The organism is Mesorhizobium sp. B2-3-4 (assembly GCF_006442315.1).
In the GTDB taxonomy this organism is placed as follows: Bacteria; Pseudomonadota; Alphaproteobacteria; order Rhizobiales; family Rhizobiaceae; genus Mesorhizobium.
This window is the reverse complement of the sequence record NZ_VFVY01000012.1, coordinates 57,672-115,342: the sequence shown is the minus strand read 5'-3', so window position 1 is coordinate 115,342 and position 57,671 is coordinate 57,672. Positions and strand designations below refer to the sequence as shown.

The 57,671-nt window shown below is 64.1% G+C and carries 50 protein-coding genes (2 of these 50 cut by a window edge); 28 read left to right on the top strand and 22 right to left on the bottom strand.

Going from position 1 to position 57,671, the window contains the following annotated elements; genetic code table 11:
- The 5 genes from FJ967_RS18900 to FJ967_RS18880 all read right to left on the bottom strand — a co-directional run.
- On the bottom strand, positions 1 to 1,084 hold the 5' portion of the coding sequence (locus FJ967_RS18900) for a UDP-glucose/GDP-mannose dehydrogenase family protein (RefSeq protein ID WP_140733337.1). The gene continues 248 nt to the left of window position 1, outside the view; 1,084 of the gene's 1,332 nt are visible here — the first part of the coding sequence; it begins with the start codon at positions 1,082 to 1,084; its stop codon lies off the left edge, out of view.
- Positions 1,085 to 1,134: 50 nt separating this feature from the next.
- Positions 1,135 to 2,004 (bottom strand): glycoside hydrolase family 16 protein, encoded by an 870-nt coding sequence (locus tag FJ967_RS18895; protein WP_140733336.1) that lies wholly within the window; start codon positions 2,002 to 2,004, stop codon positions 1,135 to 1,137.
- Between the two features lie 143 nt (positions 2,005 to 2,147).
- Positions 2,148 to 2,549 (bottom strand): hypothetical protein, encoded by a 402-nt coding sequence (locus tag FJ967_RS18890; RefSeq protein WP_140733335.1) that lies wholly within the window; start codon positions 2,547 to 2,549, stop codon positions 2,148 to 2,150.
- A 290-nt stretch (positions 2,550 to 2,839) separates the two neighbouring features.
- The gene (locus tag FJ967_RS18885) at positions 2,840 to 3,862 is read right to left on the bottom strand and encodes a glycosyltransferase family 2 protein (protein WP_140733334.1); all 1,023 of its coding nucleotides are present in this window, start codon (positions 3,860 to 3,862) and stop codon (positions 2,840 to 2,842) included.
- Between the two features lie 65 nt (positions 3,863 to 3,927).
- Positions 3,928 to 5,058, bottom strand: a complete 1,131-nt coding sequence (locus tag FJ967_RS18880; RefSeq protein ID WP_140733333.1) for a nucleotidyltransferase family protein — start codon at positions 5,056 to 5,058, stop codon at positions 3,928 to 3,930.
- Positions 5,059 to 5,576: 518 nt separating this feature from the next.
- Between FJ967_RS18880 and FJ967_RS18875 the strand changes: the two genes are divergently transcribed.
- The 6 genes from FJ967_RS18875 to FJ967_RS18850 all read left to right on the top strand — a co-directional run bounded on the left by FJ967_RS18875 (position 5,577) and on the right by FJ967_RS18850 (position 11,377).
- A complete protein-coding gene (locus FJ967_RS18875) occupies positions 5,577 to 5,729 on the top strand; it encodes a lasso peptide (RefSeq protein WP_127279240.1) in 153 nt (50 codons plus the stop codon).
- A gap of 146 nt (positions 5,730 to 5,875) precedes the next feature.
- On the top strand, positions 5,876 to 6,175 hold the full coding sequence (locus FJ967_RS18870; RefSeq protein WP_140733332.1) for a PqqD family protein: 300 nt from the start codon (positions 5,876 to 5,878) through the stop codon (positions 6,173 to 6,175).
- Positions 6,176 to 6,260: 85 nt separating this feature from the next.
- Positions 6,261 to 6,653 carry a lasso peptide biosynthesis B2 protein gene (locus tag FJ967_RS18865; RefSeq protein WP_246675310.1) on the top strand — a complete coding sequence of 131 codons (393 nt, stop codon included), beginning with the start codon at positions 6,261 to 6,263 and terminating at the stop codon, positions 6,651 to 6,653.
- On the top strand, positions 6,650 to 8,566 hold the full coding sequence (locus FJ967_RS18860) for a lasso peptide isopeptide bond-forming cyclase (protein ID WP_140733330.1): 1,917 nt from the start codon (positions 6,650 to 6,652) through the stop codon (positions 8,564 to 8,566). The genes FJ967_RS18865 and FJ967_RS18860 overlap by 4 nt, the downstream gene beginning before the upstream one ends.
- Positions 8,563 to 9,540 carry a serine kinase gene (locus FJ967_RS18855; protein ID WP_140733329.1) on the top strand — a complete coding sequence of 326 codons (978 nt, stop codon included), beginning with the start codon at positions 8,563 to 8,565 and terminating at the stop codon, positions 9,538 to 9,540. Before FJ967_RS18860 ends, FJ967_RS18855 begins: the two co-directional genes overlap by 4 nt.
- Positions 9,533 to 11,377 carry an ABC transporter ATP-binding protein gene (locus tag FJ967_RS18850; RefSeq protein ID WP_140733328.1) on the top strand — a complete coding sequence of 615 codons (1,845 nt, stop codon included), beginning with the start codon at positions 9,533 to 9,535 and terminating at the stop codon, positions 11,375 to 11,377. Before FJ967_RS18855 ends, FJ967_RS18850 begins: the two co-directional genes overlap by 8 nt.
- Before the next feature lie 21 nt (positions 11,378 to 11,398).
- Here the strand turns inward: FJ967_RS18850 and FJ967_RS18845 are convergent, their stop codons facing one another.
- Positions 11,399 to 11,674 carry an exopolysaccharide production repressor exox gene (locus FJ967_RS18845; protein ID WP_140733327.1) on the bottom strand — a complete coding sequence of 92 codons (276 nt, stop codon included), beginning with the start codon at positions 11,672 to 11,674 and terminating at the stop codon, positions 11,399 to 11,401.
- 601 nt (positions 11,675 to 12,275) lie between these two features.
- Here FJ967_RS18845 and FJ967_RS18840 point away from each other — a divergent pair.
- Together FJ967_RS18840 and FJ967_RS18835 are read left to right on the top strand one after the other, a co-directional pair.
- The gene (locus FJ967_RS18840; protein ID WP_140733326.1) at positions 12,276 to 12,953 is read left to right on the top strand and encodes a sugar transferase; all 678 of its coding nucleotides are present in this window, start codon (positions 12,276 to 12,278) and stop codon (positions 12,951 to 12,953) included.
- 84 nt (positions 12,954 to 13,037) lie between these two features.
- Positions 13,038 to 14,294 (top strand): polysaccharide biosynthesis/export family protein, encoded by a 1,257-nt coding sequence (locus FJ967_RS18835; protein ID WP_181175986.1) that lies wholly within the window; start codon positions 13,038 to 13,040, stop codon positions 14,292 to 14,294.
- A 15-nt stretch (positions 14,295 to 14,309) separates the two neighbouring features.
- Here FJ967_RS18835 and FJ967_RS18830 read toward each other — a convergent pair whose 3' ends face one another.
- From FJ967_RS18830 to FJ967_RS18820, 4 genes are all read right to left on the bottom strand, one after another.
- Positions 14,310 to 16,403 carry a hypothetical protein gene (locus tag FJ967_RS18830; RefSeq protein ID WP_140733324.1) on the bottom strand — a complete coding sequence of 698 codons (2,094 nt, stop codon included), beginning with the start codon at positions 16,401 to 16,403 and terminating at the stop codon, positions 14,310 to 14,312.
- Positions 16,400 to 17,611, bottom strand: coding sequence for a hypothetical protein (locus FJ967_RS18825; protein ID WP_140733323.1), 1,212 nt, complete (start codon positions 17,609 to 17,611; stop codon positions 16,400 to 16,402). The genes FJ967_RS18830 and FJ967_RS18825 overlap by 4 nt, the downstream gene beginning before the upstream one ends.
- 187 nt (positions 17,612 to 17,798) lie before the next feature.
- Positions 17,799 to 17,927, bottom strand: a complete 129-nt coding sequence (locus FJ967_RS33985; protein WP_281405684.1) for a hypothetical protein — start codon at positions 17,925 to 17,927, stop codon at positions 17,799 to 17,801.
- On the bottom strand, positions 17,911 to 18,498 hold the full coding sequence (locus FJ967_RS18820; RefSeq protein WP_140733322.1) for a TrmH family RNA methyltransferase: 588 nt from the start codon (positions 18,496 to 18,498) through the stop codon (positions 17,911 to 17,913). Before FJ967_RS18820 ends, FJ967_RS33985 begins: the two co-directional genes overlap by 17 nt.
- A 211-nt stretch (positions 18,499 to 18,709) precedes the next feature.
- Between FJ967_RS18820 and FJ967_RS18815 the strand changes: the two genes are divergently transcribed.
- Together FJ967_RS18815 and FJ967_RS18810 are read left to right on the top strand one after the other, a co-directional pair.
- Positions 18,710 to 19,159: a hypothetical protein gene (locus FJ967_RS18815; protein WP_140733321.1), complete on the top strand. Its 450-nt coding sequence runs from the start codon at positions 18,710 to 18,712 to the stop codon at positions 19,157 to 19,159.
- A gap of 151 nt (positions 19,160 to 19,310) precedes the next feature.
- Positions 19,311 to 19,979, top strand: coding sequence for a glutathione S-transferase family protein (locus tag FJ967_RS18810; RefSeq protein ID WP_140733320.1), 669 nt, complete (start codon positions 19,311 to 19,313; stop codon positions 19,977 to 19,979).
- Between the two features lie 102 nt (positions 19,980 to 20,081).
- On the opposite strand, the gene FJ967_RS18805 is transcribed toward FJ967_RS18810, so the two are convergent.
- Complete coding sequence (locus FJ967_RS18805; RefSeq protein ID WP_140733319.1) at positions 20,082 to 21,398, bottom strand: O-antigen ligase; 1,317 nt, start codon at positions 21,396 to 21,398, stop codon at positions 20,082 to 20,084.
- A 446-nt stretch (positions 21,399 to 21,844) separates the two neighbouring features.
- On the opposite strand from FJ967_RS18805, the gene FJ967_RS18800 reads away from it, so the two are divergent.
- The 3 genes from FJ967_RS18800 (at position 21,845) to FJ967_RS18790 (ending at position 27,013) form a co-directional block, all read left to right on the top strand.
- Entirely contained in the window at positions 21,845 to 24,019 is a 2,175-nt protein-coding gene (locus FJ967_RS18800) for an alpha-ketoacid dehydrogenase subunit alpha/beta (RefSeq protein WP_140733318.1), read from the top strand.
- A 48-nt stretch (positions 24,020 to 24,067) separates the two neighbouring features.
- Positions 24,068 to 25,666, top strand: a complete 1,599-nt coding sequence (locus FJ967_RS18795; protein WP_140733317.1) for an ABC transporter substrate-binding protein — start codon at positions 24,068 to 24,070, stop codon at positions 25,664 to 25,666.
- Between the two features lie 117 nt (positions 25,667 to 25,783).
- Positions 25,784 to 27,013 carry an aminotransferase class III-fold pyridoxal phosphate-dependent enzyme gene (locus FJ967_RS18790; protein WP_140733316.1) on the top strand — a complete coding sequence of 410 codons (1,230 nt, stop codon included), beginning with the start codon at positions 25,784 to 25,786 and terminating at the stop codon, positions 27,011 to 27,013.
- A 33-nt stretch (positions 27,014 to 27,046) separates the two neighbouring features.
- Here the strand turns inward: FJ967_RS18790 and FJ967_RS18785 are convergent, their stop codons facing one another.
- Positions 27,047 to 27,784, bottom strand: a complete 738-nt coding sequence (locus FJ967_RS18785) for a GntR family transcriptional regulator (protein ID WP_140733315.1) — start codon at positions 27,782 to 27,784, stop codon at positions 27,047 to 27,049.
- 118 nt (positions 27,785 to 27,902) lie between these two features.
- On the opposite strand from FJ967_RS18785, the gene otnK reads away from it, so the two are divergent.
- Positions 27,903 to 29,267: a 3-oxo-tetronate kinase gene (gene otnK / locus FJ967_RS18780; RefSeq protein ID WP_140733314.1), complete on the top strand. Its 1,365-nt coding sequence runs from the start codon at positions 27,903 to 27,905 to the stop codon at positions 29,265 to 29,267.
- The gene (locus FJ967_RS18775) at positions 29,267 to 29,905 is read left to right on the top strand and encodes a class II aldolase/adducin family protein (RefSeq protein WP_140733313.1); all 639 of its coding nucleotides are present in this window, start codon (positions 29,267 to 29,269) and stop codon (positions 29,903 to 29,905) included. Before otnK ends, FJ967_RS18775 begins: the two co-directional genes overlap by 1 nt.
- A 32-nt stretch (positions 29,906 to 29,937) precedes the next feature.
- Here the strand turns inward: FJ967_RS18775 and FJ967_RS18770 are convergent, their stop codons facing one another.
- The 6 genes from FJ967_RS18770 to FJ967_RS18745 are packed head-to-tail and all read right to left on the bottom strand — an operon-like array spanning position 29,938 to position 36,681.
- Positions 29,938 to 31,374, bottom strand: coding sequence for an NAD-dependent succinate-semialdehyde dehydrogenase (locus FJ967_RS18770; protein ID WP_140733312.1), 1,437 nt, complete (start codon positions 31,372 to 31,374; stop codon positions 29,938 to 29,940).
- 17 nt (positions 31,375 to 31,391) lie between these two features.
- Positions 31,392 to 32,663 carry a CaiB/BaiF CoA-transferase family protein gene (locus FJ967_RS18765; RefSeq protein ID WP_140733311.1) on the bottom strand — a complete coding sequence of 424 codons (1,272 nt, stop codon included), beginning with the start codon at positions 32,661 to 32,663 and terminating at the stop codon, positions 31,392 to 31,394.
- Positions 32,664 to 32,711: 48 nt separating this feature from the next.
- Positions 32,712 to 33,749: a dipeptide ABC transporter ATP-binding protein gene (locus FJ967_RS18760; protein WP_140733310.1), complete on the bottom strand. Its 1,038-nt coding sequence runs from the start codon at positions 33,747 to 33,749 to the stop codon at positions 32,712 to 32,714.
- A complete protein-coding gene (locus tag FJ967_RS18755; RefSeq protein ID WP_140733309.1) occupies positions 33,746 to 34,816 on the bottom strand; it encodes an ABC transporter ATP-binding protein in 1,071 nt (356 codons plus the stop codon). Before FJ967_RS18755 ends, FJ967_RS18760 begins: the two co-directional genes overlap by 4 nt.
- Before the next feature lie 3 nt (positions 34,817 to 34,819).
- The gene (locus tag FJ967_RS18750; protein WP_140733308.1) at positions 34,820 to 35,662 is read right to left on the bottom strand and encodes an ABC transporter permease; all 843 of its coding nucleotides are present in this window, start codon (positions 35,660 to 35,662) and stop codon (positions 34,820 to 34,822) included.
- A gap of 5 nt (positions 35,663 to 35,667) precedes the next feature.
- A complete protein-coding gene (locus FJ967_RS18745; protein WP_140733307.1) occupies positions 35,668 to 36,681 on the bottom strand; it encodes an ABC transporter permease in 1,014 nt (337 codons plus the stop codon).
- A gap of 180 nt (positions 36,682 to 36,861) precedes the next feature.
- Here FJ967_RS18745 and FJ967_RS18740 point away from each other — a divergent pair, with 180 nt between their 5' ends.
- The 7 genes from FJ967_RS18740 to FJ967_RS18710 all read left to right on the top strand — a co-directional run bounded on the left by FJ967_RS18740 (position 36,862) and on the right by FJ967_RS18710 (position 45,999).
- Positions 36,862 to 37,671, top strand: coding sequence for an IclR family transcriptional regulator (locus FJ967_RS18740; RefSeq protein WP_140733306.1), 810 nt, complete (start codon positions 36,862 to 36,864; stop codon positions 37,669 to 37,671).
- 124 nt (positions 37,672 to 37,795) lie between these two features.
- The gene (locus FJ967_RS18735) at positions 37,796 to 38,548 is read left to right on the top strand and encodes an SDR family NAD(P)-dependent oxidoreductase (RefSeq protein ID WP_140733305.1); all 753 of its coding nucleotides are present in this window, start codon (positions 37,796 to 37,798) and stop codon (positions 38,546 to 38,548) included.
- A gap of 63 nt (positions 38,549 to 38,611) precedes the next feature.
- A complete protein-coding gene (locus tag FJ967_RS18730) occupies positions 38,612 to 40,099 on the top strand; it encodes a glycosyl hydrolase (RefSeq protein ID WP_140733304.1) in 1,488 nt (495 codons plus the stop codon).
- Positions 40,092 to 41,441 carry a glucoamylase family protein gene (locus FJ967_RS18725; protein ID WP_140733303.1) on the top strand — a complete coding sequence of 450 codons (1,350 nt, stop codon included), beginning with the start codon at positions 40,092 to 40,094 and terminating at the stop codon, positions 41,439 to 41,441. Before FJ967_RS18730 ends, FJ967_RS18725 begins: the two co-directional genes overlap by 8 nt.
- A gap of 10 nt (positions 41,442 to 41,451) precedes the next feature.
- On the top strand, positions 41,452 to 42,960 hold the full coding sequence (locus FJ967_RS18720; protein WP_246675309.1) for a mercuric reductase: 1,509 nt from the start codon (positions 41,452 to 41,454) through the stop codon (positions 42,958 to 42,960).
- A gap of 209 nt (positions 42,961 to 43,169) precedes the next feature.
- Positions 43,170 to 44,417, top strand: a complete 1,248-nt coding sequence (locus FJ967_RS18715; RefSeq protein WP_246675315.1) for a glycosyltransferase — start codon at positions 43,170 to 43,172, stop codon at positions 44,415 to 44,417.
- 7 nt (positions 44,418 to 44,424) lie between these two features.
- The gene (locus FJ967_RS18710) at positions 44,425 to 45,999 is read left to right on the top strand and encodes a glycosyltransferase (protein ID WP_140733301.1); all 1,575 of its coding nucleotides are present in this window, start codon (positions 44,425 to 44,427) and stop codon (positions 45,997 to 45,999) included.
- Here the strand turns inward: FJ967_RS18710 and FJ967_RS18705 are convergent.
- The 3 genes from FJ967_RS18705 to FJ967_RS18695 form a co-directional block, all read right to left on the bottom strand.
- Positions 45,982 to 46,980: a hypothetical protein gene (locus FJ967_RS18705; RefSeq protein ID WP_181175984.1), complete on the bottom strand. Its 999-nt coding sequence runs from the start codon at positions 46,978 to 46,980 to the stop codon at positions 45,982 to 45,984. The two genes, FJ967_RS18710 and FJ967_RS18705, sit on opposite strands and share 18 nt — an antisense overlap.
- Positions 46,981 to 47,057: 77 nt before the next feature.
- A complete protein-coding gene (locus tag FJ967_RS18700; RefSeq protein WP_140733300.1) occupies positions 47,058 to 47,633 on the bottom strand; it encodes a DUF1349 domain-containing protein in 576 nt (191 codons plus the stop codon).
- A gap of 31 nt (positions 47,634 to 47,664) precedes the next feature.
- Positions 47,665 to 49,104, bottom strand: coding sequence for an aldehyde dehydrogenase family protein (locus tag FJ967_RS18695; protein ID WP_140733299.1), 1,440 nt, complete (start codon positions 49,102 to 49,104; stop codon positions 47,665 to 47,667).
- 275 nt (positions 49,105 to 49,379) lie between these two features.
- Between FJ967_RS18695 and FJ967_RS18690 the strand changes: the two genes are divergently transcribed.
- From FJ967_RS18690 to FJ967_RS18665, 6 genes are all read left to right on the top strand, one after another.
- Entirely contained in the window at positions 49,380 to 50,039 is a 660-nt protein-coding gene (locus tag FJ967_RS18690; protein ID WP_181175997.1) for a TetR/AcrR family transcriptional regulator, read from the top strand.
- Positions 50,040 to 50,176: 137 nt separating this feature from the next.
- Positions 50,177 to 52,588, top strand: a complete 2,412-nt coding sequence (locus FJ967_RS18685; RefSeq protein WP_140733297.1) for an FAD-dependent oxidoreductase — start codon at positions 50,177 to 50,179, stop codon at positions 52,586 to 52,588.
- A 72-nt stretch (positions 52,589 to 52,660) separates the two neighbouring features.
- A complete protein-coding gene (locus tag FJ967_RS18680) occupies positions 52,661 to 53,914 on the top strand; it encodes a sarcosine oxidase subunit beta (protein ID WP_140733296.1) in 1,254 nt (417 codons plus the stop codon).
- 20 nt (positions 53,915 to 53,934) lie between these two features.
- Positions 53,935 to 54,198: a sarcosine oxidase subunit delta gene (locus FJ967_RS18675; RefSeq protein ID WP_140733295.1), complete on the top strand. Its 264-nt coding sequence runs from the start codon at positions 53,935 to 53,937 to the stop codon at positions 54,196 to 54,198.
- Positions 54,195 to 57,074, top strand: coding sequence for a sarcosine oxidase subunit alpha family protein (locus FJ967_RS18670; protein WP_140733294.1), 2,880 nt, complete (start codon positions 54,195 to 54,197; stop codon positions 57,072 to 57,074). Before FJ967_RS18675 ends, FJ967_RS18670 begins: the two co-directional genes overlap by 4 nt.
- Positions 57,067 to 57,600, top strand: coding sequence for a hypothetical protein (locus FJ967_RS18665; protein ID WP_140733293.1), 534 nt, complete (start codon positions 57,067 to 57,069; stop codon positions 57,598 to 57,600). Before FJ967_RS18670 ends, FJ967_RS18665 begins: the two co-directional genes overlap by 8 nt.
- A gap of 16 nt (positions 57,601 to 57,616) precedes the next feature.
- Here FJ967_RS18665 and FJ967_RS18660 read toward each other — a convergent pair whose 3' ends face one another.
- Positions 57,617 to 57,671, bottom strand: partial view of a hypothetical protein gene (locus tag FJ967_RS18660; protein WP_140733292.1) — the 3' end only. The gene runs 431 nt beyond the window's last position; only the last 55 of its 486 coding nucleotides appear in the window; the start codon falls outside the window, past its right edge; the stop codon is at positions 57,617 to 57,619.

The window sequence follows — 57,671 nt, the reverse complement described above, 5'->3', positions numbered from 1 at the left end:
GCATGGCCTCGGGGTCATAGGCCTGCACGGTGGCCCCGGCGTTCCACAGCGCTTCCATCAGCACCCGCGCGGGCGCCTCGCGCATGTCGTCCGTGTTGGGCTTGAAGGCCAGGCCCCACAAGGCGAAGGTCTTGCCCTTGAGGTTGCCCTTGAAATAGCGGTGCACCTTGTCGAACAGGACGGATTTCTGATCGTTGTTGCGCTCCTCGACGGCGCGCAGCAGCTTGGCGTCGAACTTGACGCCTTCAGCGGTCTTGATCAGGGCGCGGACGTCCTTGGGAAAGCACGAGCCGCCATAGCCGAGGCCCGGATAGATGAAGTGGTAGCCGATGCGCGGATCAGAACCGATGCCCTTGCGCACCTCCTCTATGTCGGCGCCGAGCTGCTCGGCGAGGTTCGCCATCTCGTTCATGAAGCTGATCTTGGTCGCCAGCATGCAGTTGGCTGCGTATTTGGTGAATTCGGCGCTGCGCACGTCCATCACGATCATCTTCTCGTGGTTACGATTGAAGGGCGCGTAGAGTTCGCGCATCACCGCCTCGGTGTCCTCGCTGTCGGTGCCGACGATGATGCGGTCCGGCTTCATGCAATCGGCGACGGCGGAACCTTCCTTGAGGAATTCGGGATTTGAGGCGACGTCGAAAGTCAGATCCTCGCGCCCCCGCTTCCTCAGCGTCTCGGCGATCCTGGTCTTGACCTTTTCGCAGGTGCCGACCGGCACGGTCGACTTGCCGACCACGATCTTGGCGGTATCCATCTCGCGGCCGATCGTCTCGGCGACCGCCAGCACGTATTTGAGGTCGGCCGAACCATCCTCGCCCGGCGGCGTGCCGACCGCGATCATCTGGATTTCACCATGCCTGACGCCGGCGGCAGCGTCGGTGGTGAACTTGATGCGGCCGGCAGCATGGTTCTCCCTGACGATGCTTTCGAGGCCTGGCTCGAATATCGGGACGAAGCCTTGATTGAGCCGCTCCACCTTGTTCGCGTCGACGTCGACGCAAACGACCTGGTGGCCGACCTCGGCAAGCACCGCCGCCTGCACCAGGCCGACATAGCCAATTCCAAACACCGTCAAGTTCATTCGGTTTCATTCCCATCCAAGGCAGCGGGCCGCTTCTCGGTCCGGCCGGTTCAATTCGTCTTTCCCAACTCTTTTACGCTGCATACCAGCGATTCGGGAAACTGGCAGGGCTGCCCGAGCGCGGTGAAGGCGACGCGCTCGACCTGCAGCGACACCTTGTCACCCGGATCGGCGAACGCGCCCATCCATCCCTTCATCGTATCGCTGCCCCAGAGGCTGAAGAAGATCTTCTGGGCGTGGCTTGGCAGCTTCGCGGGATCCGTGATGGTGTTCACCAGTTGCCCGTTGACATACCAGCGCAGGCTGTCCTTTTCCCAGACGAAGGCATAGTCGTTGAAGCCGCCGTCGGTGCCGCCGGGCACCTCGACCAGCTTCTCGTTCTTGCCCTTGCCGTCGATATAGGCGTTGACCTGCACCTTGGAGGTGTCCTTGGTCAGGACCTCGAAATCGATCTCGTCCCAGGGCTGCTTGTCGGACGGACCGATATAGGTGAAGAAAGCCGCGTTGAGACCCGAGCCGGAGCCGGTCTTCATGCGCGCTTCATAGGTGCCGTAGCCGAAACGCTGCTTGGTCTGGATCTCACCGCAGGCGAAATCGCGATCCTTGGTCTTCTGCCTGGCGAAACCGAGCGAAAGAACGCCGTCGGACAGCTCGACCTGGCCCTTCGACCAGGTGCAATTCTGATGGCTGCCGTTCGTCCAGCCGTCTGAAACGTACCAGCGCCCGCGGTCGAGGCTCTTGAAGTCGTCGACGAAAGAGGGCGCGGACTGGATATCCTGCGCATGAGAAGGGGTTATCGGCAGGCTGCCGAGGGCGGCGAGCAGGAAAGCAGCCGGCAGACCGGACCGCCGCCGGTCGAAATGCAGGATAGAAGGGGTTTCGATTGCTGTCGTGGACATGGTTTTTGGTTCCGAACTCATGACAAATTCACCTTTGCGCTGTGTCCCCAACCCAAAGTCGACGTTTGAACCGCTGCCAAACGGGTCAACCTTGACCTCTTCAATTACCCTCCCGACTTCCAGCCTTGCATTACCTCCGCCGTAACAGTACCGCGCCGCCGCCTTCACCCTCGGCCGGCTCCTTGCTGCCTGGCCGGCCGGACGGTGGCAGCCGAATCCGTGGCCGCATTCTCATCGAACACCATATCCAGCGAATGACGGAGCTCGCGCATCGCGCCGCCCTGGCGCGACAGTGCCGCGATGCGGCGCTCGGTGTTGAGGATCGACTGCGTCAACGCGTCGACTTCGGATGAGCGACGGTCGGACGCGGAGCCGTTTTCCATCGCTTCGACGAGGAAGGCGGCGTTGGTCGCTTCCTTGCGGTAGCGAGCCTCCAAGCCGGTTTTCTCGGCATCGATTTCGGCCGCTATCTGCTCGAACAGCCTCGCCAGCCGGTCCAGGCGCGCGACGTCGGTCTGCCGGTCACGAGCCGGATCCCTTGATCTGAAGCCGAATATCGAGGCCATGAACTTAAATTCCCGTCATCACCGGCTTTCAGGCCGGGCCACTGGCCGATCCCCGCAACCGGGGCTGAAAAAACTCGTACCGCGTCGTCCAATTCCTCTGACGAAGAGAGACTTCGGACCAGTCCGATCGGGGGCCAGTTCGGCTGGTCGTTCAATTTGCTGCACCGCAACATAGACTGCCATCCCCGGAGCCCCGAGGCAACCACCTAATTCGTAAACTCATAAATCCAATGGAAATGGTTTGCGTGATGGAGTTCGCAGCAGCCAGGCAACGCAAACGCTTGCGCGCCTCACGGTCCCTTGCCCGTACTGGTTCCGGCCATCAGGAAACGCAGCGGCGGCACGTGCTTGTTCCTGGAAACGAGGCCAACGCTGCGAAACAGCGCCTCGAGCTTGTCGGATGCCACGCCCTGGACGATGGGAACGAGATTGGATTGGCTTGCGAAAGCATACGCAGCAGCCGACGCCAGGCCCCGCTCGGCCTTCACGTCGAGGAAATTGCGCAGCCTATACTTGTCGCGCACATGCCGCTCGTGCCGACGCAATACCGCCTTGGACCCCTCCGGCAGGCTGTCCATGGCCAGCAGCGCCAGATCGGCGTCGGCCAGCCGCTTCAGGTCCTGCGTCTTGTGGCGGCCGCTGAGCGAATCGGCGCGCACGATGGCGCCGTAGCCGCAGGAACGGATGACCTTGAAGCGTGCCCCGTGGGCGACCGCGCGCGCGTAGAGTTCGTAGTCCTCGCCCAGCCGCAGGCTCTCGTCGTAGCGCAGCCGGTGGCGGTCGAGGAAGGCGCGGCTGATCACCGGCTTCAGGAAGCCGAGTTCGCCTCTCTGCACGCGACGTCTGGAGATGTTGCCTTCCACGAAGCTCTCGAAATCGAGGAATTCCGGATCGGCGGCAAAATCCGGAGCAACGATCTTGGTCGCGTCGCCGGTCGCGTCATCCCTGATGAGCATGATGTTGTCGGCGGCGAAATCCCAATCGGCGCCGGCGAACAGGTTGCGAAACCGGCCCTCGAGGAAGAAATCGTCGGCATCCAGTATGCTGACGAACGGCGCCCGCGAACCGGCGATCGCGGCATTGCGGGCAAAGGACGGGCCGCGATTGACGTCGAGGCGCATCACCGCGAGCCGGCCGCTTCCGTCGTCGGCCGAACGGGCGACCTCCGCCGTATTGTCGGAGGAACCGTCGTCGACGACGACGACTTCCGCCACTTCCGGTTCGCGCAACGCGGATGCGATGGCAACCGCGATCGTGCGCGCCGCGTTTTTGGCCGCGATGATCACGCAGACCTCGGATTTCGTCGTCGACATGGAGTTTGCCTCTTGCACAGGTTCCGTTCTGCCCTTGCCCTGTACGCGTTCGATATCCATCGCCATCACGGACTGGCCGGCCGCTCGAAGATGCGGCGGCTGATGTCGGCCGATGCCGCCCATCCGGCCTCGGCCAGGTAGCGGACCGGCGCCCGGCCACACAATTCCCACAACACCGTCCGCCGCTGCGGCCAGCGCAGCGACGACAGCCACGGGGCGATGACCATGTTGAGCAGGTCCTCATTGCCGATGCGCGACAGGATCGGCTTGGCCCGCTCCGACAGAAGCGTGCCGGTGCCGCCCAAAAGCACATCGGCGGCGCGCAGACCGAGCAACAGGGTGTCGTCCAGTCCCTGGCTCACCGCGTCATCGAGCACACGCTGCTGATCGGCCTCGTCGAGGCGGCTGGCGCTGGCCCTGATATCGCAGACATAGCCGGCGCAGGGTTCGCGGTTGAACAACGCCTTGGCGACGCTGATGCAAGACAGCATCAAAGTATCCGCGGCCGAGGTGAACGGAACTTCGGCGCCGGCGACCTCGACCAGCCGTTTTCGCCGCAGGAAGCCGTCGGAATTCCTCGGACTGGGCGAACCGGGCTGCTGGAGCCGGTAATGAAGGTCGACCGTGGATGGTCTCGATGCACTGCCGCGGATCATGTGCTGTTCGCCGAGGAAGCGAACCCACCAGACCGAACGCGATTTGCCCGACACCTCGTAGCCGATCGCGCGCAGCGCTTCGCGCGCGTGCAGGAACCCGGCAGGCGAAACCAGGATGTCGACATCCCCCGAAGGCTTCATGAAGTGATCGTCGTAGAGCAGATGCTGCTGGAACGGCCCCTTCAGGAAGACGAAATCGATCCGCCTGTCGCGCAGAGCCTCGTGGATGGCGATCGAATCCATGAGGCAGGCGGCGTTCATCGAAACCGTCCTGCGGCGATAGGTGTCCAGCCACTGGAAAAGCCCGGCCGGCCGCGCCTGCGCCGGCGCGCGCGACAGGGCCTTCAGAACGAAAGTGGCGACCTTGTTCAGCCTGGCGATATCGGCGATGGCAGCGTCGGAGAGATCCGGCGTCGACGCGTCTGCGGCCGGTGCATCCGGCCCCGCGAAATACAATCGTAAGCAAGCCCTGACATAAGCGATCTCGTCGGCGCGGTCGGCGGCGCGCAGTCTTTCATAAGAGCTTTCCGGCAAGGCCATTGAGCGCACAGTCTCCAAAAAGCGGTTTGCGCGACGCGTATGCTGCAAGTGCGAAGCAAAGCATCCTCAAAAACCACGGCGCCGTAAAGCATTTCCTTTCGCAGTGCGAAATTTTGCAACCATAGCGTTTGCCTGCCGTGCTCAAGGGCGATGGCCGCGCCTGCCGGAATTCCGGCTCCGCCGGGGCATTTCAATGCGCAATCGACAGGGGCAGGCTAAGGAAATTCCGGCTTTTTAGGCGAGCCTAAAAAAGCAGCAGCTTTGCAAGTTTTTTATACATGTAAAATCAATGGCTTGGCGAAAATGCCGCAAAGGCACTCCGCCACGTGGTTTTCAATGCAAAAGCGGCCGAATTTTGAGCACCGCGCACACTAATGGTGACGCCCGCAACCCGTAATTGATTAACGTGCGGTAAATCAGGCTTGACTCATAAATGCTGCCATGCAGCTATTGCGCCGCAGCATGAAAGTGCTGACGGCAATCGACAGGCCGTTTCCAGTCCCCGATAGGAGAGTAAAATGGAACAGAATGTTGAAAAGCAGGAGTACGAAACGCCAAACCTGACCGTGCATGGTTCGATCGAAACCATCACCCAGGGCGGCGGCGGCAGCACGGCGATCGATGCGTCGTTCCCCGCACATACGCCAATTGGCGACCTCACGTTCTCTTGAGCCTATCCTGGTCCCGGAGGATGACGTTGGACCTCCAGGATCCAAAAACCATAAGAAGGAGCCGGGGGTGAAAATCCCCGACTTCTCCAGCAATGTCGATGCACGAGCCTGTCGATAGAGGCACGTGTTGCGAAAGAGGTTTTAGGATGAACTGGAACCCATCTGACCACGATTGCATAAGCGCGACCAAGGATGCAGTGGCCTGCGAATTCGGCGGAGGCCTCGCGCTGCTCAATCTGAAATCCAATATCTATTACAGCCTCAACGGCGTCGGCGCCTTCATCTGGGACCTGATCCAGGAGCCCAAGTCGATCGCCGATATCCGCAACGCCGTCCTCGCCCGCTACGACGTCGACGCCGAACGCTGCAATGCCGACGTCGACATATTGCTGAAGGGGCTTGCGGAAAACGGGCTGGCGAGGCTGGAACATGAGGCACTCGTCTAGGCAGGCGCCGCAAAAGGCGATGGCTGTGCGGCAAAGACCGGCGAAGCAGCGGCACGGCCGGCGGAGCCTCGCGAGAATTCTGTCCTTGAACGGTTCGGAAGCGCTTTTCCTGGGCCGCTGCCTGCTGGTGGTCGCGGCCGTGCGGCTCGGGCTGACATTGTTCTCCTACAACCGCGTCCGAGCAATGGTGACCCGGCTCAACGCGCGCCAATGCGCCAGCATGGGCGAGTTGCGGCTTGTCGCCTGGGGAGTAGCGGCCGCCGCGCGGTTCGTACCGGGCGCCACATGCCTGACCCAGGCGCTTTCGGGCCAATACCTGCTTGCACGCCAGGGCAATGCCTCGAACATCCGCATCGGTATCAAACGCGGCACGGGCGAGCAATTGAAGGCGCATGCCTGGCTGGTCAGCGACAACCACGTGGTGCTTGGCGGGTCCGTCGATGGTTTTGCCCATCTGGTCGACCACGGCAGCCGATGAGCGGCGTCGCCGGCATCCTGCTGCGACAGGACCACGCGCCGGATGAAGCGGCGAGCGGTATCCAGCAGATGCTGGCGCGCATGCGCCATCGTGGTCCCGACGGAAGCTCGTGGTGGCTGGACGGCGGCATCGCGCTCGGTCACGCCTGGCTCAACACGACCGGTGAGGCCAGCCCCGGCCCGCTGACGATGGCAGGCGGCAAGTTGGCCATCACCGCCGACTGCCGGCTCGACAACCGCGACGAGTTGCTCGCCAGGCTCGGCATCAGGGACGGCTCGGTCCCCGATGCGGTGCTGCTGATGCGGGCCTATCTGCGCTGGGGAGAGGCCAGCCCCACGCATCTGCAAGGCGATTTCGCCTTTGCCATCTGGGATGCCGAGCGGCAATTTCTGTTCTGCGCGCGAGACCATTTCGGGGTCAAGCCATTCTATTACCACGCGGCCGACCGGCGCTTTGCCTTTGCTTCCGAGATCGGGCCGATGCTGGGCCTCGACGGCGTCGGTGCGCGCCTTAGCGAGCGCCGGATTTCGGGATTCCTGGCCGGGCTGCCCGACGACCCGCAGTCGACGCCCTACAGCGACATCTTCGCCCTGCCGGCGCGTCATAGCCTGACCGTCAGCGCGCAGCGCGTGGTGCTGCGCCGGTACTGGCAGATCGAGCCGTCGCAGCGAGCGTCCCGGTCCGATGTGGCGGAGGAATTCGCCCACCTGTTCTCGCAATCGGTCCGCAACCGCATGCGCGGAAGCCCGTCGATCGGCGCGATGCTGAGCGGAGGCCTCGATTCCTCCTCGATCGCCTGTGTCGCCGGGTTGCGGAACGCAGCCGAGCGGAAACCGAAGCTGCCGACCTTCTCGCTGGTCTTCGACAAGGGCTCGTCGATGGACGAGCGCCGTTTCATCGATGCCGTGCTGGACCAGCAGAGGGCCGACCCGACGCTGATCCCTGTCGGCAATTACGCACCCTTCGCGGAATTCGACCGGGTGCTGGAAGAGCAGGAAGGCACCTTCCTGGCGCCTGGCCTGACACTGACCCGCGGTATCTACCGGACGGCGGGCGCCAAGGGCATCAAGGTGTTGCTCGACGGCCATGGCGGTGACGAGGTCGTTTCACAGGGACATGGCCATCTGCACGAGCTTGCCAATGGCGGAAGGTGGATGGCGTTGTGGCGCGAGATCCGCAGTGCTTCCGACACCTATGGCGACAGCACGCTCGGCCTCTATCTCCAGTTCCTGACCCTCTACGGGCCGGCCTGGCGCATCGCCAGGCTGCGGCATCTGGGCAACCGCGTCCTGAACCGGATACGCAAGCCCATACGGGCGCCGCGCGGCTGGCGCGATCTGGTCAATCCGGACCTCGCCACACGAACCGAGCTCACCGAGCGCTTTCACCGGGCCGGCTATATGCCGCCCGGCGTCCAGGCCAGCGACGCGCTCAGCCACCGCTGGATCCTCTCCAACGGCTATGTCCCGCACTCTTTCGAGGTTCTGGACAAGGCCGCGGCCAATTTCGGCGTCGAGCCGCGCTATCCGTTCTGGGACAAGCGGCTGGTCGAGTTCTGCCTCGGGCTGCCGGGCGAGGAGAAACTCAGTCGCGGCTTTGGCCGCTATGTGCTGCGCCGGGCCATGGAGGGCATCCTGCCGCCGGCGGTCCAGTGGCGGCGCGACAAGATCGATTTCACCGCCAATCTCGTCAACGGCATGGTGCGCAACCATCGCGATCTGCTGGACCAGCTGCTCGTTTCGGACGCCGGCCGCATCGCGCCTTACGTCAACCTGCCACAGGTGAGTGCCGCCTATGCGCGGCTGTTGCGCCAGCCGGAACGGGCGGCGCCGCTCGATGTCCAGTATGTCTGGCGCTCGGCCTCGCTGTCGCTGTGGCTGCGGCAGGTCCAGCATTCCGGGAGCCCGGCATGATGTCTCGCCATGAGCCGCTCGCCACCTATCGCGTCGACCCACCTTCCCATGGCCGGACGGTCCGCGAGCGACGCTACTACCGGGCCTACGGCCTGACCGTGGCGTCAGACGTGGCATTGCCCGAGCTGGAATCAACGGAGCCGGCGGCGGCGGATATCCTGATTGCTATCGGCACGATCGACATGCCGAAGCCGTCGCCCGACGCCGCGACGATCTTCCGCTTCGAGACGAACCGGCAATATCTGGCCTGGGCGGCCGTCGGCGCCTTCCTGATCAGCGATTTCAGCCGCATCGACGTCGAGCCGGCGCCCGGCGTCGACGACACCCTGCTCGCCTTCCCGCTACTGGGGCCGGTGCTGGCACTGCTCCTCCACCAGCGCGGCCTGCTGGTTCTGCATGCCAGCGCCATCGCGGTGGCCGGCAGGGGCGCCATCTTCATGGGTGACAAGGGCGCGGGCAAATCGACCACGGCAAGCGCGCTGATCCGGGCCGGGCATGATCTGGTCACCGACGACGTCGTGGCACTCGATCTGGCGGACCCGAACCAGCCGGTGATCGTTCCGGGATTTCCCCAGATCAAGCTTGCGGCCGATGCCGCGGCGGCGATCCCGCTTGAAAGGGCGCAAGTGCGGCCGCAGGTGCATCCGGCGATCGAGAAGATGCAGCATCGCCTGCACGGCGCGTTCTCCGGCGACAGGGTGCCGGCGGCCAGGATTTACATGCTCGAGCGCGGTCAAAGGGCCGGGATCACACCCTTGCCCCGGATTGCCGCCTTGCCGGCCATCATCCGGTTCTCCTACGTGACGCGCTTCGGCCGTGCGGCGCTCTCCGGCGATTTCGCGGCGATGCATCTTCGCCATTGTTCGGCAATCGCCAGCCGTGTCGGCGTGTGCCGGCTGGACGTTCCGGCCGGCATCGACAGGATCGGCGAGGCTGTGGCGTTGATCGAAAAGGAACTGGCTGGAGATGCCTAGGTCGTCGGTGTTCAGCCTTTCGCTGTTTCGCGATGTCGCCGCGTTCGGCGCCGTCATCGCCCGGATCGGCGGGCGGCGAACCTGGACGGCGCTGCTGTTCCTGATCCTCGGCAGCCTGACGGAAGGCATTTCCATCCTGCTGCTGGTGCCGCTGCTGCATCTGGTCGGACGCGCCGAACAGGATTTCGCGGTCAGGCTGCCGAACATCGATTTCATCCGCTGGCTGGTGCCTGGCGGAACGCTGCAACTCACCACCGTGCTTTGCGCGCTGGTCGGGCTTGTCGCCGTGCAGGCAGCCTTCAACCGCTTCAAGTCCGTCTACATGGCAAGGCTGCTCTTCGACTTCATCAACCGCTTGCGCATGAACCTGTTCGAGAGCATCGGCAAGGCGCGGTGGGGCGTGTTCTCGCGCATGCGCGGCTCCGATCTCGACCATGCGCTCACCGGCGACATCGATCGCGTCCAGGGGGCGGCTTTTTCACTGCTGATGCTGGTGCAGATCGCCGTGCTGCTCGTCGGCTATCTCATCATTTCCATGTTCATCTCGCCTGTGATGACACTGTTCGCGGTGGTCATCGGCATGATCATGTTCGTGGCGCTGCAGCCGTTTCGCGCGCGCGCCACGGCATTCGGCCGTGTCCTGACCAGCAACCGCCAGGATCAATACCGGACGGTCTCGGAATTTCTCGGCGGCATCAAGGTTGCCAAGAGCCTGAATGTCGAGGCCAGCTATTTCGCGCAATTGCAGGCGACGCTGGAGAAGATGAAGGCCGACAACATCGACTATGTCAGAAACAGTTCGATCGGCACCGCGGTGTTCCAGGTGGCGAGCGTCGTGGGTCTCAGTCTGTTCATCTATGTGGCGCTCGTCCGCTTCAACCTGTCGCTGGCCGAGATCGTCGTGCTGCTCCTGGTTTTCATGCGCATCGCGCCGCGCTTCATGGACATGCAGACGCAGGCCCAGCAGGTGCTGATCAACCTGCCCGCCTATACCGCCATGCGCAGCCTGCAGGCACGTTTCGACGCCGAGCGCGAGCCAGGTCATGGCGGGCCAGACGATACGCGCAAGCTGGCCCTCGATACGGGGCTGAACATTCGCGATGTCTCCTTTGCCTATGACGACGGTGCCGGCAAACCTGTGGTGAGCGACATCACCTTTGGCCTTCCCGCCGGCAAGGTCACCGCGCTTATCGGCCCATCCGGGTCCGGCAAGAGCACGATCGCCGACATGCTGCTGGGCCTGCTTGAACCGACCGCCGGCAAGATCCTGGTCGATGGCGTCGAGATCGATGCCGGCAATCGTCGCCGCTGGCGCGAGCAAGTGGCCTATGTGCCGCAGGACGTGTTCCTGCTGCATGACACGATCGCGGCGAACCTGCGTCTTGCCGCGCCGGAGGCCCGCGACGACGAATTATGGACCGCGTTGCGCGCCGCCCATGCGGGCGAATTCGTCGAACGGCTGGATCTGGGGCTGAAGACCGTGGTCGGCGACCGCGGCGTGCGCCTGTCCGGCGGCGAGCGCCAGCGCATCGCACTGGCGCGCGCGCTGCTGCGCAAGCCCTCACTGCTCATCCTCGACGAGGCCACCAGCGCGCTCGACTGGCAGAACCAGTCGCTGATAGCCCGATCGATCGACGGCCTGCGCGGCGCAATGACGATCCTGACCATCGCGCACCGGCCGTCAATGATCGCCTTCGCCGACTGGGTGGTGGCGATGGAAGACGGCCGTGTCGTTGAAGTCGGCCAATATCAGCGCCTGAAGGCAAAGCCGGGCAGCCGGCTGTCCAGGATGCTGTCGGGAGAAGGGTCGGAAACAGAACCCGCCGATGTGGCCTGAGGCCGGCGGTGTCCTTAGGGCTTAATGCAAGCTGCGCCGGGCGCTGCCCAGCTTCTCGCCCTCGGCCACTTCGGGGGCGTTCAGCTTTCTTTCGGCATCACGCAGCCTGTCGGCAGGCGTCGGCGCTCTTCTGGCGATCATGGCATAGACCACTGCGAAATAACCGGCCTGGATGACCACGGCGCAGATGACGACGCGCAGCAGCGTCGTGCCAAACGAAGCCCCGCCGAGCCATGACCAGGCGACGACTATCGCAAGCGCGAAAAGCATCCCAACGATGAATTTTGGAAGCGACATACCCAACAGCCCATAAACCGGCTCGGGTTATATCCAACGATTTGCCCCACCCGAGCGCCGTCCCTTGTCATGCGGGCTTGTTAGACCACCCGCTGTCGACCGGTTGCTTCCGGCCTTTCAACCTGTCGCCACCATGACAGGTATAATTTGCAATTCTATTAAGGCGGGCAGAAGGCGGCAAGGGCAACCGCACATATTTTTGATTGAGCTTGTGCGTTCGACTCTGTCATGCTGCAACGCACACGACCGCACTTCACTCAACCTGCAGCCATCATAAGCGTCGAGTACAACTCGTAATATTAAGTAGTATTTTAGATGAATAATTACAAATATGGCATCTTCCTAAAGCACTAATATGTCCCACCTCCCGACAGCGAGAACGCCGCGCCCAAAAATCGCCTCAAAAACGTCCGGATTTTTTTATCCTTGCCCATTTATTGTCACAAATGTGCTATGCATTTCGAAATTTGTGCAGAGCTAGCTTATTATTTAGTCAATTCATGACGCGACTATTTCACTGGCATGGGAAATTGTGTGTTGCGCTGCAACATTTTTTTGGTATCGTGCGGTAAACCATTCGTTCAACGCATGGAGTTTCCGCATGAGGGATATTGCCAAGTCGGCCACGGCGGACTTTTCGCAGGCTGACACCGATTTTCCGCCGCCGATCGGCGGCCTCATCAAGCGGAGCTTCGATATCGCCGGTTCGCTGGCCGGGCTGATCGCGCTCAGCCCGCTCTTCATCATGGTCGCGTTGCTGGTCAAATTCTCCGATGGCGGATCGATTTTCTACGGTCACCGGCGCATCGGGCGCGGTGGACGGCTCTTCTCCTGCCTCAAGTTCCGCACCATGGTTCCGGACGGCGACAAGGTGCTGGCCGCCTATCTGGCGACCAATCCAGACGCCAATGCGGAATGGATAGCGACCCGCAAGCTGAAGAACGATCCGCGCGTCACCCGCGTCGGGGCGGTCTTGCGCAAGCTCAGCCTCGATGAATTGCCGCAAATCATCAACATCCTCCAGGGCGACATGAGCCTTGTCGGGCCTCGCCCTGTGGTCCGTGACGAACTGGAAATCTACGGCAGCGCAGCGGTCTACTATCTGAAGTCGCGGCCCGGCCTGACCGGTCTGTGGCAGGTCAGCGGCCGCAACGACGTTTCCTATGACAGCCGCGTCGCGTTCGACCGCCACTATGTCGAGAACTGGTCGCTGTTCGAGGACGTTCGCATTATCATCAGGACCGTGCCGGCCGTCTGGATGTCACGCGGTTCCTACTGACCGGCGGCCTGCGACCAGGCATCCGGCGCAAGCTCATCGGGCGATGGGGCTAAAACGGATCGGAACGTTCAGTTGAAGACAGACATGTTCGAAGCCTTTGGCAGCGGCCCGTTTTCCGGCCGCTCGTGGCTCGTGCCCACGTGCCTTGCGATGTCGCTCGCTTTCCCGCAGCTGGCCGCGGCCGACGATTACCGTCTGGGCTCCCAGGACAAGCTTACCATCCGCATCGCCGAATGGCAGACCGTCGAGAGCACATTCCGCGACTGGTCGTCGGTCAACGGCCAATACACGGTTGGTCCCGCGGGCACACTTTCCGTGCCGTTCGTCGGTGAATTGCCGGCCGCGGGCAAGACCACCGCGGAAGTCGCCGCAGCGATCGGCGAAGCGCTGCAACACAAGCTCGCTCTGTCCGACAAGCCGGAGGCCTCGGTCGAGATGGCGCAGTTCCGGCCGTTCTACATTTCAGGCGAAGTGCAGAATCCCGGCCAGTTTCCCTTTGTGCCCGATCTGACGGTGCTGAAAGCGATCAGTGTCGCCGGCGGCATCAGGCGCAACGCCGACTACGGTCCCCAGCTCGGCAAGGATCTGGTCACCGCCAAAGGCAATTTCGATATCTCCGACGACCTACGTGTGCGGCTGATCGTCAAGCGCGCCCGCATCGACGCCGACATGGCCGGCAAGACGAGCTTCGAGGCGCCGAAGGAGGTCGAGGGCGATCCCCGGCTGCCGACCATCGTCAACGACGAGATGACGATCCTGACCGCGGACCAGAAGGCGCTGAAGCTGAAGCTCGAGGCGCTCGACGATCTCAAAGGCGTGCTGCAGGCCGAGATCGAATCCCTGCAGAAGAAGATCGCCAACCAGCAGAAGCAGGTCGATCTTGCGCAGCAGCAGCTCGCCAGCATCGGTCCGTTGGCCCAGAAAGGCCTGGTCGCCAATGCGAGACTTCTGGATTCGCAGCAGTCGGTCACCGACCTGCAGGGCAAGATCCTGGACTACGAGACGGCCATCCTCACGGCCAAGCAGTCGATCAGCAAGGCGACGCAGGACGCCATCGATGCCCAGAACACGTTGAGCTCGAGCCTCGCCGCCGACCGGCAGCAGACCGAAGCCGACCTGAACGAGGCGGCGCTGAAGGTGAATATGCAGAAAGGCCTGATCGCCCAGGCCACCGATCCGGCGACGACGGCGGCCATCACCAACGACCAGCAGCCTACGCTGCTCTATTCGCTGGTGCGCAATGTCGACGGCAAGACCAGCGAAATCCCCGCCAAGGAAGACACGCCGGTGCTGCCTGGCGACGTGATCAAGGTCAAGCTGGCGCCGCTGGCCAGCCAGTAGGCAAAAGCCCAGCCGCTAGAGTGTCGCGATGACGCGCCGCTGCGCGGCATCGCGCCAGGTGTCGACATCCTGGAGCACCAGTGCGGCGGCACTGCCAAGCAGTTCCTCGTCACGCGACGGGAGGGACCGGTCGCTCATCGCCGTGCTGATCTTGGCGAAAGCTTGTCCAAGCTCCGCTGAACGTCTCTCATTTTCGCGCAAGTCGAGTTTGGCCTCGACGGCCAGGCAAACCGCGGCGATGATGGGAATAACCGCACTGGCGAAAACCAGGATGCCGGCGGCTTCCTTCGGCGGTTTCGGCCAGAGGTGGTACTCATAGCCGAAATACGCTCCGAGATAGCAGATCAACAGACAGATCAGGATTCGCAACGACCACTTTTCGGTGGCCTCCAGACCGGCATGCAGACTGCGGGCGCGGTGGTGGTTGCGGACGTGATAGGCTCTCTGCCCTTCGACGATACCGTCGGCATCCTCGCGCGCGAATTCCGCGGCGACCCAGCGGCGCGCCTGCTCCATGAAGCCCGTCGGTGGCCCGGCGGCCCGCCGGACAGCATTGGCCTGCCACTCCGTCCATGACGATGGCGACAGAGCCTTCTTGTCGGTGATGTCGAAACCAAGCGGCCAGGTCGCCCTCAAGACGCGAAGACGCTCCGCGAGGCGGCGGCAGTCACTCCACATCTGATGGCCGTTGCTGCGCCGCATCCCCCTCGAAATCCAGGCCGCCAGACCGACAATGATCAGTTCCGTTCCGACCGCGGGCAACTTCCAGCTTTCGAAGACGAGCGGAATGGTTGCGCAGACAACCGCCATGACCGCAAGCAGGAGGAGAAGCAACTGCGCACCCCGGTGCGCGCTGCCAAGAACGTTCGCTCGCGCATCGACATCCCGCAAGGCATGCTCGATGACGGGGTGGCCCAGTGATGTGGGATGCCAGAACGCACGGGCCTGGATTGCGTCCTTCGTCGCGGGGCCACCGGCCTGACCAGCACCGATTTCTTCGATCACGTCGGCCGCTTCATCCACGGAACTCGGGCTCAGTTCGGCGGCTATCCCTGCGCGCCCCCAGCACCGCCAGAATTTCAGCCAACCCCAGCCGATCATTCTCGAAACACCTATCGCGGCCCGTGCGCGGAGGTTGCGCCAACCCGACGGCGGCACCAATGGATCGGACGCCGCGAAGCGCCGCCGGATCATGGTTTCGAGATCATCGCCATGCTCGCCGGCTTGAGAGGATGGCGGCATGAACAAGGCCACCAGCGAGCGGCGCAGGTCGTGCTCGGCGGCCGCAGGCGCGAGCACGTCGACCGTGCCGGCCTCGATCGATTGGATGATCTCGCCGAACAAGCCATCGCGTTGCAGGCTTTGGGGGGCGATGAATCGCACCGGCATCTCGGGATGGGCAACATCGATCCAAAGCAGCGGCCGCTTGGCCTTGATCGTCTCCTCGACGACATCGGCTGTGCCACCCGGGCCGGCCGCCCGTTTGCCGTCCCATACGGTCACCACGACATCGGACCATCGAACCAGCCAGCGGGCGAGCTCGACATGAGGATCACGCCGAGGCGTCTCGGCAAGGGCAGAGGCGCCGTCTAGGATCGTCAGATGCTCGAACGCCTTTTCCAACCCTTCCGGTGCCGTGAGGTCCACTCGCGTATCCGTGTCGGCAAGGCCGGGCTGGTCGGTCCAGGCATATCGGCCACGATCGGCATGGCTTTGCCCGGCGAACGGGAAAAGCGCGTGGACCGGACCGAGACCGAGCCCGCGCCAGACGGAAGCAGCGCTCCTGTCGGCACCCGGTGCGTAGCCGGTGAGCAAGGTGCGGCTTGCCTCGGCGCCGGCCAAGCCCCAGATCGCGCGATGCGCATCGAGTATGGTTTCGGAGATGTCCGCATGCGCATGGTCGGATGCCTCGACCCTCGTCCGGGCCATGCCGGCGGCGCAGTCCTGCACCAGCTCGAACGCCCGCCCGAGTGCCGCCTGGAGTTCCGGTCCGTCGACCGATCGATGACCGGCAAAGCCGATCCGCATCTGTAGGGGCGAGCCGGGCCGGCCAGCGGCCCCGCTACTGTCTGTTCCCGGTTTTGGCGCTTGCCATCCGGCCGCGTTCACCGCGGTCTCCCGGCCGCCAACCAGTTCCGGTAATTCTCCTCCGACCGTTCCTTGCTTTCGTTGATCAGAAAGTCGAGCTCTCTGCGAACCTGATTGTAGACCGGCATATTGTCGGGGTCGGGTAAGCCATCAGCGGCCTTGGCCACTATGCACAGGCCGGAATTGTATACTTCGGTGTAAAAGCGGATCGTGACGATCGCCTGCTGCTCCGTCAGCGTCACCCGGAACGGAAGGTGGCGCCCGTAAAGCTGTATGACCTGAAATCCTCCCCCCGGTTTGGACGTGGAATGATCGCCTTTGCTCTCGGCGGCCTGGCGTTCGTTTTCATAGGCCAGGCGAAAGGTGGACCAGAACCTGAATGAAGACCGGATCCTGTTCTGGCGCTCCTCCACACCGCCATCCCATTGCTTGAGATGCCCGTCCGTAACATTGGATTCGTGGTAGAAGACGACCGTCACCTTCACGCCCTCATGCGCCTTGAGCAGCAGCATTTGCGCAAGACCCATCTCGACAGGCGGCCGACCGGGCTCCGCCCAGATGAAACCCTGGGCGTTGACCTTGGACATCCCGGTGCTGGCAACGATGATCTCGGAGGTGGCCGACCTGAAAACCTCGGACCACTCAAGCCGCGTGAACGCTTTCGAGAACCGGTTGTAGACCTTGACCCGGCCACGGGCCAGGGTGGTCTGCGGCCAGTGACCGAACGGGACGTCCGTCTTGCTCTTGACGATCTTCTCGACGAGCGCCTTTGCAAGCCTGTCGGCCAGCGCAAGGATGGCGTCCTTGTTGGCGCCCGAGACATGACTGTCGCCATATTCGAGGTGGAGCAGGTCGACGATGTCGATCGGCAGCTTGTAGCCCTTGCGGTAGAGAATGATGGGATGGTGCCACATTCCCACTGCCCAGCCGAATTCGACATAGACGTTGGGATTGTCTTCGGTGAGCAGGACGATGACGGCGTCGGCCTCGTCGATGCCGCGCTGCGTGGCCGCCCGCACGGCTGGATCGGGGGTGGCGGTTCTCTCTCCGTCGGCGATCTCGATGGGGAAGCCGCGTTCCCGGCAAATCGCCTCTACACGCGGGAATACATGCTTGCGCAGCCCGGAGCGCTCGTTAAAGAGCCTGAGCTTCTCTCCCGCGCCATCCTCTTCCCCGAATGGGCAGATTACGAAACATTTATACATGCCCGCACACCGCACCCGACCCACATCAACAATATGTTAACCATGATGTTCATAGCTTGGTCAAGAAGATGACGGGCCTTTATTGAATTGGCCCGGATGCTAAGGCTTCATTAACCCTGTTCTGTCAGTCTCAGCCGAAAAGGCGAAGGACGAGATGGCACGGATTCTCAGTTTCAGCAGGCCGGCGGCGGATCGAAAACCCGCGGTCGTATCAGACGGCAAAGCGGGCGACGTGGTCGCCATGCAGCACATCGACCTGGACGCCGTCGTCGAAACGGTGCGCGTCCTGCGCGCCCTTGATCGGCACGCCCTGCTGGACGAGTTCAATGGCTGCCGACACGCGGCGCGACAGATCGAACGGTAGCAAGTTCGGCGCCCGGCGTGCGGGCGAATACCTCGAACATGATGATGGCCGAAGCGACGGCGACGTTGAGGCTGGGCATGCCATCCTGAGCGTTCTTCTGGCTTCTGGCCGGATCGATCGGACTGGCCGACTGCGGCTTGGGATAATAACCCGGCGGCATCGGTATCATCAGGTGGGTATCGGCGGCGGCAAGGAGGCCGTCGGGCAGCCCGTCATATTCATTGCCCACCAGCACGCAGTCATCGGCGCCGATCATTGTCTGCTGCAGCGGCTGCGCATCGGGGGCGATCACGGTTGCGAACAGACGGCCGGAGATGGCTTCGCGCACACGTCTTTCTTCACCATAGATAGCCGGCGGCCTCCGCTGCAGAGCCCCACAGGCGAAATCGGAGATGGTGGTCAGCGCGGCGGATCCGCCGAAGACGCCGCGCCGGTCATAGACGACGACCGGAACGCGGTAGATCTCCGCCGTCCGCAGGATCATCCCGATGTTGATCGGCGATTGCAAATCCCACAAACACAACCGCATTTCGAACGCCTCGCGCAACCAGAGGGCTTCATCGTTTCGCGAAACGGATGAAGCATTCCAACTTTCCGTTCTGCGCAGTTGCGGGTGGAAAACCGTTTGCAGACTTTTCTTGCCTCGCTTTAGTCGCGGCAATCACATCCCGCAGTGCAGTAATCGGCCACGTTATACTGAAGCTTGATAACCGTCGAGCAGTACTCTATGGTTAACAAGAAGGTTACAGGATAGCGGCATGGTACCCAAGATCAGTGCCAAAACCATCTCGTTGGCGGCCGCCAAGGCAGCGCCCGATCCTGAGCTCGATCTTCTGGTAAGGGAAGATGATTTCTCAGTCAGGGTCGAGCGCGCCGACGACCCGCGTTTCTGGGTGAGGGTCGAGCGGGAAGACGGCGACGGCATTGTCGTGACCGACTACAATGCAGGTTCACGTCCTGATCAAGAATTGGCTGCGGGCGTTGCCCTGGCCTTGAGAACATTGGGACGCCCCCTCGGAAAGGTCATCTTCCGCGACATGTTCCCCTTGGGGATGGATGGGCCGGACCTGCCGGTCAGGATGATCCAGGCCACCGAGGCGCTGAAGAAAATATGCCTGCATGTCGGGGCCGAGACGGGCCGGGAGGTGGCGAGTTTCAACCTCGAGCCTCGCCGCGGCAAACTCGATGCCATAGCGGTCTTCCGCTAGCGCCGGCCGGCGGCGACCCTTGCACGCTGCCGTTCCATCGAAATCATCGGACGGCCGAAACGCCCGCGCGTATTCCGGGACTATCCCGAGGTCTCGTGTCGGGCCATAGGGTGCCGCGAGCGCTATCGGACGAACCTGCAACGCAGAACGGATGCACCATGCCCGCGACCAGGCCCTTCATCGTTTATGGAGCCTCAGGTTCGGGCTCTCCGTGCCCATCGAGGCGGCGCTGGAGCTGCTGAAGTTGCCCTACAGGGTGGAAGAATGCTCGCCCTGGGAAAGCGAGGAGCAAGCCGACAAGCTTCGGACCATCAATCCCATGATTCAGGTGCCGGCGCTTGTGCTGCCATCGGGGAGGCTGATGACCGAAAGCGCGGCCATCCTGATATGGCTCGCCGACAACACCCCGGAAGGCCGTCTCGCCCCCGCACTATCAGACCCGGCGAGGGGGGAATTCCTGCGCTGGATGACATTCGTCTCCAGCGCCGTCTATGCCCTCTATTGGATCGCAGACAATCCATCGCGCGTCCTCGAACGGCCTGAAGATCACGAGGAGATTCGAGCGCGCCTGTTCGAGCGTATCGCCCGATGCTGGGCATTCATGGGCAACCAGTTGCGGCCGGGCCGGTACCTTCTGGGGCAGGAATTGTCCGTGCTCGACCTCTATGTGGCGACTGCTTCCAGATGGTCGCCGGGGCGGCGGCGTTTCAATGAAGTGGCGCCGTCCCTGGCGGATGCCGTAAGCCGGGTTGATGCGGACCCCCGGCTGGCGAGCCTGTGGTCGCATCGCTATCCCTTCGCGCCGGGCTGGGAGCGCTGATCCACAACTGGCCAGCCGCCGGCTCCATATGGCCGGAAATCGGAAATGGCTGGTTCCGACGACCGATTCCGACGCGGACGATGAGATCGTTCCTCCGACGGCTCACGCCTGATCGGCGGCGGTCGCCGGGCGGCGGGCATGGCGGGGCCATGCCGCGTCACCCCTGCTCGCATCCGCCGGCTCGAATGCCGGCGACCACCGGGCGCGGGTCACCGGCAGGCGCGCCAGCTTGAAGAAGGAGAAATACATCAGGAACGAGCCCATGATGTAAGGGTTGAGGATCTCGACCTCGACGAAGGAACGGATGAGCAGCAGCACCATCACGCCGATGAGAACAACCGAATCGGCCTGCCACGACTTGAACATCACCGCCGTGAGATGGCCGAGAAGCGAGCGCAACATGATCAGCGAGATCATCACCGCCCCGGTGAAGCCGAGTTCGACCAGCGCCTCGACATAGGTGTTGTGGAAGTGGAAGCCGGTGCGGGTGGTGATGTAGAATTCGTTCCACAGCCGCTCCGCCTCCGCGAAGCCCTGCACCCAGTAGGCGGCGTAGCCGACACCGAGGATGGGCGACCGCATGGCGGCGTTCCAGCCCTGTTCCCACAGATAGGTCCGCCCGGTGAGCGTCGAATCCTTGCCGAAGATGCCAAGCACGAAATCCATCAGCCCAAGATTGAGGGCAACGAAAGCCACGACGACGATCAGCCCGGCACCGACCAGGAAGATCACCCGGCGATAGCGTCGCGACAGGAGCTTGCTCATGGCAAGCAGCACGATCAACGCAAGCACCGCAGGGATCGAAGCGGTCGACGTCGCCGAATGCGCGATGGCCAGGAGGTAGCCCGACAGCAGCACGACAGGCACGGTGAGGATGAAGCTCAGCCGGCCACGCCGGAAGAAAGCAAGGAACACCACGGAGAAATAAATGCCGAGTGAGGCGACGAAACCGATCTGGTTCTTGGAGGCGAAGGCGCCGACGAAATTGTAGGTGCCGTCAAGGACATCCTCGGAATAGGCCCCAACCTTGAGGGAGTAGAGCATGACGAAGAATATCCCGACCAAGGCGCCCAGCGTCAGGGTCCGCACGCTGATGGTGCGCGCCGCGACATAGGCGCAGGCAATGTGGGACAGGTACTGGACCGCAGTTCTCGCGGTGATGCCGGGGGCCTGCGACCAGAAAACCGAGAAGCAGACATAGGCCACGAACAGCAACGGCAGCCAGGCGCTGGACAACTGCCGCAGAAACCGCCGGTAGTCGACCACGACAAGCGGCAGCCAGACCGCGTAATAGGCCAGGATCATCACCTGGCCGAAAATCACGGAATAGGAAAACGCCCAGATCGAGACGGCAACGGCAAAGCTGCCATAGACCGAGTTCTTCTCGGGATCGACCAGCAGGGATTTGGGAATTTTCATCTAAAGGGTCCCGTCGACACGACCCCGGACCGACAGGCTGCAAACCGGCCGGCATTTCCGCAAACAGGGGCGTACAAGAAACGGCGTCTCCATTGTGCAGTGCAATATAACCTATCGCACCCCATGCTCAATGGCAAATCCGGTCACCTTGTCTTACAGCCGGGCGATCGCCGAGAGATGGCCTGGAAATGTCGTCTGCGGCTATCCGGCGATTGGGCGTCGTGATGCCAAGCCTCGGCGACTGCCCGGGAAGGCCCCGGTCATGCCCGAAAATTCCACTTGCGGAACGGCGCCGTCCCGGCTTAGTCTCGGCTTTGTGTAGAAAATGAAATTTAATTCCATTTGTCTGCCGAACCCCGCGAACCGATGACATGCCCTGGAATGAGCCTCGACAACCGACATAGAGAATATTTGATATATCATCTACCGAAGCGGAACTAGCGTAAATGGTCCAGCAGACAGCGATCCAGCCCTCGGCGCCCTGGTTGCGGCTCGACGTCGACGATTCCGACTGGAACGCCGCCGAGGCGTCGGGCCTCGTGAGTTGGTATCATCAGATGCTGCTGATCCGCCGTTTCGAAGAGAAGGTGCTCGATCTCGCCAATGCCGGGCTGGTGCACGGGCCGGCTCATGCCAGCATCGGACAGGAAGCGACCGCGGTCGGCGCGATGTCGATGCTTGGCACCGGCGACCGTATCAACGGCACGCACCGCGCCCACCATCAGGTGCTGGCCAAGCTGGTCAATGCCCAGACGCCAGCGGGATTCGACCCCCTGCGTGACGATTTCAACACGGGCATGCAGGGCTCGGTGCGGGGCCTGATGGCCGAGATCATGGGGCTCACCGTTGGCTATTGCGGCGGCCGCGGCGGCTCGATGCACATGCGCGACGACGCTTCCGGCATTCCCGGCACCAGCGCCATCATCGGCGGCAACCTGCCGCATGCTGCCGGCTATGCGCTGGCCGACAAGCTGCTCGGGACCGGCAACATTTCGGTCGCCTTCTTCGGTGACGGAACGATGATGGCGGGCCCGGCCTATGAGGCGATGAACATCGCCGCGCTCTACCGGCTGCCGGTGATCTTCTTTGCGGAAAACAACTTCTATGCCGTCTCCACCCATGTCAACGAACAGACGCGCGAGACGCGGCTCGCCTCGCGCGGGCCGATGCTGGGCTTCCGCGGCATCGAATGCGACGGCATGGATGTGGTGGCGGTGCACCACGCCATGCGCGAGGCGCGCCGGGTCATTGAGGAAGACGGTGGCCCGGTGCTGGTCGAGGCGCTCTGCTACCGTTTCCTGCACCAGAGCGGCGCCCGGCCCGGCAGCGAATTCGGCTACCGTACGCGAGCCGAGGAGGATGCCTGGAAGGCGCGCGATCCGCTTGTCACCATGGCCACGCGGCTGAAGGCAATGGGCATCCTCAAACCCGCGGATCTCGCCACGCTCGACCAGCGCGTCATGGAGGTGGTCGACACCGCGGCAGATACGCTTACCGAAATGAGCGGCAATGCGCTGCGCATTCCCGATCGTCTGTGGCCGGATGCGGGTGCCGTCGACAACGAGATCCGCGGCGACCTGTCGGAACTCAAGGGCGAACATTTCCTGGAAATCGAGGACGTGCCGCCGGCCGAGACCAGGCCGGTCAAGTTCATGGCCGCCGCGTCGGAAGTCATCGCGCGGGCCATGGAACAGGATCCGCGCATCATCATCATGGGCGAGGACGTGCACAGGCTGCGCGGCGGCGTATCGGGCGCCACCAAGGGTGCGCTGGAGCGCTGGCCCGAACGCGTGCTGGCGATGCCTATCGCCGAGAACGGTTTTGTCGGCGTGGCGCTGGGCGCAGCGCTTTGTGGTTTGCGGCCGGTCGTCGAGATCATGTTCGGCGACTTCTGCCTGGTCGCGGCCGACCAGTTGTTCAACGCGGTGAGCAAGGTGCGCCATATGTTCGGCGGCGGCTTTCCCGTGCCGATCGTGGTCCGCGTACGCGTCTCGCCGCACACCGGCTACGGGTCGCAGCATTCGGGCGATCCGTCCGGCCTGTTCGCGCTCTATCCGGGCTGGCGCATCGTCGCACCGACAACACCCTTCGATTACATCGGCCTGATGAATTCAGCGCTGAAATGCAACGATCCGGTCGTCATCATCGAGCATGTCGAACTGTTCCCGAGCGAAGGCCCTGTTCCCACCGACGACCGCGACTACTGCGTGCGGCTTGGCAAGGCCAAGGTGGTCCGCCCGGGCAATGCCTGCACCTTGCTCACAAGCGCCAGCATGGTCGCTGTCGCCACGAAGGTGGTCGAGGAGACCGGCGTCGATGCCGAAATCATCGACCTGCGCAGCCTCGACCCGACCGGGCTGGACTGGCCGTTGGTGGAAGCCTCGATCCGCAAGACAAACCGGGTCGCCGTCGTCGAACAGGTGCAGCGCGGGCTGTCGCTCGGCGGCCGGCTGACACAGGAGATTCAGGACCGCGTGTTCGATTATCTCGACCACGAGATCCTGCATGTGACGGGAAGTCTATCGGCCCCCGTCGTCTCGGCTCCACTCAACCGGGCCGCACTGGGCGGCGCCGAGAAGGTACGAGCCGCGCTTCGATCCCTCACCGGCGTGGGCGGGTAGAGCAGACGCATTGCCACGAAGATCAGACAAGAAAATGGGAGAACCGAAATGACCATCATACCAAGACACAAGACCAGGGCGCCCCTTCTGGCCGCCGCGCTCATGGCCACCAGCGCCTTCTGGGCACCTGCCACCTTCGCGCAGGACGAGAAGCCGCTGGTGATCGCGCGCAACATCGACCTCAACTCGCTCGATCCGCATCGCGCTTTCTGTGACACCTGCCAGATCTACAATTCCAGCGTCTATGAATCGCTGCTGACGCTGGACAAGGACAACAAGCTGATCCCGCTGCTCGCTTCCAAATGGGAAGGCAATGCGGACCAGACCAGCTTCACCTTCACGCTCGATCCGGCCGCCAAATTCGCCGACGGCTCGCCGGTCGAGGCCAAGGACGTGAAGTGGTCGTGGGAGCGGCTGAAGAACCTCAAGGGCAGTGCCTCGTTCCTGATGGACAATGTCGCCTCGATCGAGACGCCAGACGCGCATACGGTCGTGGTCAAGATGGTCGCGCCATCATCGGAGTTCCTCAACATCGCCGCGGCACCCTACACCGCCGTCGTCAACAGCAAGGTCGCTTCCGAAGCCGGCGCCAAGGCCGGTGCGGATGCCTCCACCACCGACAATGCCGAGGCCTGGTTCCTGGCGCATTCGGCCGGCAGCGCGCCCTTCGTGCTGAAATCCTATGAGCCGAATTCGGAAGTGCGCCTGGTGCGCAACGACAAATACTGGCGCAAGGCGCCGGCTCTGAGCGAAGTCGTCATCCGCCAGACCAAGGACGCGGTGGCGCAGGCGCAGATGCTGCAGAGCGGCACCGCCGATATCGCCATGCAGATCGATCCGGACACGGCCAAGACGATGACGGGCAGCGACGTCAAGATCGAGACGGTGCCGTCCTACAACTTCATCTATGTCGCGCTGTCGCCGGGCGCCAAGGCCAACAAAGTGCCGCTGACGCCTGACGTGCGCGAAGCGATCTCGCTGGCGCTCGATCGCCCCAGCATCCTCGACTTCACCATCGGCTCAGAGGGTCAGTTGATCAGCGCGCCGATCCCGCTCGGTTTCCCCGGCGGCTCGGGCTTCGAAGCGCAGCCCTACGACCTCGACAAGGCGAAGGAGCTTTTGGCCAAGGCCGGCCATGCCGACGGCTTCGAGATGGAAGCGGCGTTCCCCGGCATGAACGTCTACGGCGTCGACCTGTCGCTCCTCATGCAGAAGGTCCAGCAGGATCTGGCCAAGGTCAACATCAAGCTCGACCTGCAGCCGATCCCCTTCGCCAACTGGCGCGAGCGCATCAATGGCGATGGCATTCCGATGACGGCGGTGTTCTACGCGCCGGACTATTACGGCACCTCGCAATACATCGAGTACTTCGCCATGACCAAGGGCAGCCCGTGGGCGCGCCGCGCCGGTGCGGAACGCGAGCCGTCGGTGCTCAACCCGAAGGAGTCCGAACTCTACAAGGCGGCACTCGCGGCGAGCGGCGACGAGGCCGCCAAGCTCTGGCACCAGGCCGGCGAGGAGATGATCAAGGACAGGGTTATCCTGCCGCTGGTCAGCCCGAACCTGATCCTGGCCTACAAGTCCGACGTCAAGGGCGTGCGCTACAGCGCCTGCTGCAACCTGCCGCTGGCCGAGCTCAGCCACTGAACGACGAGATGACGGGGAGGCGCCGCGCCTCCCCGTTTTCCACCGGAAAAATCGAAAATCCCGGTCCTTCGACATTCAAATCTAATATATGATATATCAAAGAGCGGAGACGCCCCAATGCCTTCCCTGATCAACTCCAAGGACCAGATGCTGCGCGAGCGCGCCGCCTCGGTCATCCCGGGCGGGATGTGGGGACACATGGCCACGCGCTATCTCGGCTCCGCCTATCCGCAGTTCTTCGAGCGCGCCGATGGCTGCCGCGTCTGGGACGTCGACGGACGCGAATACGTCGACCTGATGTGCAGCTGGGGACCGAATATTCTTGGCCATCACCATCAGGTCGTCGAGGAAGCGGCGGCCCGGCAGCGCAAGCTCGGCGACGCGATGAACGGCCCCGGCGAAGTGCTGGTGGAGCTCGCCGAATTGCTGGTCGAGACTGTCGCCCATGCCGACTGGGCGATGCTGCAGAAGAACGGCACCGACGCCACCACGGCCTGCGTGACGATCGCGCGCGCCGGCACCGGCCGGCGCAAGGTGCTGGTCGCGCGCGGTTCCTATCATGGCGCGGTGCCGTGGTGCACGCCCTCGCTCGCCGGCGTCACGGCGGAGGACCGGGCTCATCTCATCCATTTCGACTACAATGACGTCGCCAGTCTGGAAGCAGCCGTGGAACAGGCCGGCAACGACCTCGCGGCGATCGTCGTTACGGCCTTCCGGCACGACATTGCCCGCGACCAGGAACTGCCGACATCAGCCTTCGCCAGGCGCGCCCGCGAACTCACCAGCGCCGCCGACGCGGCGCTGATCGTCGACGATGTCAGGGCCGGCTTCCGGATCGACCTCGGCGGTAGTTGGGAACCGCTCGGCGTGCGGCCGGACCTGTCCGCCTTCTCGAAGGCGATCGCCAACGGCTATCCGCTGGCCGCCATCACCGGCACCGATCGTTTCCGCGAAGCCGCGACCAAGGTCTATGTGACGGGATCGTTCTGGTATGGCGCGGTCTCGATGGCGGCGGCGATCGCCACCGTCAGGACGTTGCGCGACACCAAGGCGATCGTCGCCATGAATGCGGCCGGCGAGAAACTGAGGACGGGTCTCGGCATGGCGGCGAAGAAGCACGGTCTGTCGCTTCGCCAGACCGGCCCGGTGTCAATGCCGATGGTGCTCTTTGACGGCGATGCCGAGTTCAAGAAGGCCGACGCCTTCTGCTCGGCCGCCTTGCGCGAGGGCGCCTATTTCCACCCCAGGCACAATATGTTCCTCAGCGCCGCGCATACCGACCGCGACATCGACCTGGTGCTCCAGGCGGCCGACGCCGGCATGGCCGCGGCGGCACAGCTGGCGTGAGCCGGCGTCATGCGGCGCGGAGAAGCAGTCCGTTCAGCCGGCCGCCGAAACCAGGCGGCCGTTCTGGGCCGCCGCGCGCAGCTCCTCGGGCGTGACCGAGCCGTCGTTCAATCGTTCCAGCACCTTGACCAGCAGGCGGCCGCCTTCGAGCATGTCCTGCTGGATGCCCTTGCGCACCCCGTTCTCGTCGCGGGCGCGCAACGCATCCAGGATGTCGAGATGCCTATGGCGGCCGTCATAGGTCGGCCTGGCGTGCGGATACTGATAATTGACCAGCGGGCCGTTGCGCAGCCAGATGCCCTCGATGATGGCGAGCAGTTCCGGCATGCCGGCCGCCTGGTAGATCGAGTGGTGGAATTCCCAGTTATCGCGAACGGCTTCGAACCAGCGGCCATTGTCCTCGTTGGCAATCAACTTCTCATGCACCACTGCCAGACGGTCGATCTCGCGCGGCTCGATGCGCGTCGTCGCGGCGGCGCCCGCCATGCCTTCGAGGTGCAGGCGGATGCTGCGCAGCTCCAGGTACTGGGCGAGCGACAACTGGGCGACGGTGATCGAGCGGCCCGCTTCCATCTCCAGGCCCTTCTCGCGCACCAGCTGCATCAGCGCCTCGCGCACCGGCGTCTCGGACACTTCGAGGCTGGCGGCAAGATCGCGAATCTTGAAGCGGTGGCCTGGCCAGAACCGGCCTTCCATCATGGCGCGGCGAAGCTCTTCGTAAACGCGGGTGGTCAGATTGTCGCGCGCGATCGGCGCGATGGAAGCAGTCACATTCAGTCTCCGTCCTTGCGGTCGCGCCGTCGTCGTCCACGGCGCGCGGGCCGTGTATATGATATCACGAACAGCCTGGCCACCGGCATCGGGCGGGCACAAGCATGAAACGAGCCGCATGACGATGTCGAAGCCACCTCTCCTGTTCGGCGCCATTGCCGACGACCTGACCGGCGGCACGGAGCTCGCCTCGATGCTGGCGGCGCGCGGCGTCGCAACCGGATGCACGGTCGGGCTGGAGGCGCCGATCCTGCCGGGCAAGACAGCGCATGTGATCCTGCTCAAAACCCGCGTGATCGCCGCCGCCGACGCGGTGCGCCAGGTGCTCGAAGCCGCCGACCGCCTGGTCGAAGCGGGCGCCCGGCAGATCTTCTTCAAATATTGCGCCACGTTCGATTCAACACCCGCCGGCAATATCGGCCCGTGCGCGGAGGGGCTGCTGCAACGGCTCGGCGGTGGCGTGACGCTGTTCACGCCGGCGCTCTGCGAAACCGGCCGCACGGTCTATCAGGGCCATATGTTCGGCGGCATGCAATTGCTGGCCGAATCGCCCAAGCGCTTCGATCCGCTGACGCCGATGACCGACTCCAATCTGGTCCGCGTGCTGCAAGCGCAAAGCAAGGGCAAGGCCGGACTGGTGCCTTACCTCACCGTCGATGCCGGCCCGGAAGCAATCCGCACCGCCGTGCGGGAGAAAAGCGCGCGTGGCGAGACGCTGCTGGTCACCGATACGATCCGCGAACGCGACCTGGCGGCAATCGCCGAGGCCGGCTTCGACCTGCCGCTGATGACCGGCAACTCCTCGGTCGCGGCACATCTGCCGCCGGCATGGCTGGCGCATGGCCTCATCGACAGGAAGGACCTCGTGCCAGCGGGACTGCCGGCCGTGAACGGACCGGCGGCGGTACTGGCCGGCAGCGTGGCCGACCGCACCATCGAACAGCTCGACCGCTTCGCACAGGGCAATCCACTGCTTACGATCGATCTCGCCAGCGCCTTCGCCGGCGCCGACGTGGTGGCGCAGGCGCGCGTCTTCGCCGAACGGCATCTGCCCGAGAAGATGATCGCCATCGCCACGACGGTGCCGCAGGCAAGCGTCGAAGCGCTGCAACAGGCGCATGGCCGCGAGACGGTCGCGGCGAAAGCAGAAGAAATCCTGGCCGATATCGCAGGGATACTGGTGCGCGAACTCGGCGTGCGCCGGCTCGTGGTTGCCGGCGGCGAAACGGCCGGATCGGTGGTCAAGGCGCTCGGCATCGACCGGATCGCCATGGGCGCCTATGAGGGGCCAGGCCTGTCGCGCGCCATCGCCCACCTCCCCGGTCGGTCCAACGATCCACTGGCGCTGATGCTGAAATCGGGAAAGCTCGGCGGTCCCGACATCTTCGCCGATGTTCTGCAAGACATGACACGGTCGAGCGCCATCGCGCCGGCCATCGACGCATGGCCGCCGATTAAGACCATCACAGGGAAAGCATCTTGATGGATACCGAGACCGCCCGCGCGGCGCTCATAGCGGCGACCGAGACGCTGGACGCCAGCGGCATGAATGTCGGCACGACCGGCAATATCAGCGTGCGCACGGCGGACGGCATGCTGATCACGCCGACCGGGATTGCCACGAAAGCCCTGCGGCCCGAGCAGATGGTGCCGATGCGGCTCGACGGGTCCTGGGACGCCCCATTCAGGCCATCGAGCGAATGGGAGATGCATGCCGAAATCTACAAGGCCTTCCCGGACGCCGGCGCCGTGGTGCATGCCCATCCCGACCATTGCGTGGCCCTGTCTTGCCTGCGCGAGGGGCTGCCGCTGTTCCACTACATGGTGGCGGGCTTCGGCGGCGACGATGTGCGCTGCTCGGACTATGCGCTGTTCGCGTCAAGCGACCTGGCCAAGGCGGCCGTTGTCGCGCTCAAGGACCGCACCGCCTGCCTGCTCGCCAATCACGGCATGATCGCCTTCGCCGGCGATCTCGACACCGCGCTCATACGCACCGTCAAGCTCGAAACACTGGCGCGGCAATATCTGCTGGCACGCGGGGCTGGCACGCCGGTACTGATCAACGAGACCGAGCTCGCCGCCATTCGCGGACGCTACAAGACTTATGGCCAACAGAAGTGATTGGCGGCTAGCAGAAGTAAGCCGGCTTCGTCTCACTCCGCATGCAGGTGCGAGACGAACTTGGCGTTGAGATAGCTTTCCAGCGCGTCGGCGCCGCCCTCAGTGCCGTTGCCGGAATCGTTGATGCCGCCGAACGGCACCTCCGGCAGCGCCAGGCCATAATGGTTGATCGACACCATGCCGCTGGCGATGCCAGACGACATTTTTGCCGCGCTCGCCGCCGAGCGGGTGAAGCCATAGGCGGCAAGGCCGTAGTTCAGCCGGTTGGCTTCGGCGAGCGCTTCGTCCAGACCGTTCACCGGCGTCATCAATGCCAGCGGACCGAACGGCTCCTCGTTCATGGCGCGGGCATCGACACCTACGCCAGACAGGATGGTCGGCTCGAAGAAATAGCCTGAGTTGCCGATGCGCTTGCCGCCGGCAACGAGTTCGGCGCCTTTCTGCACGGCGTCGTGCACCAGGTCCTCCATCGCCTGGACGCGGCGCGGATTGGCTAGCGGGCCCATAGTGGTACCTTCGGCAAGGCCGTCGCCGACCTTGATCCGGCTTGTCGCCTCGGCGAAGCGGCCGACGAACTCGTCGTAGACGGCGTGGTCGACGAGGAAGCGCGTCGGCGCAACGCAGATCTGGCCGGCATTGCGGAATTTCGACGCCACCATGGAGCGGGCCGCGCGGTCGAGATCGGCGTCGGGCAGGACGATGACCGGCGCGTGGCCGCCAAGCTCCATGGTCGCGCGTTTCATGTGCAGCCCGGCAAGCGACGCCAGTTGCTTGCCGACCGGCGTCGAGCCGGTGAAGGAGATTTTGCGGATCACCGGATGCGGGATGAGATAGGCAGAGATTTCGGATGGCGTGCCGTAGACGAGTTGCACGACACCGCTGGGCAGGCCGGCATCGACGAAGGCGCGCACCAGTTCGGCCGGCGAAGCTGGCGTTTCCTCCGGACCCTTGACGATGATCGAACAGCCGGCTGCAAGTGCGGCCGACAGCTTGCGCACCGCCTGGTTGAGCGGGAAGTTCCATGGCGTGAAGGCGGCAACCGGGCCGACAGGCTCCTTGACCACGGACTGGCTGACGCCTTCGAGGCGCGCCGGCACGATGCGGCCATAGGCGCGGCGCGCCTCCTCGGCGAACCAGTCGATGATGTCGGCCGCAGCGAAGGCCTCCATGCGCGATTCCGCGATCGGCTTGCCCTGTTCCAGCGTCATCAGCGTGGCGATGTGTTCGTTGCGCTCACGCAGCAGGTTTGCAGCCTTGCGCATCAGTTTGGAGCGATCGAAGGCCGACACGCGCCGCCAGGTTTCGAAGCCCTTTGCTGCGGCCGCGAGCGCCTCGTCGAGATCGTCGGTGCCTGCATGGGCGAGCGCGCCGAGCTCGGCTTCCGTCGCCGGGTTGACAATGGGCATGGTCCGGCCGCTGCGAGCCGGACGCCACGCGCCATTGATGTGGAGGAGGACGTCGGGATACATGGCAGGCTCCGTAAAAGTCAGGCGGAAACAGGTTCGGCAGCGGGCGTGTAGATGCCGATGGCGCCACAGCCCACCAGGTCGCGAATGCTGTCGGCGCTGTAGCCGAGCACTTCAGTCAGCACCGCCTCGGTGTCCTGGCCCAACATCGGCGGCGCGGTGAAGTCGGCGGTCAGTTGCGCGGCCAGCCCCTGCGCCGGGCGCACCATGGCGACGGAGCCGAGATGCGGGTGCGGCAAGGTCTGCACGAGACCGCGTTCGCGGACATTGGGACTGTCGAAGACTTCCGGGATCGACTTCACCGTGCCGGCAGGCACGCTGGCCGCGGCGCAGGCCGCCATCCAATGGTCGCGCGTCTTGGTCCTGAAGGCCGCCGCCAGTTCAGGGATCAGCGCCTCACGATTGGTTGCGCGCGCGCCTGCCTTGATGAAACGTTCATCCCTCGCCAAATGCGGCAGTCGCACAACCTTCTCGCAGAGCGCGGCGAATTGCCGGTCGTTGCCGACGGCCAGCGCGAAGCGGCCATCGGACGTCTCGAATATCTGGTAAGGCACGACAGTGGGATGCGCATTGCCGTAGCGGGCCACCTCACGGCCGGTATTGAGATAACCGCTGCCGACATTGATCAGCAGCGAGAGCGCGCAATCGATCAGCGCCAGGTCGAGGAACTGGCCCTCGCCGGTCGTCGCCCGTTCAAAGAGCGCGGCCAGAATCGACTGGGTGGCAACCATGCCGCAGACCACATCGGTGATGGCGACGCCGACCCGCATCGGCTCGCCGTCGCTCTCGCCGGTGATGGCCATAAGGCCGCTTTCGGCCTGCATGACGAAATCATAACCGGGCCGGTTGGCATCGGGGCCGGTCTGGCCGTAGCCCGAAATGGAACAGTAGATCAGCCCCGGATTGGACGCGCTGAGATCCTTGAACCCGACACCCAGGCGATCGGCGGTGCCAGCGCGAAAATTCTCGACGACGATATCGGCCTTGGCGGCGAGTTCACGCACGATCGCCAAGCCTTGCGGGCTCTTCATGTCGAGCGCGATGCTTTGCTTGCCGCGATTGGCGGAGAGATAATAGGTCGAGACGCCCTTGTAGCTCGGAACCGACCAGGCCCTTGTGTCGTCGCCGCCATCGATGTTCTCGATCTTCCAGACCTCGGCGCCGAGATCCGCAAGGCTCATCGTCGCCCAAGGGCCAGCCAGCACGCGAGAGAGATCGAGCACCTTGATGCCTTGGAGCGGCAGGCGCTTGCGGCTTGCCGTGCCGGCATCGTCAGGATGGTGTTCAGTCACGATCGAGATTCCTTCGCGGATAAAGTGGCGACCGCCATTGCAGGCTCGTCAGGCGGCCTTGAAGGCGTTGACGGGTTCCGGGAAATGGCAGGCGACGCGATGCTTGTCGGCGGATGGCCCAAGCGGCGGTTCGACCGAGGCACAGATCGCCTGCGCCTTGAAACAGCGCGTGCGGAAACGGCAGCCGGAAGGAGGGTTGAGCGGGCTCGGCACATCGCCCGACAGCACGATCCGTTCGCGCTTACGCTCCTTCTGCGGGTCGGCGAGCGGCACCGCCGACAGCAGCGCCTGCGTATAGGGATGCAGCGAGCGGGAATAGAGCTCCGCCGCCGGCGCGATCTCGACGATCTTGCCGAGATACATCACCGCGACATGGTGCGAGATGTGGCGCACGACCGAAAGATCATGGGCGATGAACAGATAGGAGGTGCCGAAGGATTGCTGGATATCCTTGAGCAGGTTCAGCACCCCGGCCTGCACCGATACGTCGAGCGCCGAGACCGGCTCGTCGAGGATCACCACTTGCGGGTTGAGCGCGAGCGCGCGGGCGATGACGACACGCTGGCGCTGGCCGCCGGAGAGCTCATGCGGATAGCGCTTGCCGTGCTCCGGATTGAGCCGCACCAATTCGAGCAGTTCGGCGACGCGCGCTCGGCGGTCGGCCTTCGACATGTCGCTCATGCGCAGCGGCTCGGCAATGTTGTCGGCGATGCGCATGCGCGGATGCAGCGATCCGTAAGGGTCCTGGAAGACGAGCTGGATGTAGCGCCGCATCTGGCGCATGTCCTCGTGATTCAATGCCAGAAGGTTCTGGCCACGGAACCAGCTTTCCCCACTGGTCGGATCGATCAGCCGCATCAGGCAGCGTCCGAGGGTCGACTTGCCGCAGCCGGACTCGCCGACGAGGCCGAGCGTCTCGCCCGCGCCCAGATCGAAGGAGACATCGGCGACCGCCCGCACATGGTCAACGGCGCGGTCGAAGACGAGGCCGCCACGAACCGGGAAATCCTTGACGAGATGGCGGACCGACAGCGCCGGCGTCTGGGCCGATGCCGCTTCGATCTTGTGTTCGGCCACTGCGCTCATGGGGCTATGCTTCCAGTCTCGAGACTTGCCGACGCCGGCGAGGCGCTGTGGAAAGGCGGCAAGGTCGTGGCGAAATGACAGGCGGAGAAGCGGCCACCCAGGTCGAGCAGCGGCGGGTCCTGTTCCCGGCAACGGGCTTCGGTATGGATGCAGCGCGGATGGAAGGCGCAGCCGCCGGGCAGACGGCCGAGGGCCGGCGGCGAACCCTCGATCGAGAACAGCCGCTCGCGGCTTTCCTCCAGATTGGGGATCGAGGCGATGAGGCCGCGCGTATAGGGATGGCGCGGGTCGGCGAACAGGTCGGAGACCGTTGCCTGCTCGACGACGCGGCCGGAATAGACGACGGCGACGCGGTCGGCATGGCCGGCGACGACGCCGAGATCATGGGTGATCAGCACCAGGCCGAGGCCGAGACGTTCCTGCAACGAGCGCAGCACGCTCAGGATCTGCGCCTGGACCGTGACGTCGAGCGCGGTGGTCGGCTCGTCGGCGATCAGGAGATCGGGATCGTTGGCAACCGCCATGGCGATCACCGCGCGCTGGCGCATGCCGCCCGAGAATTCATGCGGATACTGGCTGACCCGGCGCTCCGGCTGCGGGATCGCGACCAGGGCGAGCAGTTCCACCGCGCGCGCCATGGCCTGCCTGTGGGTCAGGCGCTGATGCAGCCTGACCGCCTCGGCGATCTGGGCGCCGACCGTCATCACCGGGTTGAGCGAGGAGAGCGGGTCCTGGAAGATCATGGCGATGCGCGCGCCCCTGATCCTGCGCATTTCGCGCGCCGGTTTGCCGACAAGTTCGTCGCCCTTGAAGCGGACCGAGCCGGTGACGACCGCGTTTTTCGATGTCAGGCCAAGCGCTGCGAGCATGCCGACCGATTTGCCCGAACCGGACTCGCCGACAATGCCGACCACCTCGCCCTTGGCGACGTCGAGGTCGATGCCGCGCACCGCCTCGAACTGGCTGCCGGCCTTGCGGAACCCGACCCGCAAGCCGCGTATGGACAGCAGCGGATCGGCTGGCTTTTCGATGGCGCCGGAGCGCGCTGAAGATAGCTGTGCGCTCATCGCCTAGTCCGACCTTGGATCGAGAATATCGCGCAGGCCGTCGCCGATGAAGTTGAAGCCGAGCACGATGGTGAGGATGGCGACGCCGGGGCCGAAAGCGATCCACCACTGGTAGAAATGCACCGCGCCGTCCGAGATCATCGAGCCCCATTCAGGCGTCGGCGGCGTGGCGCCGAGGCCGATGAAAGAGAGCGAGGCGGCAAGCAGCACGACCTGGCCGAGATCCATGGTGGCGCTGATCAGCACCGGCGTCCAGCATAGCGGCAATATGTGCTTGAACAGCACCCGGCTCGGCCTGGCGCCGGCGGCGATCGCCGCCTCGACATGCTCGCACTCCTTCACCTCCAGCACCTGGGCCCGCATCAGGCGGGCATAGACCGGCCACCAGACCAGCACCATGGCGATGGCCGCATTGCCGAGGCCCGGCCCAAGCGAGGCCGCGACGGCCATGGCAAGCAGCATCGGCGGGAAGGACAGGGTGATATCGACCAGCCGCATGATCGCAGCGCCGGTCAGGCCGCCGACGAAGCCGGAAATGGCGCCGAGCAGCGAGCCGATGATGACGGCCGAGACGACGACCAGAACCGCGATCGGCAGCGAATGCGCAGCACCGTGTAGAGTTCGGGCCAGCACGTCGCGGCCCAGCGCATCGGTGCCCAGCCAGTGCGCCCAGCTCGGCGGCTGCAGGCGACGCGCGACCATCTCAAGCGGATCGAACTGCACGACCAGATTGGCGAATACGGTCATGAACAGCCAGAACAGGATGACGATCGTGCCGATGAGCAAGGGCGCGGTCAGCCATTCTGGAATGCCGGCGGAACGGGATTTTGTGACGATCGCTGTCATGGCCTCTAGCTTAGCCTGACGCGCGGGTTGGCCACGACATAGAGAATGTCGGTGACGAGGTTGGTGACCAGGAAGGCGAGGCCGCCGACGATGGTGACGCCGATGATAGCCGGGAAGTCGAGCGCGCGCGCCGCCTCGACGGCGTAAGAACCCATACCCGGCCAGGAAAAGATGGTCTCGGTCAACACCGCGCCGGTGATCAGATAGGCGAAGGAATAGCCGATGACGGTGAGCGTCGGCACCATCGTGTTGCGCAGCGCGTGCACGATGACGACGCGGAATTCGCTGGCGCCCTTGGCGCGAGCGGTGAGCACGAATTCGCGGCTCATCACGTCGAGCATGTTGGCGCGCACCAGCCGCGATATGGTTCCCGAGACCGTCCAGCCGAGCACGAAAGCCGGCAGAAGCAGGTGCCACAGCGCGTCCTTGAAGACGGTGATGTTGCCGGCCAGCAGCGAATCGATGGTCAGGAAACCGGTGACGCCGGGCGGCAGCGGCAAACGGGCATCCAGGCGGCCCGGGCCTGGAAGCCAGTTCACGACCACCGAGAAGATGAAGAGCAGGCCGAGGCCGGACCAGAACACCGGCAGCGATGATCCGAACAGCGCGAACAGCCGTGCGCCATGGTCGATCAGGCTGTTGCGGAAATAGGCTGCCAGCACGCCCAGCACGATGCCGAGCGTGGTGCCGAAGATCATGGCGGCGAAGACCAGTTCGAGCGTTGCCGGCAGGCGGTAGAGAATATCGGTGCCGACATTGCGCTTGGTGATGAAGGACGTGCCGAGATCGCCGCTCAGCAGATTGCCGAGATATATCATATAGCGTTCCGGCAGCGGACGATCCAAACCCCAGCGGGCCTTTGCCGCGGCCACCACTTCGGGATTGCTCATCTGCTGTTCGGCGACGATTGCCGTTAGCGGATCGCCCTTGGTCACCGTGGTGATCAGGAAAGCGATGGTGACGATGCCAAGCACCAGGAACGGCATCGCGATAAGCCGGCGCAAAATATAGCGGGACACGTGGCTACCTTCACAAGGACGGGCTTCGTAAGATGGCACAAGGCGCTGAAGGATGCCATCGAGGGGACATATTGACAGGCTGCAAAAGCCGCTGTCAATATAAATGGAATTTAATTTCATTTTTGACGCGCCGGTAGAGCCGGCCCGACAGGTGGACACTCCGCCAGAAAGATCGCCAGCGTGCGCAAGCGAGCGACCCGGGACGATACGGAACTTGACGGCGAAGGAGCCCAGCTTTCCTCGTCGCTGGTGCGCGGGCTCGGCATATTGCGCGCCTTCCGGCCGGGCGACGCCTCGCTCGGCAACCAGGATATCATCGCGCGCACCGGCCTGCCGAAAGCCACGGTGTCGCGCATCACCTATACGCTGAGCGCACTTGGCTATCTCCTCTACGACAAGGACCTCGGCCGCTACAGCCTGGGGCCGGCGACCGTCGCGCTCGGCTATTCGGCGCTCAGTTCCAGTGCCGTCGTCCACATCGCAAGGCCGCTGATGCAGCCGCTGGCCGACAAGACCGGCGCGGCGGTGGCGATCGGCACGCGCGACAGCCTCAATATGGTCTATCTCGCCAATTGCCGATCGGAGAGCCTGGTGACGCTGCGGCTCAATCCGGGCTCGTACCTGCCGATCTGGAAGACGTCGATGGGGCTGGCCTACGCGGCGGGGCTGTTGCCCGACGAGCGGGACGGTCTCGTGCGGGCGTTGCAGGAGGCGGAGCCCGATAAGGCAGCCGTGATCGCGACGGCGATCGAGGACGCCATCGCCCAGCACGCACGGCTTGGATACGTGACGTCGTTTGGGGCATGGCACAGCTATATCCACGCCGTCGGCGTGCCGTTCCGGCCACGCGACGGCTCGCCGCTGGTCGCCATCACGTGCGGCGGCATCGGCGAGATCATCACCGAGGCCCGCGCGCATGCTGAAATCGGGCCGGCACTGGTGGCGATGGTGGAAGCGCTGCGCGATCAGCTGGAAGGAAACACGCCGTAATCCGGCGTTGTTGGCCCAGACGATCCGGCCTCATGCCGGCTTGAACTCGATCGACGGTCACCTCACAGTCCAAGGACGGGCCACCACGCGGGCCGGCTTCAGCCAACATGGACAGAGGGAACACATGCCGATGAATTTCGCGGGACGCTTCGCCGGTCGGTCGGCGGTCATCACCGGCGGCGCCTCGGGCATCGGCCTGGCGGTCGCGCAGAGGATCGTCGACGAAGGCGGGCGCGTCAGCGTCTGGGATCGCGATCCCGCGCAGATCGAACAGGCGAAAGCCGCCATTCCCTCCCTGCATGGGGTGACGTTGGACGTGGCCAATGCGGCAAGTGTGCAGGCCGCCGCGCAATCGACGATCACGGCCCTTGGCGGCGTCGACATCCTTGTCACGAGTGCGGCCATCACCGGTCCGAACATGACGACCTGGGCCTATTCGGCCGAGGACTGGCAAAAGGTGATCGACATCAACATCAACGGCGTCTTCTACTGCAACAAGGCGCTGGTGCCGCACATGCTCGAGCGCAACTATGGCCGCATCGTCAACATCGCCTCGATCGCTGGCAAGGAAGGCAATCCCAACGCCTCGGCCTACAGCACTTCGAAGGCCGCGGTGATCGGCCTGACCAAGTCGCTCGGCAAGGAACTGGCCAAGACAAAGGTGACGGTCAACTGCGTGACGCCGGCGGCCGTGCGCACCGCGATCTTCAAGCAGATGAGCCAGGAGCACATCGACTTCATGTTGTCCAAGATTCCGATGGCGCGCTTCGGCGAGGTCGAGGAAGTGGCGGCGCTGATCTCATGGATCGCCTCCGAGGAATGCTCTTTCACCACGGCCGCCGTGTTCGACGTTTCGGGCGGCCGCGCCACTTATTGATCGGGACGAGTACAAATCCGCGTGAGAAGGCAACGAACGAGGCCGTGCCGCGTATAAGTGGCCATGCAAAGCGTACAGTCTGCGACAAAGCCCTCACACGATTCCGCCAACGCCGTCTTTTGCTGTGACCTCGACGCCCGAGGCGAGGACTTCCCGCATTTCTGGGAGCACACGGTCGGCAGCGGCCACGCGACGCTCGCACTGCGCGCGGACTGGCAAGCGCAGATCCGCCGGGCGCATGACGAGCTTGGTTTTCGTCACGTTCGTTTTCACGGCCTGCTCTGTGACGACATGGGCACGCTCATCGACCAGGACGACCAGCCGCTCTATTCGTTCTTCAATGCCGATCAGATTTTCGATTTCCTGCTCTCGATCGGCATGCGCCCCTTCGTTGAGCTTAGTTTCATGCCGACGATGCTGTCGTCTTCCGGGCAGATCGTCTTCCACTACCGGGCCAATGTCAGCGCGCCGAACGATTATGACCAATGGTCGACGCTGATTTCGAAGCTCGCCACTCATTGGATCGATCGCTATAGCCTGGACGAGGTAACGCAATGGTTTTTCGAGGTCTGGAACGAGCCCAATCTAGAAGCCTTCGGCAGCGGCAAGCAGGAGGACTACTTCAAGCTCTACGCCTTTACGGCAAAAGCCCTAAAATCAGTCGATCCGCGGTTGAAGGTCGGGGGACCGGCAACCGCCGCCAACGCCTGGATCAGTGACTTCATCGCTTATTGTACCCGAAACGGCCTTCCGGCCGACTTTATCAGTACCCATCATTATCCGACCGACGCCTTTGGCCAGCCCGGCGACGATACCGAGACCCAACTTTCGCAAAGCACGCGAAGCGTGTTGCATGAGGAAGCGCGGACCGCGCGGCAGCAGGCAGGCGACCGTCCGCTCTACTACACCGAATGGTGCACGTCTTCGAACCCACGTGATCCAATGCATGACGAGCCTTATGCCGCCGCCTTCATCGTCAAGACCGTCATGGAGGCCCGAGGGCTGGTCGAGGGCTACAGCTACTGGACCTTTTCGGACATTTTCGAAGAGAACTATTTTCCATCAGTTCCCTTTCATGGCGGCTTCGGTCTTATGAATCTTCACGCGATCGCCAAACCAGCTTACCGTGCCTTTGAAATGCTGCATCAACTTGGAACGGAAATCCTGTCCATGGGGGGCTGTCACCCAACTGTCGACAGTTGGTGCGTCCGCGATGAAAATTCGCTGACCGTGCTGATCTCCAACTTCACACTGCCGCGGCATCCGATCGAGGACGAAACCGTGTGCGTCGAACTCCGCAATGCGCGCCGACCCGTCGCGGCAACGATCCGGCGTGTCGATGCTACCAACGGCAACGCCAAGTCATTGTGGATGTCGATGGGAAGGCCGGATTATCTGAGCACGTCACAGTTGGAGCAGTTGCATGCGGCTTCAGCGATGCTCGAACACGAGCAGCCGGTTGCCTGGGACGACCGCACGGCCCGGTTCGAGTTGACTGTTCCGGCCCAAGGTATCGCCGCCATCAGAGTGGAGTTTGCATCGCTTGCCTAAAACAGAACTCGGGACGCTGTCCGATGACGAGCTTGTGGACAGCTACCAGCGGGCCGCCTTCAACTATTTCCTGGAAAACGTAAATCCCGACAACGGGCTGGTCGCCGACACCTCACGGCCGAATTCGCCTTGCAGCATCGCCGTTGTCGGGTTCGCCCTCTCCTGTTACCCGATCGGAGTCGAACGTGGCTGGATGGAGCGCGACGCGGCGGCCCGGCTGACCCTTGCGGCGTTGCGCTTTTTTCGGAACAGCACGCAAGGCAGCGGCCACGACGTCACCGGCCACAAGGGTTTCTACTACCATTTCCTGGACATGCAGACCGGCTTGCGTGTCTGGCGCTGCGAGTTGTCGATGGTGGATACCGCCTTGCTGATCGCCGGCGTGCTGGTGGCGGGCGCCTATTTTTCCGGCGACAATGACGAGGAGGCCGAGATACGCCACCTGGCCGAGGCGCTCTACAGGCGCGTCGACTGGCAATGGGCCCAAGGCAGCAGCCCGACGCTGCGCCAGGGCTGGAAGCCCAGGAGCGGCTTTCTCCACTATGGCTGGGAAGGCTATAACGAGGCGACGATCCTCTATGTGCTGTCGATGGCCTCGCCGGACCGCCCGACCTCCAACGACAGTTACGAGGCCTGGACCGCTACCTATCAGTGGGAAAACATCTACGGCCACGACGTGCTTTATGGCGGGCCGTTGTTCATGCACCAGTTCTCGCATGCCTGGATCGATTTCGCCGGCATCCGCGACGCTTTCATGCGCGAGAAGAATTCGGACTATTTCGAGAACAGCCGCCGCTCGACCTACCTGCACCGGGATTACGCCCGCCATAATCCTTATGGCTTTGACGGCTATGGCGAGAACCTTTGGGGCCTCTCCGCTGGGGATGGACCAGGCGGCTTCCGGGCCAGTGTGCAGCGGCGGCGGCACCGGTTTTCCGGCTATGCGGCGCGCGGCGCGCCGTTCGGACCGGATGACGGCACGATCGCGCCATGGTCCTATCCCGCATCACTGCCGTTCGCGCCTGATATCTGCCTGGCCGCCTTGCGCCATCTTGGCGAGCGCTATCCAGAGGTGGTCGACAATTTCCGGCTGCCGAGTGGCTTCAATCCGACATTGGCCAAGCGGCGGGAGTTCGGTCGCAACGGTTGGATATCGGAAGGCTATTACGGGCTCGACCAGGGCATCACCGTGATGATGATCGAGAACCATCGTTCACGGCTGGTCTGGGATCTGATGCGGTCCAACCCGCATATCCGCCGGGGCCTCGACCGAGCAGGCTTTACCGGCGGGTGGCTGTCGCAGCCGGCGCCCTCCACGCAAGGCGCTCGCGATGCCGCGTGAACCGAAAAGGATGGCCGCCTTCCCCGTCGACCGCAACGACGCCGACCTGATCCGGGGCGCGCATCCGCGACACTGGAAAAATCCGGAGCCGGATGGACGCTACAATCTCGTGGTCATCGGCGCCGGCCCGGCGGGCCTGACCGCGGCGCGTGATGCCGCGAGCCTCGGGGCGAAGGTCGCACTGATCGAACGCGGGCTGATCGGAGGTGCGTGCGTCAATGTCGGCGGCGTCCCGTCGAAGACGATCATCCGCACAGCCCGGCTCTATGCCGACATGCGCGACGCAGAGAGTTTCGGGGGCGACCCGCCCAAGCCCATTCGTGTCGACTTCGAGCGGGCCATGTTGCGCATGCGCCAGATTCGGCAGCGGATCAGCCGTGCCGAATCCGCAGCGAATCTTGTGGGCCATGGCATCGATCTCTATTTCGGTGAAGCGCGCTTCGGCGGGCCGGACACGGTGCTGGTCGACGGCAAGACCCTGCGTTTCACGAAGGCGCTCGTCGCGACTGGCGCACATGCGAGCGGGCCTGAGATTCCAGGGCTGGCAGAAGCCGGCTATCTCGACAACGGCACTATGTTCAACCTGACAAGCTGCCCACCGCGGCTCCTTGTCATCGGGGGCGGCCCACTAGGCTGCGAGACAGCGCAGGCCTTCTGCCTGCTTGGCGCGAAAGTCATCCTGGCGCAGAGCGACCCGATGTTCCTGCCCGGCGAGGAACGCGACGCCGCGCAGATCCTTTCGGATGCGCTGGCCCGGGAAGGGGTCGAGGTACGCCTGAACACCGAAGTGGTGGCGGTGCGGACGGAGAATGGCGGAAAGATCGCCGATCTGATGCGGGACGGCGACAGGACGACGATTTCCGTCGACGAGATCATCACCGGCGTTGGCCGTTCGCCCAATGTCGATGGCCTGGGCCTTGAAGAGGCGGGAGTGGCGTATGACGCCAACGGTATTACCGTCGACGATTACCTGCGGACCACCAACCCGCATGTCTACGCGGCGGGCGATGTCTGCCTCGAATACAAGTTCACCCACACCGCCGAGGCAACGGCGCGTATCGTCGTGCGCAATGCCCTGTTTCGCGGCCGTGAAAAGCTGAGTGAACTCGTCGTTCCCTGGTGCACCTATACCGATCCGGAGATAGCCCATGTCGGTCTTTATCCCCTGGAGGCTCGGCGCGACGGCATTCCGGTCAAGACCTACACGGTCCTGATGCACGATGTCGCCCGCGCCGTGATGGACGGCGAGGAGGAGGGGTTCGTCAAGATCCATGTCAGGGAAGGATCCGACCGCATACTGGGGGCGACGGTCGTCGCCAGCCATGCCGGCGAGATGATCAACGCGGTGACGCTGGCCATCAAGTCGGGCATGGGCCTGCATGCGCTGGCCGACGTCATCCATCCTTTCCCGACACAGGCGCAGGGCATCAAGATGGCGGGTGACGCCTACAGGCGGACGCGTTTTACCTCGTTGCGCCGGCGCCTGGCCGCGCGATGGCTGGCCTGGTCCAGGCGATAATCTTGGCCCCGGCCCTGCTGGCGCCCTTGCGACCGGCTGGCAAGGCAGGGGCAGTCGATGCCATGATGCGATCCAGCGCTTGACGAACGCCCGGTTCGGCTAAACAAGTCGAAGCTGATTTCTGTGGCGTCGGGGGCCTCGTGAATGTCGTCTGGGATAGAGTTGGCGCAGCAGCTTCCGGCGCCAAGCGTCGGGCGTCCGCTTTGAGCGTGCGGCCCGATGTCGGCATGCGGGCGCATACCGGGCAGCGCGTGCTGATCGTATGCCACGAGCCAGCGTTTCCGCCGACCTCCGGCGCGGATCTTCGCAACTATAGCAATGCGGTGGCGGCCGCCGCGTTGGGACCGGTCTGTCTGGCCTCGGTGCTGCCCAAGGCCACTGCCATGACCGCGCCGGATCCGCGGATCCGTATCGAGGCGCTGTCGATCGAAGACGAGCCACGGACGGCCTCGATCGGATGGTGGCGCATCAGGGCGGAGCATCGTATTTCGCGCACGGCCGTGACCCGGCTGGAGGCACTCGTTCGAGAATTCCGCCCCGACACGGTCGTGGTCGAGAGCATCGGCCTGTTCAAGCTGCTACGGCCTTTGCGGCCTCTGGCCAAGCAGCTCATCCTCGACATGCACAATGTCGAATCCGACCTGTCCGCGCAGATGAGACGAGAACCGACCGCATCGCGCTTCTCCATTGTCGCATCGGCACCTGGCATCAGGCGTCTCGAAAGGAAGGCGCTCGCGCTTGCCGACAGGGTCTGGGTATGCTCGAACGAGGATTGTTCGAGGCTGGTCCATCTTGCCGGGCGCCAGATGCCAATCGATGTCGTTCCCAATGGAATTCCCGGCGTCGAAATCATTCCCGAAACACTGCCCGTCGAGCCGGCGAAAGATCGCGGTTTTCCCGCAATCCTTTTCATCGGCCATCTCGGCTATCCGCCCAATGTCGATGCGGCGGAGCGATTGGCCCGGGTCATACTGCCCCGCATCCGCCGGGCCTTGCCCGGTGCGAAGCTCGTGCTGGCTGGACGCAGCCCCAAACCGGACGTGCGAGCGCTGGCCGGATTGCCGGATGTCGAGCTCGTCGAGAACCCCGAAAGCGTGGCGCCGCTGCTGTCCGGCGCGCATCTCACCATCATCCCGCTGAAGGCGGGCGGCGGCACACGCATCAAGATCCTGGAGGCGATGGCCTGGGGGGTGCCGGTGATCGCGACGCCGCTCGCGGCCGAGGGCCTCGGCTTGGTCGAGAATGACCAAGTGCTGCTGTCGGCCAGCGACGAAGGACTGGCCGACATGGCCATCGAACTTTCCCTCGACGCCGAGCGCCGGTCGCGGCAGCGTGTGCGCGCGCATCAGGCCGTCTGGGCAAGGTTCGGTCAGCAAGCCATCCGCGATGCCGTGCGCGCCGGGCTTGCGCTGGATAGTGATGGCATTGACGAGAAGCCATCTCCCCTCACCCCATGAGCCGCCGATGATCCCGCAGATCCTGCACCAGACATGGAAGACCGACAGCGTTCCCGCACGCTTCCAGGCCTATGCCGACAGCTGGAAGCGGCATAATCCAGACTGGAAGGTGATGTTCTGGAGCGACCGGATGTTGCTCGAATTCGTGGCCGAGCACTACCCTGACTACCTGCCGATGTTCTGCGGTTACGCCAACGGCGTGCAGCGATCGGACGCGGCCCGCTACATGCTGTTGCATCATTTTGGCGGGGTCTACGCCGACATCGACTGCGAATGCGTCGCTCCCTTCGATCCGATCATGGACGAGACCCGCGTCGTGCTGTGCAAGGAACCGGCTTCGCACGCGATGGTACAGGCGGATTTTCGGGGCCTGCCATACCTGCTCTTCAATGGAACCATGGCATGCCCGCCCCGCCATCCTTTCTGGATGCATCTCCTGTCGATGATGCCGGGGCTCGCCGCCGCCAAGGACGTGCTCGATGCGACCGGCCCTTGCCTGCTCACCTCAGCGCAGCTCGGATATGGCGACCAGGCGGCCTTCAGCATCTATCCCTCCGGCCTGTTCGCGCCGGTGACATCGGAAGGGACCACGGAGCGCGACGCCGGCGACGCCACGGCGGCGCTCTCGATCCATCACTGGGCCGGCACATGGTGGACCCCGGAGCCACCGCCAAAATGGGGAACCAGGCTTCGCAACCATGCCTACCGGCTGCGCTATCGCCTGACGCGCGGCGCGTATCTGGATGAAGCGCAAGCGAAAGCCAGCGTCGACAAAGCGGTGCTTTCGGCGCCGACGCCGTCTGGCCGAAACGTGGCCATACTGGTTCCGCTGCGCGATGCCGCCGACCTCATCCAGCCTTTCCTCGATGCGCTGGACGGGCTCGATTACCCCAAGGACAAGATCAAGCTGGTCTTCTGCGAGGGCGACAGCCAGGACGGAAGCTGGGAGCGACTGCAGGCTGCGACTGCTGGATTGACCAACAAATACCGGGACATCGTCCTGCTGCAAAGACAGGTCGGCACCCGCCTCGACAGGGCAAAACGGGCGAAGCCCAGGATGCAACGCGTCCGGCGCGGCGCGATCGCCAAGGTACGAAACTACCTGATCGATCACGGGCTGAACAAGGACGACGACTGGGCGCTGTGGATCGACATCGACGTCTGGCGGTTTCCCGGAGATGCGCTGAAGCGTCTGATCGGAGCGGGGCATCGCATCGCGGTCCCCAACTGCGTGAAGATCGCCGGTGGCGGCAGTTTCGACCTCAACAGCTTTGTCATCAGGCGGCAGACCAGGGATTATCGCTATTACCGCGATATCCGCGGCGGCCTTCACCAGCCGCCCGCGCAGACACCAAGCCGCTATCATCTGAGCGATGTCAGGCATCTCGACATTATCGGGCTCGATGCGGTCGGCGGAACCATGCTGCTGGTCGATGCCGCGCTGCATCGCGGCGGCCTTCGCTTTCCCGAGATTCCCTATCGCGACCTGATCGAGACCGAAGCTTTCGGCCTGCTTGCCAACGATCTCGGTATCCGGCCGGTCGGCCTACCCAAGCTGGAATTCCTACACGTCCCGTGGTGAGGCGGCCGCCTGCCGGAGATCCTGGCGCAGCGGCTCCAGATAGGCTTGCGGCCGCAGACGCTCCCACAGATAGGTCCGGTCCGTCAGATGCGCGACCTGTTCGATCCAGCGTCGCGGCGCATCAGGGTCCCGCGCCTCGCGCCAGTCGTCGACGATGATGACCGGCAGGCCTTCATAAAGAGGATCTAGCGGCGAGGTCTTGGTCACCACGATGCAGCCGAGATAAAGCAGCTCCCATGTGCGGTGACAGTCGAGGCCGTTGCCTACGGTCGAGAGCACGAGCGGATATTGCGAATAGAGCTGCCAGATCGAGCGCTGCGAGACGCGTTTGGCCAGAAAATCCACATGTGGGCATCCGTCCAAGGCATCGAGCAGTTCGCGACGCTGGCTGGATCCCCGGCTGATGCTGAAATCGCAGAATATCCTGGGCGGACGACGGTCCGCGTTCCCCTGCTGGTCGCGCAGGGTTTCCAGCCGCCTCACCAGACCGGCGGGCGTCGCCAGGGAGCGTGGCGTGTGGAGGTCCAGCCCGATCGGGAACGGCTTTATCCTGGGATGACCGCCATCGCAGTTCTGGCTGTACCACGAGACCAGATAGGGATTGGCGAGAAGCCGATCGACGGTGTCCTTCGCCAGATCCGACGGCACCGAGGCGTCGCCATCGGTGGTCAGCAGGATGAAGGGAGCCTTGATGGTCGGCAGGGCCACTCGTGCAAACGTGTCGAGATCGCAATTGCGCGGAACCCTGGCCAGAGTGCTCAGGCGCACCCAGACAATGCCGTGCGCGCCACCATAGTGTCTTCGGAAAAAGGCCTCGCTCCGGGTCGATTCGGTCGGTGCAACGCGATACCAGCCGGGTCCCGCGAAGTCGCAGAAATGGCCGATCCCTTGCGACCACAAGACCTGGGGAACGCCGAGAAATCGCAGCGCCCTGGAATAAACGGCCTTTTTGAGTTTCGCCCGCCAACGCGACATGCCCATCGGCAACGCTTAACCCGGACGCTGCGGCGGCCGCAACGTCCTGCCGGCCTGTTCCACAGCCGCGCAAACCTATGGTTTCAGTCGTGCAGGTCGCGCGCGATCGGCGGACCGACCGAGAATCCGGAGAACGTGACCTCGAAGCCCTCGCGTTGCGGCGAACAGCACATCATGCCGACATCGACCGCCTTCGAGACCGGGAAATAGGCGAGCCGCACCGGCTTCCAATGGCCGTCGGACGCGTCGAGATACTGGACGCGGATCGCCTCGCCGTGGCGGGTCAGGCGGATCCTGACGCCGCCCGGCCCGGCGGCAATCGCCACCAGCGACCAGTCCGAGGTGTCGTTGGTGACGACGACGGAGAAATAGGCGAGGCCGTCGGTGTATTCGATGCCGGCCTTGATCCAGTGCGTTTCGCTCAGCCGGAGCATCAGCCCGGCCTGGTCGTAGAGCACCTGGTAGTCGCCCTTGACGGTGACCTCGGCGGTGAAATCGCCCTCCACCGGCCGATACAGGAAATGGCCGTTGTCGCGCCAGAAACCATAGAAGGTCTCGCGCCAGAAATCGGTCTCCTTGCCGGTGCGCACGCGCACCGCGTCACCATCGAAGGCTTGGTGCGGCGGCGGGTTGAGCCATGTGAGGTCCTGCAATGTCATAGCTTGGCACCGGTCCGTTTCTCGAGGGGGATCAGCCGGCGAACGTATAGGCGGTCTTCACCGTGGTGTAGAACTCCATGGCGTAGCGGCCCTGCTCGCGCGGACCATAGCTCGAGCCCTTGCGCCCGCCAAAGGGAACGTGGAAGTCGACACCCGCCGTCGGCAGGTTGACCATCACCATGCCGGCTTCGGAATTGCGCTTGAAATGCGTGGCGTGCTTGAGGCTCGTGGTGCAGATACCCGAGGTCAGACCGAACGGCGTGTCGTTGGCGACGGCAAGCGCTTCGTCATAGTCCTTGACGCGAATGACGCTGGCGACAGGCCCGAAAATCTCCTCGCGCGAACTGCGCATGGCGTTGGTGGCCTCGGTCAGCAGGGCCGGCTTGAGATAGAAGCCTGGCGTCTTGCGGTCGAGCCGTTCGCCGCCGAAGGCAAGCGTGGCGCCTTCGCGGACGCCGATGGCTATATAGTCCTCGTCCTGCTTGAGCTGGGTCGCGTCGACCACCGGGCCGATCTGGGTCTGCGCATCGAGCGCATCGCCGATCACCAGCTTGTCCATGCGCTCCTTGAGCGCGTCGACGAAACGGTCATGGATGCCGCTGGTGACGATCAGACGCGACGAAGCCGTGCAGCGCTGGCCGGTCGAGAAAAAGGCGCCGTTCAGTGCGCAATCGACGGCGACAGCGAGATCTGCATCGTCGAGCACGACCAGCGGGTTCTTGCCGCCCATTTCGAGCTGGAATTTTCGCATGTGTTCAACACTCGCCGCGGCGACGCGTTTTCCCGTGCCGACCGAGCCGGTGAAGGTGATGGCGTTGATGTCGGGGCTGTCCAGCATGGCCTGACCGACCACCGAACCCCTGCCCATGACGAGGTTGAGCACGCCCTTGGGCAGGCCGGCGCGATGCAGGATGTCGACGATGGTCCAGGCACTTTCCGGCACAAGCTCGGCCGGCTTGAAGACAATGGTGTTGCCATGGGCCAAGGCCGGAGCGATCTTCCAGGCAGGGATGGCGATAGGGAAATTCCATGGCGTGATGATGCCGACGACGCCGACCGCTTCGCGCGTGATCTCGACGCCGACGCCCGGACGCACGCTGGGCACCACCTCGCCCGAGAGGCGCAAGGTCTCGCCGGCGAAGAAGTCGAATATCTGCGCGGCGCGAATGGTCTCGCCTATGCCTTCGGCCAGCGTCTTGCCTTCCTCGCGCGCGAGGTTGCGGCCAATCTCGTCCTTGCGCGCCATTATCTCGTCCGAAGTCTTCTTCAGCACGGCGTGGCGTGCCAGCGGGCCAGAGCGGGACCATGCGGGGAAAGCCGCCTTGGCCGCGGCGATTGCCTGTTTGGCCTGCTCGGCTCCGGCCGAGGCATACTCGCCGACGACGTCGCCCGTATCGGAAGGGTTGATGTTGCGGGAGCCAGCATCGCCGGTCCATTCGCCATCGATGAGGTTCTGTCGAAACACGGTCATGTCGGTCTCTTTCTTGCTGCTTGGCCGCGCGGCGGCATTCATTCGGATTGGTATTTGCCAGACAAATGCCTTGCGGGGAAGCAAAGTCTGGGCTGGCGCGCCGCGACAAAATCCTCCCCGCTTTGACGCGGAAGATGAGGGCCGCCATCGCCGACACATCTGCTGCCGACCCGGCTAAATTCAACCTATATCGTTCGGTTTCGGTTGCATGAGGCCATGTACACACATGTACATGGCCTTGATTTGCCCGGGACAGCATGTCATGCGTCATGGCAATGGAAGCCACCGACACGACGACCCAGCGCGCCGGCGCCACCGGCAACATCAAAGCCACGCGCGAAGACTGGCTGAAGCTTGCGCTTGAAACGCTGATCTCGGATGGCGTCGAACGCGTCCGCGTGCTGACGCTCGGCCAGCAGCTCGACGTCTCGCGATCGAGTTTCTACTGGTACTTCAAAAGCCGCCAAGACCTGCTCGACCAGTTGCTGGACCATTGGCGGCAGACCAACACCCGATTCATCGTCGAGCGTGCCGAGCGGCCTTCGGCGACGGTCATCCGCGGGGTGATGAGCATTTTCGAATGCTGGGTCGACGAGAGACTGTTCGATCCCCGGCTGGATTTCGCGATCCGGGCCTGGGCTCGCCGCTCCCCCGCCATCCGGCGCGCCCTCGACGAGGCCGACGAAGAACGCGTCAATGCGATCCGCGGCATGTTCATGCGCCATGGCTACGAGGAGGAAGACGCATTCGTGCGGGCCCGTGTGCTCTATTTCATGCAGATCGGCTATTATTCGCTCGAACTCGACGAACCGATGAGCAGTCGCCTGCCGCATGTCGCCGCGTATCTGCGCAGCTTCACCGGCCAGGAACCGTCCGCGCAAGACGTCGAGGAATTTTCGCGCTATGTCGGGAAAACGGTTTCCGGCAGCCGGTAACCGAAGACTCCCGCAGTTTGTCTCCCAAAGGCCAGCGCTTGTTGTACCTCGCTCCCGCCACGTTGGCTCTCGACATACTGGACACATGTGTACAATGACGATAAGCTTCACCATCTGACCGGGTGGAGTGAGACTGGATGAAATCCCAATACAGGGCGATCGTGATCGGCGGCGGCGTGGTCGGCGCCTCAGTGCTCTATCACCTGGCGAAGTTCGGCTGGAGCGATGTCGCGCTGATCGAGCGCGATGTGCTGACGGCGGGGTCGAGCTGGCACGCGGCTGGCGGCTTCCATGCGCTCAATGCCGACCCCAACATCGCCGCCCTGCAGGCCTATACGATCGACCTTCTGTCCGAGGTTGAGAAGGAATCGGGCCAGGATATCGGTATGCACATGACCGGCGGCATCTCGGTCGCGTCCGCGCCCGAGCGCTGGGAATGGCTGAAGGCCTCCTACCGCATCTTCCAGACTATGGGCATAGACGACGTCCATCTGGTCGGCGTCGACGAGATCCGCCAGCGCTGCCCGATACTCAACACCGACGGCATGCTGGGCGGCCTCTACGCCGCACGCGAAGGCCATATCGACCCCTCGGGCGTGGTGCACGCCTATGCCAAGGCGGCCAGGAAGCGCGGCGCCGACATCATCGAGCACAACCGCGTGCTGGAGCTCAATCGCCGCGCCGACGGCGGCTGGGACGTGGTGACCGAGAAAGGCACTGTCATTGCCGAGCATGTCGTCAATGCCGGCGGTTTGTGGGCCAAGCAGGTCGGCCGCATGGCTGGCATCGACCTGCCGGTTTCACCGATGGAGCACCATTACCTGGTGACGGAGGCGTTGCCCGAGATCCAGGCGCTCGACCGCGAATTGCCGCTGATCGTCGATCTCGAAGGCTTCACCTATATGCGCCAGGAGCAGAAGGGCCTGCTGCTCGGCATCTACGAGGTCAACCACAAGCATTGGAACATGGACGGCGCGCCCTGGGACTACGGCATCGAGCTGATCCAGGAGGACACCGACCGCATCGCCAGCGAACTGGCACTCGGCTTCAGCCGCTACCCCTGCCTTGAGACAGCCGGGATCAAGCGCTGGGTCAACGGCGCCTTCACCTTTTCACCCGACGGCAATCCGCTGGTCGGCCCGGTACGCGGCGTTCCCAACTACTGGGTCGCGTGTGGCGTCATGGCCGGCTTCCTGCAGGGCGGCGGCGTCGGCAAGTCGCTCGCGGAATGGATGATCCATGGCGAGCCGGAAGCGGATGTCTATGGCATGGACATCGCCCGCTACGGCGACTTCGCCTCGAACCGTGAATACATCAAGCAGACGACCGGGCAATTCTATTCGCGCCGCTTCGTCATGAGCTATCCCAACGAGCAACTGCCGGCTGGACGGCCGCTGAAGACGGCGGGCGCGCATGACGCCATGGACGCCGCCGGCGCGCGGTGGGGCAGTTCCTGGGGCATGGAGGTGCCGCTCTATTTCGCGCCGCAGGGATTCGTCGAAACACCGACGCTGAAGCGCTCCAACGCCTTCGACATCGTCGCCCGCGAATGCCGCGGCGTGCGCGAAGGCGTCGGCCTGCTCGATATATCAGCCTTCTCGCGCTACGAGATCAGCGGGCCGCGGGCGCAAGCCTGGCTCGACCGGCTGCTTGCCTGTGCGCTGCCCAGGCCGGGGCGGGCCAAGCTGGCGCCGATGCTGGGCGAAAACGGCAAGCTCAAGGGCGACCTCACCGTCTTCAACTGGGGCGACGGCAACTGGTGGATCATGGGATCCTACTATCTGCGGCAGTGGCATATGCGCTGGTTCGAAAAGCATCTCGAAGACGGTGTTGCGGTGCGCGACATTTCCGACGCGGTCGTCGGCTTTTCGCTGGCCGGCCCCAATGCGCGCCGGCTGCTCGAACGGCTGACGCACCAGGATGTCTCGCATCAGGCTTTCGGCTTCCTCAGTTGCAAGACGCTGGATGTCGGCCTGGTGCGGGCCAAGGTCGGACGGCTCTCCGTCATCGGCGAGCTCGGCTACGAGATCCACTGCCAGGCGAGCGAGCACGCCGGCCTGCGCCGCGCGCTGCTGGCGGCGGGCCATGGTCTGGGCGTGACCGAATACGGCTTCGGCGCGGTAAATTCGCTGCGGCTCGAAAAGAGTTTCGGCATCTGGTCGCGCGAATTCACGCAGGATTACACGCCTGCCGAGACCGGCATGGACCGCTGGATAGCCTTCGACAAGGGTGGCTTCATCGGCCGCGAGGCGGCCCTGAAGCAACGAAACGCCGGATCGAGGCGCACGCTGGTGGCGCTCGAAATCGACGCCGGGGACGCCGATGCCAGCGGCTATGAGCCCATCTGGAACAAAGGCAAGCTGGCCGGCTTCGTCACGTCAGGCGGTTATGGCCACACGGTCGGCAAGAGCCTTGCCCTGGCGCTTGTCGATCGCGATGTGGCCGGCGTCGATACCGAGTTGACAACCCACATTGTCGGCGCCGAAAGAGGTGCGCGCGTTATCGCTTCGTCGCCTTACGATCCGCAGGGCAAGGCGATGCGGGCGTGACCGTAGCGTGCATGCAGAAGACGATGGAATGACCCGCATTTATTCTCCAGAAACAGGCCTGTCCGCCACGCCATGACCAGACGCTATTCCGCTTTGTCGCTGTTCAAGGAAGGCCTTGCCGGCCAGACCGGCTGGAAACAGGCCTGGCGCTCGCCGGAGCCGAAGGCATCCTACGACGCCATCGTCATCGGCGGCGGCGGCCATGGGTTGGCGACGGCCTATTACCTGGCCAGGAATCACGGCATCGCCCGAGTGGCCGTGCTTGAAAAAGGCTGGATCGGCGGCGGCAACACCGGCCGCAACACCACGGTGGTGCGTTCCAACTATTATTATCCGGAGAGCGTCGAGATCTACGGTCTGGCGCACCGGCTCTATGAGGGCCTGTCGAAGGACCTGAATTACAACGTCATGCTGTCGCAGCGCGGCATGGTCAATCTGTGCCACTCGACCGCCGAGATGGAGATCGGCGCGCGCACCGTCAACGCCATGCAGATCAACGGCATCGACGCGGAGTTGTTTTCTCCTGAAGACGTGCGCCGGGTGGCGCCGATCTACAATTTCTCGCCCGACGCGCGTTTTCCGGTGTTCGGCGGCATCTGGCAGGGCCGCGCCGGAACGGCGCGCCACGATGCCGTCGCCTGGGGCTATGCGCGGGCGGCGAGCCGGCTGGGCGTCGACATCATCCAGAATTGCGAGATATCAGATTTCATCGTCGAGGGCGGCCGCTGCCGCGGCGTCCAGACGACGCGCGGCACGATCCGCGCCGAGCGCATCGGCATGGCCGTCGCCGGGCACTCCTCGGTGCTGGCAGACAAGGCCGGCTTCCGGCTGCCGATCAATTCCTATGCGCTGCAGGCCTGTGTGTCCGAACCGGTCAAGCCTATCCTCGACACGGTGGTGCTGTCGCCCGGTACCGGCGTCTATGTCAGCCAGTCGGACAAGGGCGAGATCGTCATCGGCGGCGGGCTCGACCGCATTCCCTCCTATGCGCAGCGCGGCAATCTGCCGACGCTGGAGACGGTGATATCAGGTCTTCTCGAGATGTTCCCGATCTTCGGCCAGTTGAAACTGATGCGGCAATGGGCCGGCATCGTCGACGTCGTGCCGGACTCGTCTCCGATCATCGGGGAATCGCCACTGCCCAATCTGTTCCTCAATTGCGGCTGGGGCACTGGCGGCTTCAAGGCGATCCCCGCCGGCGGCACGCTGCTGGCGAACCTGCTGGCAACGGGCAAGCACAACGACATCAGCCGCCCCTTCGATCTCGACCGTTTCGCCAGCGGGCGATTGATCGACGAAGCGGCCGGCTCCGGCATCGCGCACTGAGACAGAGACCAGAGACGAACATGCAGCTCTTTCCTTGCCCGTTCTGCGGCCCGCGCGACGAGACGGAATTCCACTATGGCGGCGATGCCGGCAATACCAGGCCCGACGGTGGCGACGTGCCGATCGACCGCTGGGCCAACTATCTCTACCTCCGGAGCAATCCGAAGGGCACGGCGCGCGAGATCTGGGTGCATATGAACTGCGGCGAGTTCTTCGTCATGGAGCGCGACACGCTTACGCACAAAATCCTCTCGTCGGCCGAACTTGGCGGGGAGCACGCATGACCGCCTCGCGTCTCGCCACGGGCGGCAGCGCCATCGACCGGTCACGGCCAGTCCGTTTCAGCTTCGACGGCGCGACCGTGGACGGCTTTGCCGGCGACACCATCGCGTCGGCCCTGCTGGCCAACGACGTCGCCGTCGTCGGCCGCTCCTTCAAATATCACCGGCCGCGCGGCATCTGGGGCGCCGGCGTGGAGGAGCCCAACGCGCTGATCGATATCGACGGGGCGTCACCCAACACACGCGCCACGACCGAACCGGCGCGAGAAGGGCTGGTGGCGAAAAGCGTCAACGCGACGCCCAATGCACTCGCCGATCGCAACGCCTTCCTCGACCGGTTCTCACGCTTCATTCCGGCGGCCTTCTACTACAAGACGTTCATGTGGCCGGACTGGCACATGTTCGAGCCGCGCATCCGCGCCATGGCCGGACTGGGCGAAGTGGACAGGAGCTGGGTCTCATCGGGACCGGCCGATCAGGTCAACCATCACTGCGACGTGCTGGTGGTGGGCGCTGGACCGGCCGGACTGGCGGCGGCAAAGCTTGCGGCCGGCGCGGGTCTCTCCGTGACGCTGGTCGACGATCAGCGCGAGCCAGGCGGCTCGCTCGGCTACAGGGACGGTGAGATCGACGGCAAACCGGCAGCGACGTGGATCGAGGAGACGCTAGCGGCACTTGCCGCCGGCGGTCATCTGATCCTGCCATCGACCACCGCCTTCGGCATCTACGACCACAATCTGGTCGGGTTGAACCAACGCCATTTCGATGGCCGGCGCGACACGCTATGGCGGGTCAGGCCAGGCAAGATCGTGCTGGCGACCGGCGCCATCGAGCGGCCGCTGCCATTCGCCAACAACGATCTGCCTGGCATCCTGTCGGCGGATGCCGCACTGAGCTATCTCAGGCGCCATGCGGTGCTGGCCGGCCGCCGCATCGTCGTCGCGACCAACAACGACAGTGCCTATGAAGTGGCGGCCGCTGTCATCGAGGCCGGCGCCGACGTCACTGTTGTCGACATCAGGCGCGATGGCATGCCGGCGGCGCCCGCGAAGATGAAGCTGGTCAAGGGCCGAACGCTTGCCTCAGCCATCGGCAGGCTGCGCGTCGAGGCGGTGACGCTGGACGACGGCAGCAGGCTCGACGCCGATTGCGTGCTGGTCTCCGGCGGCTGGACGCCGACCATCCATCTCTTCGGCCAGGCCAAGGGGAAGCTCGCCTGGAGCGAGGCGCGCGCCGCCTTCCTGCCGGGCGATCCCGTCGACGGCATCGCTGTTGCCGGCGCCGCCGCCGGCGCGGTTTCCCTGTCGGAAGTCTTCACCAGCGCCGAGAAAGCCGTCGCCGCACCCGGTGCGCAAGTGCCAGCCGCACCGCGCAGCACGGGACCAGAGGCAACAGGCGGTATCAGCGCCGCATGGCCCAAGCCCGGCTCGAAGGGGCGCGTCTGGATCGACTACCAGAACGACGTCACGGTGAAGGACGTGGAACTCGCGGCGCGCGAAAACTTCGTCTCGGTCGAGCATCTGAAGCGCTACACCACGCTTGGCATGGCGACCGACCAGGGCAAGACCTCCAACCTGCCTGGCCTGGCGCTGATGGCAGGCATCACCGGCCGCACCGTGCCCGAAATCGGCACCACGACCTATCGCCCGCCCTTCACGCCGGTGCCGCTGGCGAGCTTCGCCGGCGGGCGCGTCGGCCAATCGATGGCGCCGGTGCGCCGGCTGCCGCTGGAAAGCGCGCACCGCGAAAGCGGCGCCGTCTTCCAGGAATATGGCGGCTGGCTGCGGCCGGCCCATTATGGCGGTCGTGATGCCGACGCGGATCGCACGATCCAGGACGAGGCGCGGCGCGCCCGCCAGTCGGTGGCGTTGTTCGATGGCTCGACGCTGGGCAAGATCGAGGTGATCGGGCCGAAGGCGGCCGAGTTCGTCGATTTCCTCTACTACAACACCATGTCGACGCTGAAGCCCGGCCGCTGCCGCTACGGCTTCATGCTGTCGGAAAACGGCGTGGTCTTCGATGACGGCGTTCTGGTGCGGCTGGACGAACACCGTTTCGTCGTGTCGTGCTCGTCCTCGCATGTCGCGGCCGTCCACGCCCGCCTGGAGGAATGGCGCCAGGACCGTTTCGGGTGTGGCGCGGTCTATATCCACAACGCGACATCGCAAATGGCGACGCTGACAGTCTCCGGGCCGAACGCCCGCAAGCTGCTCGAAACGGTCGGGCTCGGCCTTTCGCTCGCCGATGCCGACCTGCCGCATATGGCGATCGGCCACGGCGGCTATGGCGGTAACGAGATCCGCATCGCCCGCGTCAGCTTCACCGGCGACAGGAGCTACGAGATCTCGATCCGGGCCGACCGCGCCGAACCTTTATGGGCGCATCTGCGTGAGGCCGGCAAGGCGTTCGACGCCGTTCTCATCGGCCTGGAAGCGCTGATGATCCTGCGCGCCGAGAAAGGCTTCATCGTCATCGGCAAGGACACGGACGGCACCACACTGCCGCACGATCTCGGAAGCGAAGGGCCTCGCGCCAAGCGCCAGACGGAGTATGTCGGCCGCCGTTCGCTGTTCACCGAGCAGGCGTCGCGCGGCGACCGGCTGCAACTCGTCGGCCTCACCGTGCCGCAAGGCGAAGCGCCATTGCCGACCGGCGCGCACGGTATCAAGCGGAGCGACGGCAGGCTGCGCAGCCAGGGCTTTGTCACATCCAGCTACGAGAGCCCCACACTTGGCCGACCGATCGCGCTTGGCCTGATGGAATGCGGCGCCGCAAGGCATGGCGAGACGATCGAAATGCAACATCTCGGCAAGCTCAGGACTGCGACGATCGCCGCGCCCTGCGCCTACGACCCGGCGGGGGAGCGGCTCAATGCGTGATCTCGCGGAGAAATGGTCCATCGCCCCCGACTGGAGCTCGGCGACCGTCAGCGCACCGGGCCTGGCCGTGCGCGCTGTCTCTGACCTCGACCAATCGCTGGTCGGCGGCGACCTCGACGCCTGGGCGCGTGTATCCACCATGAAGGCCGATGGCGTGGGTGCGTTTGGGGCGGCCAAGGGTGATCGCTATGCCGCGCGGCTGGCGCGCGACCGGCTGCTCGTCGTTTCAAACACGCCGCTGGCTGTTGCCGCCGGTTGGCACGAGGACGGCTTCGCGGTGACGAAACTCAGCGCCGGGCTGCAGGTGTTCGAGGCCGAGGGCCCGGCACTCGACGCTTTCATCGCGCGCGGGACGACGCTCGATCCCAGCCAGCCAAGCGCCAGCGCGGCGCTTTCCTTCGCCGGCGTCAGCGCCATCGTCTACCGCCACGAAAACAGGCTGCGCATCCACGTCGATCGCGGTCTCGCGGCCTATCTCTGGACATGGATGGAGCAGGCCGCCGGCCATATCGCTGCCGACAATTAACCGGCGATGATCACGCTCAGAGCGTGAACGACCAGAACAGGCAAGCCAGGGTCGCGGCGGCGAAGACGACG

Coding starts and splice junctions, on each gene's coding strand:
- FJ967_RS18895 (WP_140733336.1), bottom strand. CDS start 2,004: ATGAGTTCGGAACCAAAAACCATGTCCACGACAGCAATCGAAACCCCT.
- FJ967_RS18890 (WP_140733335.1), bottom strand. CDS start 2,549: ATGGCCTCGATATTCGGCTTCAGATCAAGGGATCCGGCTCGTGACCGG.
- FJ967_RS18885 (WP_140733334.1), bottom strand. CDS start 3,862: ATGTCGACGACGAAATCCGAGGTCTGCGTGATCATCGCGGCCAAAAAC.
- FJ967_RS18880 (WP_140733333.1), bottom strand. CDS start 5,058: ATGGCCTTGCCGGAAAGCTCTTATGAAAGACTGCGCGCCGCCGACCGC.
- FJ967_RS18875 (WP_127279240.1), top strand. CDS start 5,577: ATGGAACAGAATGTTGAAAAGCAGGAGTACGAAACGCCAAACCTGACC.
- FJ967_RS18870 (WP_140733332.1), top strand. CDS start 5,876: ATGAACTGGAACCCATCTGACCACGATTGCATAAGCGCGACCAAGGAT.
- FJ967_RS18860 (WP_140733330.1), top strand. CDS start 6,650: ATGAGCGGCGTCGCCGGCATCCTGCTGCGACAGGACCACGCGCCGGAT.
- FJ967_RS18855 (WP_140733329.1), top strand. CDS start 8,563: ATGATGTCTCGCCATGAGCCGCTCGCCACCTATCGCGTCGACCCACCT.
- FJ967_RS18850 (WP_140733328.1), top strand. CDS start 9,533: ATGCCTAGGTCGTCGGTGTTCAGCCTTTCGCTGTTTCGCGATGTCGCC.
- FJ967_RS18845 (WP_140733327.1), bottom strand. CDS start 11,674: ATGTCGCTTCCAAAATTCATCGTTGGGATGCTTTTCGCGCTTGCGATA.
- FJ967_RS18840 (WP_140733326.1), top strand. CDS start 12,276: ATGAGGGATATTGCCAAGTCGGCCACGGCGGACTTTTCGCAGGCTGAC.
- FJ967_RS18835 (WP_181175986.1), top strand. CDS start 13,038: ATGTTCGAAGCCTTTGGCAGCGGCCCGTTTTCCGGCCGCTCGTGGCTC.
- FJ967_RS18815 (WP_140733321.1), top strand. CDS start 18,710: ATGGTACCCAAGATCAGTGCCAAAACCATCTCGTTGGCGGCCGCCAAG.
- FJ967_RS18810 (WP_140733320.1), top strand. CDS start 19,311: ATGCACCATGCCCGCGACCAGGCCCTTCATCGTTTATGGAGCCTCAGG.
- FJ967_RS18805 (WP_140733319.1), bottom strand. CDS start 21,398: ATGAAAATTCCCAAATCCCTGCTGGTCGATCCCGAGAAGAACTCGGTC.
- FJ967_RS18800 (WP_140733318.1), top strand. CDS start 21,845: ATGGTCCAGCAGACAGCGATCCAGCCCTCGGCGCCCTGGTTGCGGCTC.
- FJ967_RS18795 (WP_140733317.1), top strand. CDS start 24,068: ATGACCATCATACCAAGACACAAGACCAGGGCGCCCCTTCTGGCCGCC.
- FJ967_RS18790 (WP_140733316.1), top strand. CDS start 25,784: ATGCCTTCCCTGATCAACTCCAAGGACCAGATGCTGCGCGAGCGCGCC.
- otnK (WP_140733314.1), top strand. CDS start 27,903: ATGACGATGTCGAAGCCACCTCTCCTGTTCGGCGCCATTGCCGACGAC.
- FJ967_RS18775 (WP_140733313.1), top strand. CDS start 29,267: ATGGATACCGAGACCGCCCGCGCGGCGCTCATAGCGGCGACCGAGACG.
- FJ967_RS18770 (WP_140733312.1), bottom strand. CDS start 31,374: ATGTATCCCGACGTCCTCCTCCACATCAATGGCGCGTGGCGTCCGGCT.
- FJ967_RS18760 (WP_140733310.1), bottom strand. CDS start 33,749: ATGAGCGCAGTGGCCGAACACAAGATCGAAGCGGCATCGGCCCAGACG.
- FJ967_RS18755 (WP_140733309.1), bottom strand. CDS start 34,816: ATGAGCGCACAGCTATCTTCAGCGCGCTCCGGCGCCATCGAAAAGCCA.
- FJ967_RS18750 (WP_140733308.1), bottom strand. CDS start 35,662: ATGACAGCGATCGTCACAAAATCCCGTTCCGCCGGCATTCCAGAATGG.
- FJ967_RS18735 (WP_140733305.1), top strand. CDS start 37,796: ATGCCGATGAATTTCGCGGGACGCTTCGCCGGTCGGTCGGCGGTCATC.
- FJ967_RS18730 (WP_140733304.1), top strand. CDS start 38,612: ATGCAAAGCGTACAGTCTGCGACAAAGCCCTCACACGATTCCGCCAAC.
- FJ967_RS18720 (WP_246675309.1), top strand. CDS start 41,452: ATGGCCGCCTTCCCCGTCGACCGCAACGACGCCGACCTGATCCGGGGC.
- FJ967_RS18710 (WP_140733301.1), top strand. CDS start 44,425: ATGATCCCGCAGATCCTGCACCAGACATGGAAGACCGACAGCGTTCCC.
- FJ967_RS18705 (WP_181175984.1), bottom strand. CDS start 46,980: ATGGGCATGTCGCGTTGGCGGGCGAAACTCAAAAAGGCCGTTTATTCC.
- FJ967_RS18700 (WP_140733300.1), bottom strand. CDS start 47,633: ATGACATTGCAGGACCTCACATGGCTCAACCCGCCGCCGCACCAAGCC.
- FJ967_RS18695 (WP_140733299.1), bottom strand. CDS start 49,104: ATGACCGTGTTTCGACAGAACCTCATCGATGGCGAATGGACCGGCGAT.
- FJ967_RS18690 (WP_181175997.1), top strand. CDS start 49,380: ATGGAAGCCACCGACACGACGACCCAGCGCGCCGGCGCCACCGGCAAC.
- FJ967_RS18685 (WP_140733297.1), top strand. CDS start 50,177: ATGAAATCCCAATACAGGGCGATCGTGATCGGCGGCGGCGTGGTCGGC.
- FJ967_RS18680 (WP_140733296.1), top strand. CDS start 52,661: ATGACCAGACGCTATTCCGCTTTGTCGCTGTTCAAGGAAGGCCTTGCC.
- FJ967_RS18675 (WP_140733295.1), top strand. CDS start 53,935: ATGCAGCTCTTTCCTTGCCCGTTCTGCGGCCCGCGCGACGAGACGGAA.
- FJ967_RS18670 (WP_140733294.1), top strand. CDS start 54,195: ATGACCGCCTCGCGTCTCGCCACGGGCGGCAGCGCCATCGACCGGTCA.
- FJ967_RS18665 (WP_140733293.1), top strand. CDS start 57,067: ATGCGTGATCTCGCGGAGAAATGGTCCATCGCCCCCGACTGGAGCTCG.